Source organism: Ruegeria sp. H9, assembly GCF_056532915.1.
Map to the genome: position 1 here is coordinate 278,163 of NZ_JBQFNX010000002.1, position 55,639 is coordinate 333,801.

Here is a 55,639-nt window from a genome sequence, read left to right on the forward strand (position 1 = left end):
GTGTCCACGACCTGAACCAAGAACACCAAACATCTAAATTTCTTTGGAGGAACTAAAAATGGCGAAACCAGTGGCGGGGCAAATGGCCCTGGGCATGATCGAAACGCGCGGACTGGTCGGCGCGATCGAAGCGGCAGATGCGATGGTCAAGGCGGCCAGCGTTTCGATTGTCGGCCAAACCAAGGCTGGCGGAGGCCTAGTCACCACCCTTGTGCGTGGTGAAGTCGGCGCAGTCAAAGCCGCCGCGGATGCAGGTGCGACAGCGGCAAATAAAGTTGGTGAAGTCGTATCCGTCCACGTGATCGCGCGCCCACATGATGAACTTGAGGCCATAATCGACAGCCTTGGTGCTGGCTCTGCGGCTTAATCCGTCTGTCTTGAGGAGACGCTATGTCAGCCGGTTTCGAGGAATTCACACGTGCAGCGACACGTGGCTCAACCCGGGGTGCACCTGAACATCCCAAGCTCGACCGAATATCGGTGTTGGGTGGCGGGGCTGATGCACGCCTGTTGGCCGCTCTTTGTCTTGCCGAAGGGGCTGAAGTCACCTTGTTTTCGGCCTATGGGGCCGAACTGTCGCTGTTGGCCCAGTCCTCGGGCATCTCGCTTCGCGGTGAAGGTCCGGTCGGGACCTATCAAGTCGATCGGGATGGGCCGTCGGTGCGCACAACCGCTGAGCTGGATGCAGCGGTGCGCGATGCACAGGTGATATTCCTGACCGGACCGCTTCACAAACAGCGCACTTATGCGATGGTGCTGGCCGATCACCTCAGCGACGGGCAAATCTTGGTCCTTGCGCCAGGACGATCCCTGGGGGCTGTGGAAACAGCGTGGCTATTGCGGATCGGAGGCTGCGCGGCGGACGTCACGCTGGTCGAGGTTCAGGGTCTGCCATACTGGTTCCGTTCCGAGGGCGCAGCTTTGACGCTTTCGCAGGCGGCACCGATGGCTGCGGCAACCTTGCCGCGCGGTCGGGAAGAGGTTCTGGACGCCGTGTCCGCCTATTTGTCCAACGTTCAGGCGGTCGACTCGGCTTTGTCGTGCGGCTTCAACGATCTGTCGGCCGCAGTCGAGATACCTGCGCTGATCCTCGGCGGTGCCGCAATGCGGACAGGTGGTCCTGACATTCCAATGGGTGGTGTTCCGCTTGAGGATAACCAGACCTTTGCGTCTCTGATTGGTCCGGACCAGACAGAGGTCATTCAGGGTCTTGCAGACGAACGGCGACGCATTGCTGCTGCGTTTGGAGTTCGTAATCTGCCGGAGACAGGGCAGTGGATATCCACTTTTGCCGGCGCCGAACGTGGCTCGGGCGCGCGTCCGATCCCGGATCAGCAAACGTCGCGCGGTATGATGCGGGATGGGGTGTTGGGCTCGCTTGTACCTTTGGTCTCAGCGGGTGAGCTTGCGGGTATCCCGAGCCCGTTGACGAACAGCCTGATCGCGATGTCCGACCGAATTTTGGGGGCGGATGTGGCTGCCGCTGGACGGCGCCTCGAAGCCATAGGGGTTTCAGCGGGCGACGTTGATCAAGCGCGCCGTATCTTTGACACCATCGTCACCGGAGCTTCTTGATGGATGCAGATCTGAAATCAATCGCCGCCGCACGGCGTGCCGCAGATAGCGCTTTCGAGGCTTATCGCGCCTTTTTGGGCACTGACCCGGCGCAGGTAGACGCAATAGTCGACGCCATGGCGCGCGCCATCGAGCCCGAAGCCGAACGGCTGGGGCAAATGGCCGTCGAGGAAACCGGATATGGGAATGTGCCGGACAAGCGCGTCAAGAACCTGTTCAACGCGCTTTCAGTCGCGGATTATCTAAGAGATGTGACAACGCTGGGGTTGCTCTGGCGCGATGATGCGACAAAGATCGCAGCCTTCGGTGAACCGATGGGCGTTGTGGCAGCTCTGATCCCGGTGACGAACCCCACTTCAACGATCATCTACAAAGTGCTTTCTGCGGTGAAGGCAGGCAATGCGATCGTGTGTGCGCCGCATCCGCGTGGTGTGAGTTGTGGCATCGAAACGGTGCGAATTATGGCGCGCGTGGCTGAACAAATGGGTGCGCCCAAGGGTCTAATCCAATGTCTGGATTCCGTGACAATTCAGGGCACAGCCGAGTTGATGAAACATCGCCGCACCTCGGTTGTGATGGCAACCGGTGGTCCGGCCATGGTCAAAGCGGCGTATTCCAGCGGCAAACCCACGCTCGCGGTCGGTGCGGGCAACGTGCCGTGTTACGTACACAAGTCGAAAGCACGCGATCTGGCGGAAGTCGCCGAGATGATCGTGACGTCGAAGAGCTTTGACTACGGGACCGCCTGCGTCAGTGAGCAGGCCGTCGTTGCCGACCCAGAAATCGCACGTGATTTGCGCCACGAGCTTAAATTGAAAGGTGCCTATTTCTGCACTCCGGCCGAGGCGGATCGACTTGCTGGGGTGATCTTCAAAGGCGTGCAGGCCATGGACCCTGAGAAGGTGGGGCAAAGCCCGCAAGCGCTGGCGGATGCTGCCGGTTTTTCCATCCCACCACGCACCCGGTGCCTTGTCTCGGAAGAAACTGAAGTAGGTTGGCAGCGCCCGCTGTCTGCAGAAAAGCTGAACCCCGTTCTGGCGTTCTACGCGGCGAAATCCACAGACCATGGGATCGAGCTGGCGCAATCCATCGCCAAGTTCGAAGGCTGGGGTCATTCCTCAGTCATCCATTCGGACGACCCTGAGATCGTGGCCCGTTTTGCCACCGTGCCGACGGGTCGGGTACTGGTGAATACACCGGGCATCATGGGCGGTATGGGATATTCGACTGATCTGGAACCATCCTTCATGCTGGGCACCGGCACGTGGTCAGGTTCGATCACTTCGGACAATGTGACGGCCCTGCATCTCATCAACATCAAACGGGTAGCCTACGAAAGCAGACCCTGGCGCGACATTTACGAGGAGTATGGCGCATGAGCGAGATTACCATCCGGGCGCTGATGCAGATCGACAACCTGCAACCAAAATTCGCCGCCTATAACGGTGCGACGGTGCAAGGGTCGGTGCCCTTGTCCGGGGATACGGTTTTGATCGGAGAGTTTGCGCCTGGTAACGGAGTATTCTCGCTGATCGACCGGGCGCTCAAGGCATCTTCGGTTGAGGCGACAACACAAATGGTCGAGCGCGAGTTCGGGTTCTTTATCCTGCGGTCTCCGTCGAATGCGGAGGTGTCCGCTGCGCGCGATGCGATGCTGGCAGAGCTCGGCGCAACAATGTCTGACCGGTTGAAACCGGCGATCAGTTCCACGCAGATTATCACCAGCGTCGAACCCTATCAGGCGCAACTGCTGAACAAATGGCGCAAAGGGGCTCTGATCGTTCCAGGGCAGACGCTGGGCATCGTCGAATGTGCCCCGGCAGCCTATATCTCGATTGCCGCGAATGAAGCGGAGAAGGCGGCAGAGATCGATATTGTCGAAGTGCGCGCCGTGGGGCGGTTTGGCCGCCTGTTCATCTCGGGGTCTGAAAACTCGGTCAAGACCGCCGTCGAGGCCGCAACCCGCGCGATAGAGGCGGTGGACGGGCAAGCCAACTGATGGCAGCGCCGCGCGTCATAGGTTCAGAGGCGGTCGAAGATGCCCGCCGTCGCGGTCGGATCGTGTTTGAAGTCCTGCCCGACGATATCGTGACGGCCTTGGCACGCGAAACTGCCGAGCGTGTTGGCATAAAGCTTGTCGACGGACCGCTGGAAAAGCCACAACCAACGCGTACAGACGCTGCTATTTCAATGCAGCGGGTGTTGTATCGCCGCTCGCCAAAATGGGTTGCTCCGATGCGTGCGAAACGCAAGGCCCGTAGGCTCGGCAAACTTGCCTTGATCGGGGCAGGGGGCGTCGGGGGCAATGTGGCGCATCTGGCGGCGATGCAGGATATCGCGGATGAGATCGCGCTGATCGATATTGCGCCCGGAATGGCCGCTGCTACGGCGTTGGATCTGAACCACACGTCAGGCATCACCGGAGCGCGCGCCCGGTGCGTCGGCGGCGAGTCGTTAGATCTTGTAGCCGGGGCCGAAGTGATTGTGGTGACCGCAGGCCGTGCCCGGCGTCCAGGTATGAGCCGCGCGGATCTGATCGACGTGAATGCGCGCGTGATCCGCCAGGCCGCTGAGGCCATACGCTCCGCTGCGCCTGATGCCATCGTCATCGTGGTGACCAATCCGCTTGACGAAATGACCGTAGAAATGCTGCGCGCAACCGGGTTCCCTCGTGAAAGAGTGCTGGGCATGGCCGGTACTCTGGACAGCAGCCGGTTTCGCAACGCCCTTGCTATGGCTGCGGGAGTAGCGCCCGCTGATGTCGAAGCCTTCACGCTCGGAAGCCACGGGGACGAGATGGCGCCAATCCCAAGCCGGGCAAAAATTAAGGGCAGGGCATTGGATGTGTTTTTATCGCCTGATCAGATTGAGGCTTGCGTTCAGGACGCCGTGACCGGCGGTGGGCAGGTAGTTGCCCTGAAGAAATCCGGTTCCGCAACCATAGCACCGGCGCACGCGTCGATCGAGTTGATCGACCATATCCGGGGCGCACGCACCGGCCCGGTTCCGGTCTCGGTCATGTTGCAGGGGGAATATGGCATCGATGGGGTTGTGCTTGGTGTTCCTGCCCATCTGGGGTCTTCCGGGTTGGTCGAAGTCGAGGAGTTGCGGCTGACCGATCAAGAACAAGCAGCCTTGCATAAAGCGGCGGATGCCATCCGATCGAGGTTAGGCCTGTGACCCTCCGCATCTGGAAGTCAGGCGGGCGGTTCGAAGAAGTTGCGTCTTATTCCCGCGCAAAGCGCATCGGTCCCTTCGTTTGGGTCGCAGGGACCACAGCGATCGAACCCAGCGGGCGTATTCATGCGCCAGGAGATGTGGGCGCCCAGACAAAATACATTCTGTCCCGTATAGAAGAGGCGCTTAAGGCCGTCGGTGCCGAGATGCGCCATGTAGGCCGGGTCCGCGCATATCTGACCGATCTGTCGCGCGCGGGTGAATTCGCGAGCGTTCACGGAGAGGTATTCAAACATATCGATCCTGTTCTGACAGCCGTTCAAGCCGGGCTGACGCAACCCGGTTTGACGGTGGAAATCGATGTGGATGCGGTAATTCACGACGAAAACGGCGAAATCAGCGGAATCTGAACATGAGTCACCAAGAAAGGATTTGATCGAACTATCGTCTTGTGTACTGTATACAGAATACAAGAAGGGCACAATAAGACACAGGGAGCTAATGTGATGATCAAGACAGCGCTACTCAGCGGAACATGTATCGCGCTTGTGGCCTCGGCGGCCGCAGCTGAAATCAAGGTGGGCTTTATTGGATCTCTTTCCTCAGACACCGGTCTGTCGACGCTGCGTGGTGCAGAGATCGCGATTGAAGAGCTTAATGCGAATGGCGGCGTTATGGGGGAACAGATCACTCTGGTGTCTGCCGATACCGGTCAGGACCCGACTGAAGGTGTGCGGGCCTATGAATATCTGGCGGAAACCGAGGAAGTAGATTTCATCATCTCAGGCTCTATCGATGATGTTTCGTTGGGCTGGCTGCCGCGAATGCAGGAATACCGGATTCCGACGCTGGACACATGGACGTCATATATCGGCATCATCGACATGGTGGTCGAAGATCCCGAAAGCATGGCACCATATTTCATGAACATCGCCTCAGACGAGGCGCTTGCCACGCTTTATATCAATTTCGGTGCGGATGTTCTGAAGGAAAAGATGGGTTGGGACTCCGTTGTCATTCTGGCTGAGGATACAGCGTTTGGCGAGGCAATCACAGGATTGGTGACCGAGGCGCTTGCGCCGGTTGCGGGGATCGAGGTCAAGGACATCATCACCTATGATGTTGCCACCGTTGATTTTGCGCCGATCTTCAGCCGTGCGCAGGACACTGGGGCGGATTTCATCTACCAGGTCTCATCCGTAAATTCTCAGGTAGTCTCGTCGCAATATGTGAAACTGCAGGTGCCCATGGCGATGACAGGGGTGAACGTAGCTGCATTGGGTATGGAATATTGGGAAGACACTGGCGGAGCCGGGGGCGGCATCTCGACCCTGTCACCGATCCCGTCTGTAGGGTTCAAACTTGACCCGGCAAGCCAGACCTTTGTCGACACCTATCAGGCCAAGTATGACAGCCGCCCACTGCTGCCGCATTTCAATGGTTTCAACGCCTACCACGGTCTGAAACAGGCTATGGCTGCCGCGGAAGAGGCGGGTGGCTTCGACAATGTCGAAGGCTGGGCCGACGCAATGAAGAAGCAGGATCTGGTTCTTGAGATGGATGGTCAGCTTTGGCTGCGCTACGCCTTCTGGGGCGATGATGAGGTCGAGCCTGTGACAGGCCGCACCTATCCTCACAACATTCGCTTTGATCTGTCCGAGCCGTTTGATGATGCGGCCCCGTCAATGGTCGTTGTTCAGTGGTATGAAGACGGCACTGCCGCAGTTGTGTACCCCGAGAAATACGCGACGGGCGAATTCACGCTTCCCAGCTGGGTCAAGCCGTAACCCGGTCGCGTCGTTAGCTTGAAACGGGTGCGCGGCAGCGCGCACCCGCAGCCAAGGATCCATTTATGTTGCAGATACTGATTCAGGGGCTTTTGCTCAGCGGTCTCTACGCGCTTATAGCAATGGGGTTTACGCTGATCTTCAGCATAGGCCGCGTTCTGAATCTCGCCTATGGCGCCTATCTGATGGTCGGCGGCTACATTTACTTCTGGATATCGCAGTCACTTGGTATGCCAAAACTCATGGGCGTTGCCGTTGCCGCTGTGCTGGGTGTTTTGATGGGAGTTCTGAAGTACCGCCTGATCGTCAAAACGCTCAAAGGGGATCACGTGGCTGTCGAGATTTCGACGTTGATCCTTGCTGTCGTCATTCAGGCCGGGATCGTTTTGGTCTTTGGCGACAGCAGCAAAATCCTTTTGCCGATTGTCCCCGGTGTGATCAATGTGGCCGGGGCCTCGGTCACGTATAACATCCTGATTGCAACCCTTATTAGCTGGGCAATTCTGCTAGGGCTCTATGCCTTTGTGCGGCTCACACATACCGGACGGGCGATGCAGGCGGTGTCGATGGATGCTAAAGGCGCTGCAATTTCCGGGATCGATCCGGATCGCATCAATCTGATCACCTGGGGTATCTCTGGCGCATTGGGCGCAATCGGAGGCGTCTTCTTTGCCAGCTACACTCAGCTATCGCCATCCATGTGGGTGGCTCCGCTAATCATTTCGGTGGCTGTGGTTATCGTTGGCGGGATCGGATCGATCCTGGGCACTTTGGTGGTGGCGCATATTGTGGGCTTCCTCGAAGTCATCGTTGTGGCGACGCTTGCACCTGAGTTGCGCGGTGTTTTCACGATGCTGTTGATCATCGGGGTGCTGGTCACGCGACCGCAGGGCCTGTTCGGCCGAGAGGAGCTGTGACGATGGGGCTACGCTGGTTTCACTTTGCACTCTGGGGTGGCTTGATCGTCGGAATGTTCCTGCTTCCGCAATTCGTCTCGAACGGGACGATGCGCACGATGATCTTTGCCAACTACCTGGCGATCTTCGCTATCAGCTGGGACGTGTTGTCTGGCCGAACAGGCTATGTGAGCTTTGGTCATCCATTCCTGATCGGTATCGGGGCCTACACCACGGCAATCCTGACCAAGCGCTTTGACGTCGCTGTCGAAATCTCGATCCCGATCGCCGTACTTGTTACCATGATCGCGGGCCTATTGGTGCTGCTACCAGCGCTGCGTATCCGTGGAAGTTATTTTGCGCTCGTCACGCTGGCGTTCATGGAGTTGCTCTACCAACTGGTTCAGGTCATTCGCCCGGATCTGACCGGCGGAACACGCGGCATGTCGGGTATTCAAACTCTGACGCGCGGCGCGGCGAACGGGTATTATCTGTCCACGACGCTGATGTTGGCGATCGCCGTTAGCATGTGGCTTTTGATGAAGACGCGACTAGGTACGGCCTTGTCTGCCATCGGAATGAACGAGGAAAGTGTGCGCGGTTCGGGCCTCAGCACCACGCGCCTCAAAGCTTTTGCCTTTCTGACAAGTGCGATGATCGCGGGCTTGGGTGGTGCCTTCTACGTTCACTATCTGGGATCGCTCGCGCCGCGTGCGTTGTTTGATATTAACTTCCTGTTCACAATCATCGTTGCGGCACTTCTGGGGGGAACCTCGACCATCATTGGCCCCATGATCGGCGCGTTCTTCATGACATTCCTGTTGGAGTATCTGCGACCGGTCCTTCCTGGCGCCGAACGGTATTTCGTCTACGGAGCCATAGCGCTGCTCCTCTATATGTATCAGCCGAAAGGCATTGTTGAGCTGGTTCGGCGTGGTTTCAAAGGCCTGGGCAAGGGGCGGACGACATGAGCGTGGCGTTACAGGTTTCAGGTCTGGTAAAACGTTTCGGCGGATTAGTCGCGACGAATGATCTTTCGTTCTCTCTCAAAGAGGGCGAGTCGCTTGGCTTGATCGGTCCCAACGGGGCAGGCAAGACGACCGTGTTCAGCCAGATCATGGGTGAGTTGCGGCAAAACGGCGGAACGATCGAACTGTTCGGGCAGGAGATTTCGACACTGTCGACGCCACAACGCATTCGGGCCGGGGTCAGCCGAACCTATCAGATCCCACGCCCGTTTGGTGATATGAGCGTTGCCGAAAATATCCGGGTTGGCCTAATGCCCGACAATATCTGGCAGATGATCGTCTCACCCCCAGATAAAGAACGTGAGCGAGAGCTTGCGCTCAGCGTCGGGTTTACAGAAGCGGATTTGAAACGCGCGCCAACAGAACTGGCCATGGGTGATCTGCGTAAACTTGAGATGGCGCGCACAATGGCAACCGCGCCCAAGGTGATGCTGCTGGATGAAGTGTTTGCGGGTCTCACCACAGGAGAGATCGCCCAAATCTCTGATCTCATTCAGTCGATGCGCAAAGATGGGATGACTTTTCTGATCGTCAGCCATGACTTGCCTGCGCTTGAGCCATTGGTCGACCGCGCGATCGCCATTGAACGGGGCACGATGATTGCCGAGGGCTCGTTCAGCGAAGTCATGAACGACAAGGCTGTTCAGGCCTCGTATCTGGGGGGCGCGTAATGTCGTATCTGGAAATCGAAAACCTGTCGGCATTCTATGGCAAGGCGCAAGCGCTGACCGACATCTCGATCACCGTCCAACCCGGTGAGATTGTCGCTGTGGTGGGTCCAAATGGGGCTGGAAAATCGACCTTGCTGGACAGCATCATGGGGCTAGTCAAAATCGAGGGCGATATCCGGCTCAGGGGGCACAGCCTTGCCGGTCGGACGCCTTCCGAAATTGTACGACATGGCGTGGGTTATGCGCCCGAACGCTTCAACCTGTTTCCCTATATGTCGGTGCGTGACAACCTAATGGTCGGTGCCTTCACGGCCCGCGAAGACATCCAGAGCAATCTGGCAATGGTACACAGCCTGTTCCCGCGTCTCGAAGAGAGGGAAGGGCAGGAGACCTCGACCCAGTCGGGCGGGGAACGTCAGATGGTCTCGTTCGGACGCGCGCTGATGACCAGCCCCGAGCTGTTGCTCGTCGACGAACCGACGATTGGTCTGGCCCCGAAAATCTGTCACGAAATCGCCGAGGTGGTGCGCAAGCTCAACAAGGAATACGGGCTGACGGTGGTGATTACCGAGCAAAACGCCAACTTCGCGCTTTCGCTGGCGAGCCGGATTTACGTGCTCGAGTCAGGACGCATGCAGACATCAGGCACCGCAGATGAGTTGCGGAATGATAAGCGATTGCTCGAGGCTTACTTTGGCGGTCACTAAAAGCCGCTCAAAAGCGGTAAGTCGCGCCAATCATTGGACCGGATTGGTCGAACTTGAAATCGTTTCCGTCGATGTCGTGGTCGAATGAGATATAGCGGTATCCACCGCGGATCAGCCAACGATCATTAATCGCATAGTCGGCTGTCAGCAGAACCTGCCATGTCTCGCTGCCACTTCGGAAGCCGCCATAGTCTACAAACCCAGTTCCTGACCATTTGTCCGAGAACTTGACGCGTGCGCGGGCCCCGATCACGGGATCGGTCCAGCTTGAATTAACCGTTGTTCGACGGCCGGGGGCCGCGCCTGGTTGCAATTCAAAGTCGGTTTCCGTGCTGAACCACCTGAATCCACCGACAATATCCACATTCGCGGTTTGATCCTCGTAGACCCTATAGCCGACATAGCCGCTGAGAAATTGCGTGGTAAAGGATGTGTCCAAGCCTGAGCTGGCAGGGCCGGGAGTGTCGCTGCTGAAAGACAGATTGGTATAGTTATAGTCGGCCAACAGGGACCACCGGCCATTTGTGGCGGCAAACGCGGCCATGAAAGCAAAATCGAGATTGTCCAACGCATCGGAAAAACTCAGGGTGCCATCCAGTGTACCCATCGGTGTGCTGAGTGAGGTCTCAGTTTCCGGCATGAAAAGATAGATTGAGGCCTCATATGACCAGTCCGACTGTTGGGCCAAGGCCATTGGTGCCATCGAACCTGCCATTGCGAGGCCAAGCGCCAATCCTGTCCACTTTACTGTCACATCCATTTTTCCGTCTCCCGCCAAGAACCTTGAATTGAAATTCCGTTGTCGCCTCATGCCAATCTAGCCAAGCGCAATGTTCATTCTTTCATGCTGCCACGTCTTCGGATTTGCCTGCGCCGTCACCGACACGATTGATATCGGTGCTGGGAAAAAACTCGGACCAGACATGCCAGAACACGCCTGCGCGCAGGGTTTCGACCCGTTGCAGTTGGCCCTGATCAGACATTCCCCAAAAGTCACATTGGGTCACGGGTTGACCGCTGTCATTGTACCAAACGCCCAAGCTTTCAAATTTTGGATCGAGGCTGACGACGATATCCCGCCCGCCGACACGCGCGTTGACGATCCAATCGTTGTCGACAACGAAATCGTCGGTCCAGCAGGTGGCATCCTGTCCGATTGTGATCCCCCAGACATAAGTCTTGTTGGGTAATCGGTCATCCGATCGATCCATGTTGTCCATAACAGGAGCGTCCTCCTGATGCTGGCGGCCAATGCCCCAGCCGAACGTGATCTCGGTCATCATGTCCAGCAGCCGCAGCAAGGGGTTTGGGGAGGGTTTGTTCAAAAACACCTCTCCATCCGGGAAAGCCTTTTGAAATCCACGGAAAGTCATCCGATAGGTTGGCCAGGGTGTCATCTGCGCTTCGGGCCGCAGAGGGCACGCGAGACCGTGTGCATTTGTGTCACGATCCGCTTCGCGAAAACCGTATATGTGCTGGATGGGCTCGCCAGTATCGTTGTCCCGCAGGATCAGGTTGTTGCCATGCTGGGCGAGAACCTCAAGGTTCAGCCGTTTGCCTTCGATGCTTGGCGCATAGCCCTGACCGAGATTGGCCATGGCGCAATAGGTCATCACGACGTCTTCGCCGCCCAGCCCTTTGTCGTCGCCCGCCAAATGTGGGCGCATGATTTGTGCATCAGGATGGGCGCGGGCATGGCCGTCATTCTCAATCACCATTACGGGGGCAGTCGGCCCGACATATTTGCGGGCCTCGTCGATGGGAAAATACTGCGCGTCATTTAGTTGATTCCTCAGACCTAGATGAACCCAGACATAGGGAAAGCCATAGAGAAGTAGAACAAGTAAAGCGGCAATGAGCCAAAGCCAGAACGGCCCGGCTCCCAGGGCGAAATGCGCGAGCGTTGCGAGAGCAAATGCGCCCAACCCGATCGCAATCAAGCGGTATTCATTGCGGATGAAACGCACCATATTCTCGCGCTTTACCTTCAACAGCATCTGGGACACGTCGCCCAAATCACGGAAATAGACGAACCCGATCCCAAGTGATCCGATTAAACCCAGTGCGAATAGGAGTAATCCAAGCATGTGATGATCCTAGAAACTTGAGTGAATGACGACGGCGACACCGTGCTATTGCTGCGGGGATTGGCTTTTGATCAGGAAAGCCTCGACCGCTTGTTGGGTTTCGGGTCGCAGGTTCTCGATCCCTTCATAGGGCACGCCATACGCGGGCGGCGTGTCGGGGAATTTCTCTTTGCGGGCCATGTGTCGGCCAAGGATGCGTGCGAATTCCTGCCCACCCCAGGCGCCAACCTCGGTCGAGACTGAATATTCCTCGCGCGTGTCCCGGTAGAGATCAAAGAACTTTGCCAGAATGGCGCTTTCCCCGGCTCCCGGCAGTTTGAGCTTAAGCTGGTCCTTAACGATCGCCTCGGGTTTGTTCACCGAATAGATGATCACGTGATCTCTGCGCGCTTTGGCTTCGTCCGCAAACAATAGCGCTGCGGATTGATCGACGCCATCCACCAGACGATCTCGCGGGATGTATTGCTCGGCCCCCGCAAAACGTGAGAGCGTTGTATAAAGGTCTGAGACGTGAATGATACTGTTCAGCAAACCATCTGCCTGAATCATCCCCGGCCAGCGAATAAAGGCGTCTACCCGAACGCCGCCCTCGGTCGTATCCCCTTTGCCACCAGCATATATCATCGGAGTATAGCCCGATTGCGGGGCGTATTTGGTAAAGTGGCCGTTGTCCCCCATAACGATGACGATGGTATTCTCGCTGACCCCCAACTCTGCCATGCTGGCGAACAAATCACCCAGCCATTGATCCAAAAGTTGCATCTTGTCGACATAGAGACCGCCATTCGCGCTTTCGGGACCAGAACGTCCGGCGCGGGTATTATCCAGAGGGATCATCGGCCAATACTGCAGGAAAAAGGGGGTATCGTCGCTGGCAAGACGTTCAAGCTCTGACAAGGTTTTGTCCTGAAAGGCCTGGTTCATCTCATCGTATTTGGCCGCATTCCAGCGCTCACCTGACTCCATCCGAATTTCGCGAATTGGACCGCCCGTTTCGCCTTCGATGACGGTCATCATCGCTGAGGCGTCCGGCCTGAACCAACCGTCCAGCGTGTATTTGTCATCATAATCTCTGATCGCGACCGAGACCTGCTCTTTGATTGCATCATCATTAAAGATCGTCAGCTGACCCTGCTGGTGAATTGCGTGTTGCGCATAGTCAAAGCCTTGGTTCATCGCCCAACTTTCCGCGATATCCCCCATGTGCCACTTGCCAACATGGCTGGTTGCGTAGCCAACCTGTTTCAGCACTTCGGCCAATGTCACTTCTGCCCCCGGCAGGCCAAAGCCGGCAATATCAACGGTGGTATCACCCATTCCCATGCGTACAGGCAGCCGCCCCGTCATTTGGGCGACGCGAGTAGGGGTGCAAGAGGGTTCGGTATACATCCGAACCATGCGCATCGCGTCGTCGGAGAAATCGTTGATATTCGGCGTCGAGTAACCCCGAACGGCGTTCAACTCGGGTATCCCCATGTCGCCGAATCCCAGATCATCGATCAGAACGCTGATGATGTTCGGTGGCTTACCGTTGTTGCCTTCGCGAAATGCAGCCAGGGCTTCATCCACAGCCATATCATCCTGGGCCCATTGCTCTGCGCGCTGTGCTTGCAAGATATAGAATTCGGCATCGTGTTGGATTGGGTTTTCTTGCGCGAACGTGCTGCGCGCGGCAAGGCTGGCGAATAAAACCAATACCCCTGAAATCTTCATTCGATATCCCCCGATCATGTACTGGGCGGAACGCAAACACTCCTGCCGCTGATTTCACATTAAAACATTATCATATTTAAACAGGAATTTCTGTAGCCTTCACTGCTGCCAGCTCGTGAACACATCGCGAGCCAGTTCAGATTCCGGACGCAGGTTGTCGATGCCCTCGTAGGGGATGCCGCGCCCGATTTCGGAATGTGGATGTTTCGCGATCATCTTCTGATGGCGTTTGATCATGTCCTGAAACGACGCTCCGGCCCAAAGTGAGTAACCGACCAAAGGGTGCAGTTCGCGTGGATCACGATAGATGTTGAAGGTCGGGGCCGCCGCTCCGGGTTGGCCGGGCGCGGGCAGGTGCATTTTGAATTCCTGCTTGACCACCGAGCGCAAAACCGGGCCTTCATAGACATATACATAATCGCGGCGACCGTTGCCTTCACCGTTCAGCAGCAGGGCGGTCTGATCGACACCATCGATGATGCGGTCGCGCGGGATATGATCAGTCGCGCCTGCGATCCGAGCCATTGTGGTATAGATATCAGACACATGAAAGATATCTCCGGCGGCGCTGTCAGCCTCGATTACTCCGGGCCAGCGAATGAATGCATCCGTGCGTACGCCACCTTCCAGATGTTGGGTCTTACCGCCACGATAGATCAGTTGATTGAGCCCCGAAGTTCCTTCGTAGTGGTACATCAGTCCATTGTCGGCCATCAAAACCACAATCGTGTTGTCGGCTTCTCCGGTTTCTTCGAGCTTGACCAGCAGGTCACCGATCCAGCCATCCAGTAGTTGCAGTTTGTCAGCATGAAACCCGCCGTTGCGAGAGATCGCGTTCTCGGCATAAACGAAATTCAGCGGGTAGAGCGGCCAATATTGCAGGAAAAACGGTTCTTCCTCGGCTGCGGCACGCTCCAATTGCTCAAGAGCCTGGCGCTGATACCTCTCGTTCATGGCTTCATACTTGGCTTGGGTCCAGACCTCGCCCGGTGACATATCCACCTCTCGAGCGGTGCCGCCTGCTTCTGCCTCGACACCGGTCACCAGCCCGTAGGGTTTGAAACGCTCATCCAGCAGAAACTGATTGTTCTGCCCCTCGGGCACGTATCCAAGCATGTTATTCGCGCGCATCGCCTCGGGGGTCATGAGGCTCAGTTGAACTTGTTGATGCAGGGGGAAGGCGGCCCAATCGAAACCTTGGTTGTGGGGGTAGGCCTGTTCGATATCACCTTGGTGCCACTTGCCGACATGCACGGTGTTGTAGCCAACCTCTTTTAGGATCTCGGGCAGGGTCACCTCGCTGGCTGGAAGGCCTTCGCCTACCAGAGCCACTTTGACTTCTGTCACACCGGCACGCACCGGATGTCGCCCCGTTAGCATTGCCGTGCGGGTCGGCGTGCACGAGGGTTCCGTGTACATTCGCATCAGCGACAAACCTTCGGTGGCGAACTGGTTGATGCTGGGCGTTTCGATGCCCATGACGTAGTTCATCTTGCGATCACCCATCTGACCAAAGCTGATGTCGTCGATCAGGATGTACAGGATATTGGGTGGTTTGCCCCCGTTTGCGTCGCGGATTTCGGCCAGTTTCGCGTCAATCTCAATGTCCTGGGCATCCCAGACTGCGCCGAACTGGGCACGCAGAAATTCGAACTCACCATCGTGAATAATCGGGTTCTGTTGGGCATATGCCGAAGCTGCAGTCAGGATTAGCGCGGGCAAAATGTGTTTCAGGGTCATTTCAAGCCTTTCGTTTGATCCAAATGCCCGGGCGTACCCGGAACGTCTGACAGCTTTGCTTCGATAGAGCTTCGCAAATCAGTAACGGTTTCCGCCAGATCCGCGAGGTACCGAGGGCGAACGCCCGTGTCGGAAAGAGGAGACTGTGCCAGCTCGGTCATCATCTCCTGATAGTCGAGGCAAATGCGGTCGAACTCACTGTCTTGGGCGCGCATGTTTCGCAGCAGAACGGAGGTTCCCGGGAATTGTGCGTCAAAGAAGTCTTCTTCGTCCATCCGCGTTGCCTTCGTGGAAATTGCTCATAAAGCATGCATTCCCTAGAATATGACTTGAACGTATAAAGCCGCATGCTACCGTAGCACCATGGGGTCAAGCCATTGTCATGAAAGGATAGTTCTTGATTTCCCGTGGGGATAACAAACAACGTGACACAGCGCTTTCTTTCTCGGATGAGGAGGTGCGAAGTGCTCTTGAGCGGGTATTGAACTCAGGTGGCTTCAAAGGATCTGCCCGAATGCGGGCCTTTCTTAGCTATGTCGTGACCGAAGCGCTTGCGGGCCGCACGGATGAGATCCGGGCCAAGACCATTGCCATGGATGTTTATGGCTACAGCGCCGACGACTTGACCAAGCGGGAAGGGGTTGTGCGCGTTGATGCGGGTCGTGTCAGGCGAAAGCTAAAAGCTTACTACGGAGGTGATGGCGAAGCTGATCCCGTGGTGATTTCACTGCCTGTCGGTAGCTATGCACCCGAATTTACGCTGGGGAGTTCGCAAGCCCAGAACCCACAGGGCATTCGGCGAAGCGCGTTGGTCATCGCGTTCTTTCTGGCTTTGATTGGCTTAGGCATCTGGGTATCAGGCTATTACTCAAAGAATGAGCCTCGCAGCGCTGTGGGCCGAGGGCAAAGCGCGATTTATGACGTATCTCCCGCGCGGGTAGAAGCGATAAACCTTTGTAGTGCTGGCCGCGATGTGATGTTCCCCGTCGTTGACCTATCGCGCCTGCAACCGGCTTTGCTGATTTTTGAGACGGCGATTGAACGAGATCCACTCTTTTTCTGCGGCTATGCCGGAGCGGCACAGGTCGAGACCATGCTGGCCATTTTGTTGTTCTTTGAACCGGATGCAGAAAAGTATTTGAGGTCTGCCGATGAAAAAAGCGCCCATGCGATGGATATCGCACCTGATGAGGCCTGGGCGCTTTCGGCGCGGGCCTGGCTGGAATTTGCACTGGGCAATTACGATCGGGCATCGGCCCTGTCTCGCAGAGCCGTTGATCTGGCCCCCACCGATCCGCATGTCGCTGAGTTCGATGCACTTATTTCACTCTATACTCTGAATTTCGAGCGGATTCTGGCGCAATCTGAATGGTATGAAGAGCTTGCGGAACGCAGCGGCGGGCTTGTCTTTGGCAATGTACTAGGGTCTGTGCATTTTCATACCGGAGACTATGCAGCGGCGATCCGAACTTACGAGGACACGATCGAGCGCGGAGGACCATTTGGGCCGATATCAGCGGCCTATCTGATGGCCGCGCATTGGAACAATGGCGAACAAGTCGAGGCACGGCGTCTCGCCAATGTTTACCAGAAAACTTGGCCTGGTTTTCCGCTGGAGGCCCTGAAACGCCGCGTATTCAAAGAGTCGCAACCGGTTGATGCGCTTATTGCAGGCGTGAGGGCAGCGGGAGTCCCATTGATCGACGGCGGGACCGCCCGCGAAAGTGATTGACTGGCAGGGTCTTATTCGTCCTGTGCGACCAGACCCAAACCGCGCAGATAGATTCCAATTCCGCTCTCCAGAAGGTCTTCAGGCGGGAAGGGGGAACTTGCGCCGGTATTGCGTGCGAAAAGTTCGACAACACCATGGCTCATGGCCCAGATATGGGCGCTGAACATCGAAGCGGGCGGACGCTTCTCCGGCGGAATATGCTGCGACAGATCGCTGGCGGCCTTTTCAAGCACGTTTTTGGCCCGGTTCGCGGCCAGCGCCAGTTCCGGTGTACGATTGATTGAAATCCCGCTTTCGAACATCGCAATATAATAGCCGGGGTGCTTGCGGGCAAAGGCCAGATAGGCGCGGCCCGTGGCCTCAAACGCCGCAAGTGCCGAGGGTTGCCCTTTGTCATAGGCAAATTGCATCAGGTCGGCGAACATCTCAAACCCCTGCCGCGCAGCCTCGGCGATCAGGTCCTCACGCCCTTCGAAATGGCGATAAACGGCGGCAGGAGTGACCCCAGCGGTCTTTGCGGCCTCTGACAATGTAAAACCGGTCGGTCCCTTCTGTTCGATCAGGGATAAGGCGGCCTCCATCAAGGCTTGCTTTAGGTTTCCGTGGTGATATCCGCGTTTCGTCATCCCGGCCTCAGGCGCGTTTTATTATATATATGCAGCGGCTAGGGCCTAATCCAGCATAGGCTGAGCAGAGTGCTGCAATTAGCTTATGCATCCCAGATTTCCGGACCACCACTGATCTTTTCATCCGGCATGCCCACCACTTCCAGGTTTTTGCCTTCGTAGTCGAGTTGGCTTAGCACGGTGCGAATGGCTGCCAGCCGGGCGCGTTTCTTGTCATCTGATCGAATGATCGTCCAAGGGCAGTTTTCGGAATGGCTTCGTGTAAGGGTTTCGGTAATCGACTGGCTGTATTCGTCCCATTTGTGTAGGCCTGCGATGTCGATCGGGCTGAGTTTCCACTGCTTCAGAGGGTCGGTTTCGCGGGCAAGAAAGCGGTTAAGCTGCTCGGCGCGCCCGACATTCAGCCAGAACTTGAAGATATGTATGCCATCGTTGCTAAACCCGGTTTCCAAGGGCAGGACCTGCCTGAAAAAACGTTCACGCTCTTCCGTCGTGCAGAAGCCAAAGACATTTTCGACAACGCCCCGATTATACCAACTGCGATCAAAAAACACGATTTCACCAGCCGATGGGAGATGAGAGATATAGCGTTGGAAATACCATTGGCTGCGTTCTGCGTCCGAGGGTTTGCTAAGCGCCACGTTCCGCGCGCCCCTTGGGTTCAAATTCTCGCGGAACCTTTTGATGGTTCCGCCTTTGCCAGCGGCGTCACGGCCCTCGAACAGGATAGCGATGCGCTGGTCGTTCTCCTTGACCCATCGCTGCATCTTGACCAGCTCAATCTGCAGACCTTCCATCTGCTGATCGTATTCCTTGCCTTTAAGCTTTTTGGAGTAGGGGTAGGTCGGGTTCAGAATTTCACCCTTCTTGGCCTCTTCAATAGCCGAGCGTATGGGTTTTGGGGCGTGGTTGTGAAAATAGTTCTCGATAGTGTCCGGGTCTGATTGGGTCATGCACGCCTCGCAATAAAATCCATATCTTACTATGAATTACGGATGGGCTTAACGCAAACCCGCGCGCTCGGCTGCGCGGTTGATTGCGGCGGCAACCTCTGGGGCGGCCACAACCTGCGGCATGTGTCCTATGCCGTCCAATTCGATCAGCTCAGCGCCAGGGATTTGTTCGATCAGGCGCTCGGAATGCCAGCCCAGCCCGACAGTCGTATCCGCGGTACCGTGGACAATTTCGGTTGGCACGGAGATCTCGCCATAGCGGGGTTGAAGCTCGGTGATTTCATCCAGCAGATTTGCACGCTGTTTGGCATTTGCGTGCATCGAAGACTGGCGCATGGTCAAGCCCGGCCCGAAATGCTCGGCATATCCTTCGGGGGCTTTTTGCGGTGCAAACACCTGGTCCAACGCCTTCGTAACAAACCAGTCAGGAACAAATGCGCTGACCAAAGGCAAAGCAAGGGCGTTGCCCGCTGTCGTCGCACCAATAGTGTTGAACGCGTCCAGAGGTGTTTCCCACGGGATCGCCGCCGGAGCGATCAGGACCAAAGCTGCGATGTTGTCGGGCCGGGTGACAGCCCAGGCAAGCGAAACCGAACCGCCATAGCTTTGCCCGGCGACGATCGGTTTTTCTGCGCCTAGTTTCGATGCGGCCCGTTGTAGGATTTCCGCTTGTTCGACAATGGTTTCGCCATTGGGGTTAAAGCTATCTGAGTATCCAAGACCCGGGCGGTCAAAGACGATGACGCGATAGGTCTCGGCCAGAATTGGGGCCAGCGCAAAAGTCATGTCGCGCGTATTTCCACTGGATCCGTGGATCAACACCACATCCGGCCCTTCTCCCATCACGACGGCATGAACTGCAACACCATCGACTTCGACGATCTGGCCTTCTGGCGGAAACGAAGCCTCGGCGCTGCTTTCACGCTGCGCGCTGCGCCATGCGGTCACAAGGGCGAGACCCACAAGCGCAACGCTGAGCGATATCAAAAGCTTACTGGCCAATTTTACTCATATCAAACGGGGTTGTCTGGTAAATTTCATTGATCCAGTTACCATAAAGCAGATGCGCGTGACTGCGCCACCTGTTCTGAGGGTTCTGGCTTGGATCATCGTCGGGATAGTAGTTGATAGGCACATTAATCGGCGTGTTATTTGCGATGTCCCGGTCATATTCCTGTTTAAGCGTATCGCTGTCATACTCAAAGTGATTGAAGATATAGAGCGCCCGATGCACGGGATCTTCGATCAGGCAGGGGCCGACATCATCACTGCCAAGCAGGGTGATCAGATCAGGAACCGCATCGATCTCGTATTGCCGCATCTCGGTCCAGCGGCTAACGGGTATCACGCAATCATCAGAAAAACCACGCAAAAATGGAGACGCGGGTGCAAGGTTCCGGTGCCGGAAGCAGCCAAAGGCCTTCGCATCCAGCATGTGTTTTTCAACGTCGTGGAAATGGTTGATCATCGCCATACCACCCCAGCATACGCCAAATGTGGAATGCACATTGGTCTGGGTCCACTCGAACACTTCGCGGATTTCATCCCAATAGGTGACGTCAGCGAAATCCAGATGTTCGATTGGTGCACCGGTTATGATCAGGCCGTCGAACTTCTGGTCCTTCACCTCCTGAAAAGGATGGTAGAACTCGGCCATATGCTCGGCGGCGGTATTCTTTGTCTGGTGTTCCGTCATGCGGATCAGCGATAGCTCAATCTGCAGCGGGGTCGCTCCGATCAGGCGTGCGAACTGGTTTTCGGTCTGTATCTTCTTTGGCATCAGGTTCAAAAGCCCGATCCGAAGGGGGCGAATATCCTGCCGTGCGGCCTGATCATCAGCCATGACCATGACGCCCTCATTTGTCAGGACTTCAAAGGCGGGCAGGTCGGAGGGGATTTTGATCGGCATTTGGTCACGCTGTTGAAACTGCGAAGGAAGTCTGGAACTTAGGCGGGGTTGGGGCGGGTCTCAAGGGTGCGTTCGATCAACTCATCGAAATCGCCACTATCCCGCACTTTGGCGATGTCATCGGCTGCTATTGTAACGCCCCAATTTCGGGCCATCGCTTCATAGCGTGGCTGCCGGTGCGCCAGCGCTTGCGCATAGGTCCAGCGGATGAATGCATCCGGATCAACCTCGGTGCCGGAACACTTGTTGAGGGCGAGGTATTCGTCCCAAACCCTCTGCAGGAACTCGGCCTTATAGGACATAGGCTTTGGTGCCTTGTCGAAGCGTTTGATCAGTTCTTCAGTGTGGGCTTCATCGCCCTTGATCCAGATCATCAGGGTCTGGCGCGACAATTCACTCAGAATGTGGTCATTTGGATTGTCAGGCTCTACCCATTCGCAGATTGACCCGCCGGTATCGCAGATAAAGTGTGGATAGCTATAAAGACGGTTGGCCCGATCTATGAAATACTTGGTATCCAACAGGGCATGGATTTCGGCCTGCCGAAACTGGTCTTGCCGCAGCTGATATTCCGAGATTTCAAGGCCGCCCAGATCGGGATTGCCCGGCTTGCCCAGATAAGTCGACACCGGGGTCAGGTTCTGAAACGTGATGTTCGACCCGATATATATTGAATCCGACAGCAAAAGCTCGCGGAGAAAGGGTACTTTCATCGCCTCAGCCTTGGCATTGTCCGCGATATGTTCGCCCATATAGCGGGTGCCGATGCGGTAATCGATTGAATAGTGGAACCAGTCCCCGGCATCTCGCAGCGTGTTTGAGACATAGGATTTTCCCAACCCGGACATACCGAAGAACAACACCTTCTTTCGCGCAGCCTGACGCCAGTCCGTTGCCGAGTTGTAGATCATAATCCGCCGTCCCTTGTTTTGCTCTAGCTAAAACGGGCCGCTGGCGGCGTCAATCGCGTCGGCGAGATCGGCTGAGGATGAGCAAGCCGATCGCCAGTACCGTAAAACCGATAAAAGCACGTGGTGGCAAAGCTTCATCGCGTACCAAAGCACCCATTAGTATTGCGATTGGAGGAATGATGAGCGTTACGAGCAGAACATTGCCGCTGCCTGCTTGTTGCAGTACGCGATAATACAGCAGATACGCCCCGGCCGTAGCGAGCAGGGCGTAATAGGCGATTGCCAGCCAGGTTTGCAGGGGCAGGGTGAAGGTTGGAACTCCATCGACCAACAACATAACAGGCGTCATCAGGATCGCAGATCCGGTCAACATACCTGCCGCGGCGATCTGAGGTGGAAGTGTGCTCATGTGGATGCGAGCCCAGATGGCTGCAAACGCATAAGAAAGCGTCCCAGCCAGGATCGCAACCTGACCCAGGTTGCTTGGGTTTAGGTTGCTAAACTGTCTGAGGCCAATTGTGATTGAAACGCCCAGAAACCCAAGCCCTACGCCAAGGAGGCGGGTTTTGGTCAGCCTCTCGTCGCGAAAAAACAAGGCCGCTAAAAGGACGCCGAAGATCGCGGTGGCAGCGTTCAGAATCGATGTCAGCCCAGTTTCGACATAGAGCTGCCCCCAGGCCATAAGCGAGAATGGCAGGACATTGTTCAACAGCCCCATGATCAGAAAAATACCCCAGACCTTCGGATCGCTCGGGACCGGTTGGCGTTGAAAGATGATGACGATCCACAACGCCAGCGCTGCCCAAAAAACCCTGTGGAAAACTGATGTTATGACGGGAATCGTATCAAGTGCGATTCGGATCGCAAGGAATGACATTCCCCAAATGACACCAAGCAGTATCAATTCGGACCAAGTGCGAGCTGTGAGTGTTTTCTGAGAAGTCATGGCTTGTTCTGGCATCTCTCAATCAGCATATCGACCCGGAACATGCGAAAAAGCCCCACCGAGATGGCGGGGCTTAATATGCACATTTGCATCTGCTTTAGTTCAGCGCGTAAGTCACCTGAATACCAACGCTCCATGCGCTGTTGCCAGTGAACGTGGCACGGTTATCGGGGCCAGTACCGTTGGCAGTGGCATCCCCAATATCCGTATAGCGTACACCACCGGAAATCTTGGCCTTTTCAAGAGAGTAAGTGCCGCCCAGACCGATACTCCAGAACCCATCCGTCGGGCCTAGGTTCGAGACCGAGTTCCCTTGAGAGCTCTCGTAACCCAGCGTTACCGCGCCAGAGAATTCTTCGCTGAACTGATAGCCGAGACCCAGTGAGTAGGTCCATGTCGCCTCTTCGTAGTCGACCAGGTTAATACCGGTCAGACCAGTATAGACCGGCGGTGCGTACACGGTTTGCGGCCAGTCAACCCAACGGATCGAACCAAACAACAGCGTTTTTGGCGCGACACCTGTCTGGAAATCGAGATTGACCGATTGAGGCGTCACAACCTCGGTCGATGAATCAGCGCTGACGCGACCCACGACGGGTATGCCAGGTGGAACAATTCCAGTGATGGCATCGTTCGCTTCGGTCTGCGATAGATCATGTGTGATTTTCGAGTTATAGGTCAGAGCGACCCGTGCGGCGATATCTGGCCGTTCCCAAGCAACACCAACAACGTAACCGAAATCGATCTCGGCATCGGTTTCAACGCGGTATCCCCCGGACGCGAATGGTGTTGTGCTTGCACCAGCGATCGGAACTGAAACACTTGCTTTCAGACGCTGGGCGCGTAGACCACCGATAACACTGAAGCCACCATCCAATTTGTAGCGAAGCAAAGCCGTGATCGCATCGGTATCTGCTTTTGCGCGAAGCACGTCAGTTGTTGCTCCGGGAAGACCTGCCAGAGCCAAGACATTCTGCGACAAGGGATAATCCGAAGAATAGTCGATATCCGCGCCAAACGGCTCGTCATAAACCAGCGCGAAGTCGAGCTTTTCGGTCAAAGAAGTCTTGTATGCCAGATGCGGCGTGAAAAAGCTGTTCGAGACATTGCCCGAGTCAATCGTTTCCCCAAACGTCGGGCTGGTCGGGATTTGATCCTCCATCGATCCGCTTACATCCGGCTTTGTATACCCAAGCCGAAACTGCACGACAGATCCCTCTTCGAACAGGATGTTAACACCTTGCCCACTTCGGTCTAGGCCGCCGGCCTGCGCCGCGGTTGCCCCAATGCACAACGCGCATGTGTGCAACAACACTCGTTTCATATATTCCTCCCTACACTGTCCAAATTGCCTGTTATACGCATCCTCATTGGGCGTATTCGGCCTCGTTACCGCTTTTTACTGTCTTAAACTTTAAAATTGGGTCAACCGGTGACGGAGCGTTATTCAGCAAAATAGCTCTATGCGGGTGTTGCTGAATTGCTACGGTTCTCGGACCAAACGTTCAGGAAAATCCCGGCAAAGATCACCACGGCCCCCAGAAGCGTCCAGTGATCCAGCGGCTCCTGATAAAGGACCATCCCGAGGATCGCGATGGTCGGAAGGCGTGCAAAATCAAACGGCACGACCACGGTCGCAGGCGCGATGGCCAGGGCATTGGTAATACAGTAGTGGGCCAATAGGCCTGCCAAGCCGACAAGCAAAAGAAGCGGCGCAGTCGTTAAGGTTGGAAGTGTTATTTGCCCATCCAGACCTGATGCAACCAGACCCAAACCGGCCTGCATCAAAGTAAGCCAGAACATAATGCATCCGATGCTGGCTATGCGCGTTAAGGATTTGGTCGATATTGCTGTTAACGCGAAGAAAATCGCAGATGCGGCCGCAGCAATAACGCCGGGACTAAGTGTGGCGGCCCCTGGACGGGCCACAATGAGAATCCCGGCAAATCCGATCAGGGCTGCGGTCAGACGCAAAGCGGTCAACCTCTCGTGCAGCAGCAGTGGGGACAGCAGGATCACCCAGATGGGCTGAGTGAATTCGAGTGCAAAGACCTGGGCCAACGGGATCACCGTTACTGCATAGAACCACAGGTTCTGCCCGGTGAAATGCAACACGTTCCGAATACCATGCAAACCAAGACGTTTGGTGGTTACCTGATGCCATTTGCGAGAAGCCGAGAGGACGATTGCCACCACGCAGATACCAACTAGGCTGCGATAGAACATGATCTCAAAGGTGTCGTGTGTCACGCTCAGCTCGCGGCCGGCAATGGCCATCGATGTGAATGAGGCGATCGCCCCTGTCATCCACAGCGCCGCCTTACCGATCTGCATTTTATTGCTGTTCATGAGATCTCTTACATGTGCCGTGGTGCAACGGGCTGAATAGATTGCGTTTTACCCGATGAAGCAAGGCTAAATGTAAGTCTGGCCGTCTATGATCGCTTTGGGTGAGCGGCTTAGATGATGCCAGTATTCTGACGCGAACCCGCAAATAAAAGGGGTTCTTAGCCGTTCGGCGTGCTGGCACTGATACTCAGGTGGTTGGCAGAGCTTTGCTGACCGAATCGCCGTTCAACACGTATCGAGCACCGGTATGAGGGCAGGTAACCTCACCACGACCAGTGAGAGGTAAATCCAACTGCTCGCCATACTCGCTCATCCAGCCAATCTGTTTTGCAGCGACGCCCACCATCAGTGCGTATGGCTTCACGTCAGCATTAACAACGGCACCTGCGCCGATAAAAGCGTATTCCCCGATTGTGGCACCGCAAACGATTGTGCAATTGGCGCCCAGCGTGGCCCCTTTCTTTACCAGAGTATTGCGGTATTCGGCCTTTCGTTCGATCAATGAACGCGGGTTGTACACATTCGTGAACACCATGCTCGGCCCACAGAATACGCCGTCTTCCAGCGTGATGTTGTCATAGATCGAAACGTTGTTCTGAATTTTGCAATCGTCGCCAATTATGACCTTGTTCCCAACGAAGACATTCTGCCCGAGTGAAACATTTCGGCCCAGCTTGGCGCCTCCGCAGATGTGCACCCAATGCCAGATTCGGCAGCCATCTCCGATCTGCGCGCCTTCATCGACGATTGCCGTTTCATGTACCGAGTAGTTGCTCATCGAATTGTCCTTCTCCCGTCAAACGCGGTGCATTTCAGCACTGTCGAGGGGGAATAATCATTCCCATTCAATCGTTCCGGGAGGTTTCGAGGTGATGTCGTAAGTGCACCGGTTGATGCCCTTGACTTCGTTGATGATACGCGTGGCGGTTTCACCGAGGAATTCGTGGCTGAACGGATAGTAGTCCGCTGTCATGCCATCGACGGATGTGACCGCGCGGAGGGCGCAGGCATAATCGTATGTTCGTCCATCCCCCATTACACCGACTGTGCGCACCGGAAGAATGGCGACAAAGGCCTGCCAAATCTCATCATACAGACCATGTTTGCGAATCTGGTCGATATAGATGGCATCGGCTTCGCGCAGGATCTCAAGCTTTTCGCGAGTTATCTCACCCGGGCAGCGAATGGCAAGGCCGGGGCCGGGGAAGGGGTGGCGACCGATGAAGCTGTCGGGCAGGCCCAACTCGCGGCCCAACGCGCGGACCTCGTCCTTGAAGAGTTCACGCAGAGGCTCGACCAGCTTCAAACCCATCTTTTCAGGCAGGCCACCCACATTGTGGTGCGATTTGATGGTCACAGATGGACCGCCCGAAAACGACACGGATTCAATCACATCTGGATACAGGGTGCCCTGTGCCAAGAACTCGGCGCCGTCGATTGTGTCGGCGTGTTTCTGGAACACGTCGATGAACAGCTTGCCGATAATCTTGCGCTTGGTTTCGGGATCGGATTGACCATCAAGTTCACCCAGGAACAGTTCGCTTTCGTCCGCGTGGATCAACTGGATGTTGTAATTGTCGCGGAACATGCCGACGACTTCGGCAGCCTCGTTCTTGCGTAGCAGCCCATGGTCGACAAACACGCAGGTCAGCTGATCGCCAATCGCCTCATGTATCAGGATCGCCGCAACCGAGCTGTCGACACCGCCAGACAAGCCACAAATGACTTTTTTGTCCCCGACCTGTTCGCGGATCTTGCGGATCATCTCGTCCCGATAAGCCCCCATGGTCCAATCGCCCTTGAACCCTGCCAGTTTGACAAAATTCTCATAGAGCTTTGCACCCTTGGGTGTGTGATGAACCTCGGGGTGAAATTGCACCGCATAGAAATGACGCGAGGCGTCGGCCGTGATGGCATACGGCGCGTTGGGTGAAGTACCGAACACCTCAAAACCCGGAGCGATTTCGCTGACATGATCGCCGTGGCTCATCCAGACCTGTTCATCACCTTTGGCGAACCAGCCATCGAGGATATCAAGCCGATTATTCGGAGTAACAAATGCGCGGCCAAACTCTGCAGTGCCGTGCCCGCTTTCAACCTTGCCGCCCAGTTGATGCATCATCACCTGCTGACCATAGCAGATGCCCAGGATCGGCACGCCGTAGTCAAAAATCTCTTGCGGGGCGCGGGGTGAACCCTCGCGCGTAACACTGTCAGGGCCGCCCGAAAAAATGACGGCCTTAGGCGCCATCTCTCGCACGAAATCCATCGTGACGTTCTGGTAGGGGTGGATTTCGCAATAGACGTTCAGTTCGCGCAAGCGGCGGGCAATAAGCTGCGTCACCTGGCTGCCGAAGTCGATGATCAAAAGGCGGTCATGGCTGTCTTGGGTCATGATTGGCTATTAGGTCGCAAGCCTTGCTTGTGCAAGCGTAATGACGTCAATTCAGCGAGGAGGCTGATACATGACCACCATAAAACTCAGAACTGCCGAACGAAGCGACGCCAAGTCGATACAAATTTGTATCGCAAGCGCTTATGCCGATGCGATGAGAGACATCGCCGATCTGCCGGATGTTGCGTCTGGTATCGAGGAAGAGATCGCAGAGCATCAGGTTGTTATTGCAGAAGTGGACGGGAAACTTCTTGGGGTCATCATCTTTGATCAACAGGCCGAGGCGATGATGATATTCAATCTCGCCGTTTCGCCAGAGGCTCAGGGCAAAGGTGTTGCGCGGCAATTACTTGCAGTTGCTGAAGCTGAGGCTGTTGAGCTTGGTCTTTCTATCCTGCGCTTGCGGACTCACCGATTGATGCACGCGACCCGTGAAATGTACACCCATCTGGGTTGGGTAGAGGTCGAGGAGGCAGGGAATTCTGTCGTCATGCAGAAATGGGCAAAGTAGGGACTGACCGACATATGTCGCTGTGGCCTACAGTTCATGTCGCTTTTACCTCTAGAGCGCCGTAAACTACCTGTGGCGGAGTTTGCCGTTCATGTAACACATCTACCAAACCAACCAATCACGGGATTTACTCAATGGCAGAGGCAAACACCCGGCGCAGGGCACGGGGTGGCGGTGGTGCCGCCCGTCGTGCCGAGCGTACGGCGGTCAAGATCGAAACCGCGAAATATATCGAACGCAATATCCCCAATTTCGAGGTCCTCAACGAAGAGGCGCTGGAGATTATCGAAACCAATGCGGAAACCGTATTGGCTGAGATTGGCGTCAATTTCGTAGACAATCCGGCAGCGCTTGAGCGCTGGAAAGACGCGGGTGCAGATGTGGATGGTGAGCGCGTCCGCCTGCCGCGCGGCCTGGCACGTGAGCTGATCAAGACCGCCCCTAGCGAATTTACCCAGCACGCCCGCAATCCTGAGAAATCGGTAGTCATCGGCGGCCGCAATATGGTTCTGGCTCCGGTCTATGGTCCTCCGTTCGTACGCGATGCGCAAGGCGGACGTCGTTACGCGACAATGGACGATTTCAACAAGTTCGTGAAGCTGGCCTACATGTCCAAGTGGCTGCACCATTCGGGCGGTACGGTCTGCGAACCGACAGATATTCCGGTAAACAAGCGCCATTTGGACATGCTGATGGCGCATATGACTCTGTCCGACAAACCGTTCATGGGTTCGGTCACTGATCCTAGCCGGGCGCAGGATTCGATCGAGATGTGCGAGATCCTGTTCGGCAAAGAGTTCGTGCAGAACAACACCGTGATGACATCTTTGACCAACATCAACTCGCCGATGACCTTTGACGACGTGATGATGGGTTCTCTGGAAGTTTATGCCGCAAACAATCAGGCCTGCATTATTTCGCCGTTCATCGTGGGTGGTGCTATGGCACCGGTTTCGGTCGCGGGCACGCTGACGCAGGTTCTGGCCGAGGTCATGGCAGGTGTAGCATATAGCCAGATCATCCGTCCGGGTGCTCCTGCGATCTTTGGGGCGTTCGTATCGTCGATCGACATGAATTCAGGAGCGCCGACCTTTGGCACCCCAGAGGCTTCGCACGTCACTTATGGCGCGGGTCAGTTGGCGCGCCGACTGGGTCTACCATATCGCTCTGCGGGTTCGTTCTGTGGTTCAAAATTGCCGGATGCGCAAGCTGCGTATGAGACCGCGAATTCGTTGAACATGGGTCTTATGTCGGGTGTGAATTTCATGCTGCATTCCTGCGGTTGGCTCGAAGGCGGCTTGGTGGCGGATTTCGAGAAATTCGTCATGGATGCCGATCAGTTGGGCGTCTTGCACGGATTGGCCAAAGGTGTGGCCTATGATGAGAATGCACAGGCGATGGACGCCATCCGCGAAGTCGGTCCCGGAGGTCACTATTTGGGTTGTGCCCATACGCAAGCCAACTTCAAGGAAGCATTCTGGAAAACCGATCTCTTGGATTATAAGCCGTTTGAGACCTGGGAAGAAGAAGGCGCCCGCGATACACGGACGCTGGCTTCGGCACGGGTTGAGCATCTGTTGGCGAACTACCAGCAGCCGCAGCTTGACCCTGATGTAAAGGCTGCGCTCGACGCATATGTTGCCGAAAAGAAAGCATCGATGCCGGACGCGTTCACCTGATTACTGATACTGCGTGGCGCGACTGGCCTGATACAGTTGCGCTTCGCCATTTATTGCAATCAGCAGATCAAGATGGCGCACCAGTGAATAGGCCGCGTCTTCTTCGATGCGTTGCGCGTTAATCTCACGCTCCAATTCCAGCAAACGGATCAACGCTGCACCAGTGCCCGGTGTTGATCCATATCCAAGAAGCCGTTGCAGGTGGCGGTCGCGATTATAGTCCTGCATCCCGATCTTGGCGGCACGGGCCAGTAATCGCGGGCGGCGGAGTGTGGTGATCATGGTCATCAGGTCCTGCACGGCAGCTTTCCTTCTTTTTCAATTTCGCTGTCTGAAATGTGACACAACCTAAGCGGGTGTTGCCTTGTGTGGGATCACCCCGAACTATGGTTTCACCACTGTTTATCTTTTTGAATCAATTCTGCTCTGTGCCGTCTGTGATTAACGAACGAGTAACGAAAGCAACTCTAGTTAGATTTGGTTAACTAAGAATCCGACGGCTAAAACTGTCAGTTTGTTTTGTCGACGAGGGCGAAGAAATATGGAAAACAGCGTGGCATTCACTGTTCCGGCATGGGTTCCCGAAGGGGCGCAACGATATCTGGACCATACGGAGTCAGGGCGATCTATTCGGGATATTGCGCGGTCCGCAGGGTGCCATGCCTCGACCATTCTGCGTCAGATCCGCAGGGTTGAGATGCGCAGGGACGATCCTTTGGTGGATGCAGCTCTGCATTCTCTGGCCCAGTCACACTTTGCGCCAATGGAGCGCACAGGTTCTTCATTTGCAATCGTGACGTCTGAGGCAGGACGGCCCGAAGCCCAAGACGACGAATTCGAGCGCGAGTCGCTGCGTGTACTGAGGCGCATGTGTGAATCCGGTGCCGTGCTTGCCGTGGCCGAGGATATGGACAAGGCTGTTGTGGTTCGGGACAACGGCAAAGGAGGAACTACCAAAACAGCAGTTGTAGATTGCCGGATCGCGCAGGCTCTGGCGCTGAATGATTGGATTTCATGCGATAGTCCGGGTCGGATCTCGCGCTACCGGATTTCAACCTCGGGCAGGGCTGCACTAAGTCATTTGATTGCCGAGGCCGAAAACCGGGCGCGTACGCAGAATGAATTTGGCATGGCGGAAGCGCAGGCCGCATTCAAACCCGCAACTGCGGGTGCAAGGGCGCCATCGCAGCCCCGCGTTCGTTACAGCACTGTGGAAAGCCCGCTGATCGCTTTGGCGCGCCGCCGCGACCGGGATGGCAAGCCGTTTCTGGATGAAACTCTGGTGAGCGCGGGCGAGCGCTTGCGTGAGGATTTCGAACTGGCGCAGATCGGACCTCAGGTCACACAAAATTGGGATCGCTTTATGACAGGCGGTGGACGCGGTGACTTTGCCTCGGATAGCCATGTGGGGCGAGGACCTTCTGGTGCCAGAGATCGTGTGGCCCGCGCGCTGTCTGAACTTGGGCCGGGTTTGAGCGACGTCGCGCTGCGCTGTTGTTGTTATTTAGAAGGGCTTGAGCTGGCTGAAAAGCGGATGGGCTGGTCTGCGCGATCAGGCAAGATCGTGCTGCGGATCGCGTTGCAAAGGCTGAAGCGCCACTACGAGGACCAGACCGAGCGGGATCGGATGATCGGCTGAACGATTCATGCAGCCATATACCGGCCTTGCGGAAATGACCCCAAATGATAGTCAGGGGTTATGAATTTCACCTTCCGCCAGCTGCAATATTTCCAGGCCGTCGCCGAACAGCGTAACTTTGGCCGTGCCGCGCAGGTCTGCCATGTGTCGCAGCCTGCGCTTTCGGTTCAAATCAAGGCACTGGAAGACTCGATTGGTGGGCCGTTGTTCGAACGGCAGGCCCGCGACATCCTGTTGACACCACTTGGTCGAGACGTTTTGGACTATGCCCAACATGTCCTGAACGCGGCCGAACGGTTGGACCGGTTTGCACGCGACCATTCGGGTGGCCATAGGTCCCTGTCGATCGGGATTATTCCTACGGTTGCACCATATTTGCTGCCGGGGGTGCTAGCCGGGTTGCGGGCTGCGGATGTCTCGTTACGGGTTCAGATTCGTGAGGCCCGGACCGAGCGATTGCTATCCATGTTGGGCTTGGGCGAAATAGATGCCGCCGTACTGGCGCTGCCTTTGGGAAGTGGAACTTTCCACGAAGAGCCGCTTTTCGAAGATCGGTTCTTGCTGGCAGGAAGTCAGACTCGCTTGAATCGATTGACCATCAGCCCGGAAGAGTTGCGGCCTGTGGACTTGAAGACAGCGCAATTGATGCTGTTGGAAGACGGGCACTGCCTGACAGATCAGGCGCTAGAAGTTTGCGGTCAGGATCGTACCAGCGGCCAAATTAATATGGGTGCGTCCTCACTTGCCACGTTGTCGCGTTTGGTCGCCGAAGGGTTTGGCCTGACGTTGATGCCTGAACTTGCGGCGCAGGCCGAGACGGATGCAGTCCCCGGATTGCGATTGTTGCGATTTGGTGCGCCGCAACCGGCGAGGACCATTGGCCTGGTGCGTCGCAGCTCGACCGGAGCGGAGGAGTGGTTCGATCGATTGGCGCAAGTAATCCGGCAGGTCGGTGAAGACGTGGTAGCTAAAACTCGAACCTAACGAAAAAGGCCCGCCGAAATGGCGGGCCTTTCAAAGTAGGGCATGACAGGATTATGCCAGCGCCGGTTCGCGGGCTTCGTCCAGATGCTTCATTAGGTTTTCCGGGGACGACACGCCGTAAGGGTCTTCGGGGCAGTTATCCATCAGGCCGGGCTCTTCGAACCATGCCTCCACAACGCCATCGTTGACGATGGCTGCGTAACGCCACGAGCGCATGCCAAAGCCCAGATTGTCCTTGTCGACCAGCATACCCATTTTACGCGTGAACTCACCGGACCCATCAGGAATGACCTTGACGTTTTCCAGACCCTGATCGGCGGCCCATTTGTTCATGACAAAGCTGTCGTTGACGGACATGCAGTAGATTGCATCGATGCCCTTGGCCGCAAAATCGCCGTGGCCTTTTTCGAAACCAGGCAATTGATAGGTCGAGCATGTCGGGGTGAACGCACCGGGCAGCGAGAACAGGATAACGCGCTTGCCTGCAAAATAATCCGCAGTTGTCTTGTCTTCCCAACGGAACGGGTTGGGGCCTTCGACGGCCTCATCGCGGACACGGGTGTGGAAGGTTACGTCAGGTAGTTTTGCACCGGTTTTCATCATCAAACTCCTGTGATTCACATATGTTTGCCGCGAGAGTTAAAATGATTCTAACTCGGCTTCAATGATATATATGCTGCAATAGCATAATATCTTTGATGGCGATAAAGCATTATAAGTAATGCGTAAAATGATGTGCATGGTCACTTTCGCTGCACGCGCGTAGACGTGCCGCATAGCGGCTATGCGCCGCTGGTGTAACCAAATGAGTCGGTCTATGTTATGAACAAAGAAAATTGACCCAAAGTCAGGAAAGCCAGCCGTGCGTGATCTGAAAATACCCGAGCAAAGACACCCCGAAAAGGCACATCGACCTGACAATGCGGCTCCGCGCAAACCGAATTGGATTCGTGTCAAAGCGCCGGGTGGCAAGGGCTATGCCGAGACGCACAAGATCATGCGTGACAATAATCTGGTCACCGTCTGCGAAGAAGCCGGATGCCCGAATGTAGGTGAGTGCTGGAGCCAGGGTCACGCGACCATGATGATCATGGGCGAGATTTGCACGCGCGGTTGTACCTTCTGCAACATTGCGACCGGTAAGCCGGATACTCTGGATGCATTTGAACCGGGTCGCGTGGCGCATGCGGTGCAGAAGCTGGGCTTGAACCATGTGGTCATCACATCAGTGGACCGGGATGACCTGCTCGATGGAGGCGCCGATCACTTTGCACAGACCATCCGTGCGGTGCGACACCGCTCGCCCAAGACTACGATCGAGATTCTGACGCCGGATTTCCTGAAATGCGATCCCTGGGTGCTTGAGATTGTTGTCGAGGCCAAGCCAGATGTGTTCAATCACAATCTTGAAACGGTGCCGGGCCTTTATCCTCAGGTGCGTCCCGGTGCGCGATATTTCCACTCATTGCGCTTGCTGCAGCGGGTCAAAGAGATGGACCCGTCCATTTTCACCAAATCCGGCATAATGGTCGGACTGGGCGAGGACGAGCAGCAAGTTCGTCAGGTCATGGATGACATGCGCGCGGCGGATATCGATTTTCTGACTATCGGTCAGTATCTGCAGCCAACACCCAAGCATCATGGCATTGACCGCTTTGTTACACCCGAAGAGTTTGCGGCCTATGAAAAAGCTGCGTTCGGCAAAGGTTTCCTTATGGTCTCGGCAACTCCTTTGACCCGGTCGTCTTACCATGCGGGCGATGATTTCGCCCGTTTGCGCGAAGCTCGACAAAAGAAGTTGAACCAGAGGTGAAACCCGAACTTCAATCCTGGCTTACCGAAAAGCGCCATGAACTGCATCAAGTGCCTGAGATATCGGGCGAGGAACGTGGAACCGCGACGAGTATCTCGAACTTGCTTCAGGCGTGTGATCCTGATGCGGTTCTGACAGGTATCGGTGGCCACGGTGTCGCGGCGGTTTATGATAGCGGACAGCCCGGACCTACCATCGGAATCCGGTGTGAATTGGACGGTTTGCCGATTCAGGAAATCTCAAGTGCACGATACGCGTCGCAACATCCCGGAAAGGGGCATCTTTGCGGGCATGATGGCCATATGGCGATGGTGCTTGGTGTTGCTTTCGTATTGGGGGACAAGCGTCCGACCAAGGGGCGGGTGGTTCTGATTTTTCAACCCGCCGAAGAAACCGGTCAAGGTGCGATTGCCTATCGTGCTGATCCCAAGTTTGCGGATATCGCTCCGGACTATGTGTTTTCTTTGCACAACTTGCCGGGTTTGGAATTGGGCGGGGTTGAGCTTTGCTCGGGTCCGGCAAATTGCGCCTCGCGTGGGATGCGAATTGTTTTGACGGGCAAAACCTCTCACGCGGCGGCCCCTCAGGACGGTGTATCGCCAGCCGGTGCGTTGGCAGAGCTTATGCCTGCTTTGGCCATTTTGGGGCAGGGTGGGGCGCTGGATGCAGAATATGCGCTGACAACGGTAACCCATGCCAGGTTGGGCGAGGCCACCTTTGGTGTCGCACCCGGTCAGGCCGAACTGTGGGTGACCCTGCGCACGGTCTCGGACAGCCGGATGGCAAGCCTGATCCGCGACGCAGAACAACTGGTGACTACACGTGCTCAGGCACAGGGATTAGGTGTTGAAATCACCTATGACGATGTGTTTGAGGCTTGCACAAATTCGGGTGAAGCCGTGCAGATCCTGTCAGAGGCCTGCCAAAGCCGCGACATTCCTTGCAAGCTGGTTGCGACCCCACAAAGGTTTTCGGAAGATTTCGGGCAGTTCGGAAAAGGCGCAAAAAACGCCATGTTCTGGCTAGGCGCGGGGCGGGATCATCCGCAGCTACACAACCCCGACTATGATTTTCCGGATGCTTTGATCCCGATCGGGACAGATATTTTTCTGGCTGCTATCGAACAAACGCTCAAGGCCTGAGTTTTCTGGGCTGGCTTTCTGCCCATTCGGGCCACCACCCCATATATTCAATTCCGGCAATCATCAGGCAGATAAGGATCGCGCCAAACACCAGTTTCACGCGCCGTTCCGAGGGCGGGTTTCGCCCCCATTTTGACATGCGAACAAAGTGGCGCAGACTCATCAGTCCTGATCTTCGACAAATCGAACCTTGCCGATAAACGGCAGGTTGCGATTGCGCTGCGCATAGTCGATGCCATAACCCACGACAAATTCATCAGGGATTTCAAACCCGATCCAGTCCGAGCGGAAATCAACCTCGCGCCGGCTGGGTTTGTCCAGAAGGGCGATGGATTTCAACCGGTGCGGCTTGCGGGTGCGGAGCAGCTTGGAGACGTGGTTCAGGGTATGGCCGGTATCCACGATATCCTCGACCACCAAAACATCGCGCCCTTCAATGGCGCCGCGTAAGTCCTTAAGAATACGAACTTCTCGACTGCTTTCCATCGAGTCTCCGTAGGACGATGCCTCCAGAAAATCGACCTCGATGGGCAGGTCCAGCTCACGCACCAGATCAGCGATAAAGACGAAGCTGCCGCGCAGCAGGCCGACAACGACCAGCTTGTCAGTGCCGCCGAATTCAGCCGTTATTTCGCGGCAAAGCTCTTCGATCCGGGCAGCAATTGCCTTGGCCGAGATCATCTCATCTATCACATATGCGCGCTGGCTCATCGCTGCCCCCTTGATCTTTGGCGCGCAACATACGAAATCACGCGCCATTGTCACCAGTTAATCCCGGATATCATGCCAACCCATTCCGAGACCCGCCCGCTGCCTTACACCGCTCAGCAGATGTATGATCTGGTCGCGGATGTGGCGAAATACCCTGAATTTTTGCCTTGGTGCGCTGCGGCCCGTATCCGTCGGACCTATGCCGCGGGCGATGGCAAGGTGATGGAAGCGGATCTGGTTATTTCATTCAAGGTGTTCCGCGAACGCTTCGGCAGCCGCGTCACGCTGTTTGATGAGCTGAAACGGATCGATACCGAGTATCTGGACGGACCGTTCAAATACATGCGCTCGGATTGGGAGTTTGAAGATACGGAAGACGGCTGCAACGTCTCGTTCCACGTTGATTTCGAATTCAAGAACGCGGTTCTGCAAGGAATCATTGGCGTGGTTTTCAACGAAGCCATGCACCGTATCGTCCGAGCATTCGAACAACGTGCTGCCGTCCTGTACGGCTGAGGCTTTACGCCCGAGCGGCGCGCGCTAGACTGCGCCACATGACCGATTTGACAACTGCCCTTGCCGAGTTTGCTGCTGGTTCTGTTTCGACCACGGCGCAGGCTCGTATTGTGACATCTCTATCCGCGTTGGACTGGCTTGCTGTGGGGCGGGCAGGCGCAGATGAGCCGGTTTCCCGCATCATACGTCAGATGGTTCTTTCCGAGAGCGGTGCCGCACAGGCGCGTTTGTTCGGAGGCGGTGATGCGCCGCTACGCGCAGCGGCGCTGGTGAATGGTACCATTTCTCATGCGCTTGATTATGACGACACGCATTTCGCTCATATCGGTCATCCATCGGTTGCTGTTTTTCCTGCAGCCCTTGCTCTTGCGGCGTGGGAAGACCGACCTCTGGTCGATCTGCTTGAGGCAGCGCTAGTGGGAATGGAGTTATCGATCCGCATCGGTTTGTGGCTTGGTCGTGGTCATTATCAGGCTGGTTTTCACCAAACAGCCACGGCTGGCGCGTTTGGGGCTGCGGTGGCTGCGGGTCGGATTATGGCATTTGACGTAAAGCAGATGCGTGACCTGTTGGGGCTAACCGCGACCCGGGCCTCAGGGCAGAAATCACAGTTTGGGACCATGGGTAAACCTTATAACGCTGGGCTTGCAGCCTCGAATGGTGTTGAGGCCGCCCAGTTGATCCGCAACGGTTTTCAACCCGGTGCTGACGCATTGGAAGGCCCGTTTGGGTTTGGGGCGACACATTTGGGGGCTGACGATTTAGCTGCTGCGCTTGATGGTTTGGGGGACGAGTGGCTGTTCGAAAGCATCAGCCACAAATTCCACGCTTGCTGCCATGGCCTGCACGCGGCGCTTGAGGCTGCGCGCGATCTCGACATCGCCGAGCCTGAGGTGGCCGAGATCAAGATCAAAACCCACCCCCGCTGGATGAGCGTGTGCAATCAACTGCAGCCGACCAGTGGGTTAGGAGCGAAGTTTTCCTATCGTACCGTGATCGCAATGCAGGCAATGGGCTACGATACAGCTCTGCCAGGGAGCTATTCCGACAAGATTTGTGCTGATCCAAGACTGCAATCCTTAAGGGACCGGATCACGGTCGAGGCGGATGAGAGTCTATCCGAGACACAAGCCCATCTGTCCCTGTTACGCCGGGACGGCGCGCGCCGCGAGGCCAGCCATGATCTGCTGGCTCCGATGTCTCTATCGGATCGCGAAGATCGCGTCAGGGAGAAAGCGGCGAAGCTGATCGGAGGGGATGAGGCAGACGCCATCTGGTCAATGCTACGCACCGGTGGGCGCGCAGCGGATTTGGCTGAAAGGCTAACTGATTAAGCGACGCGCCAATGCAGTGGAAAGCCCGGATCGAATACGGTCACGGGGCCGTCGCCGCTTTCGATTTTTGCCGGATAGACGACCTCATCGCCTTTGGTCAGCGTGATGGTCTCTTCGTTCACTGGCAGGCGATAGAAGGCCGGGCCGTTGAGTGACGCGAACGCCTCTAGCTTGTCCAACGCATCTGCGCGCTCGAACATATCGGCCAGCAGTGACATTGTATTAGTTGCAGTGAAACAGCCGGCGCAGCCACAGGCCATTTCCTTGTTTGCATCCGTGTGCGGCGCGCTGTCTGTGCCCAAGAAGAAACGCGTATCGCCTGATGTCGCGGCGGTCAGCAGCGCCAGCCGATGCTCTTCGCGCTTGGCGACCGGCAAGCAGTAGTAATGCGGCTTGATGCCGCCCACCAGAATGTGGTTGCGGTTGATGATCAGGTGATGCGTTGTAATCGTCGCACCCAGATCTTTCTCGTTCGCCTTGACGTAATCCACGCCGTTTGACGTCGTGATGTGCTCCATCACCACGCGCAGTCCGGGGGTTGCTTTGCGAATCGGATCAAGAACGCGGTCGATGAACACCGCCTCGCGATCGAATATATCGATCTCGGCATCCGTGACTTCGCCGTGCACACATAGCGGCAGACCGATCTCGGCCATCTTCTCCAGCACCGGGCGTACCTTGTCGAAATCGCGAACGCCAGAAGACGAGTTGGTTGTTGCCCCAGCCGGGTACAATTTGACCGCCTTGATCAGACCGCTGGTATGCGCGGCGGCCACATCTGCCGGGTCCGTGTCTTCAGTCAGGTAGAGAGTCATCAGCGGCTCAAACGTCATATCCTCTGGCAGAGCAGCAAGGATGCGGTCCCGATAAGCTGCTGCGTCGTCACCTTTGACAACGGGCGGAACCAGATTCGGCATGATGATGGCACGGGCAAAATGGCGCGCGGTTTCAGGTAGGACGGCTTGAAGCATCGCGCCATCGCGCAGATGCAAATGCCAGTCATCGGGGCGGCGGATCGTCAGGGATTGGGTCATGGCCCCCGGCTAACACAGCCGCTTGAGTGGTGAAAGACCCTCTTGCCCTTGCCGATGAGACAGATCGCCGTAAGTCACTGACGGATGGTGGTCTTGACCTCTGGTTGTGGTCATGACCTGTTGGGGCGGAGGAAAAAGGGGAACTCATGACACAGCCAAACTCCATCGATGCCGTGCAAGAGCTTTTGGGCTCTGAGGGTTATGTCTGTGGCCGGGCTTTGGCGACGGTTGTGTTTCTTTCGCTGAAACTTGGTCGACCTCTATTTCTGGAGGGCGAGGCGGGCGTCGGCAAGACTGAGATCGCCAAGGCGCTGGCCACAGGATTGGGACGGCGCCTGATCAGGTTGCAGTGCTACGAAGGCCTTGATGCCTCTTCCGCTGTGTATGAGTGGAATTTCCCCGCCCAGATGGTGGCAATCCGAACCGCAGAAGCGTCGGGTGGGGCGGACCGAGGCGCGTTGCAGACCGAGCTGTTCTCGGATGATTATCTGATCGAGCGCCCCTTGCTGCAGGCCATGCTCCCGGATGCTACTGGGGCACCTGTACTGCTAATTGACGAATTGGACCGGACCGACGAACCATTTGAGGCTTTCTTGCTGGAGGCGCTCAGTGACTTTCAGGTCACGATCCCCGAGCTTGGTACTGTCAAAGCTCCAGAACCGCCGATCGTGATCGTCACCTCGAACCGCACGCGCGAAGTACACGACGCGCTGAAACGCCGCTGCCTGTATCATTGGGTTGATTACCCTGACTTTGCGCGCGAGATCGAAATCCTGCACGCACGGGCTCCCGAAGCGGCAGAAGCGCTGAGCCGTGAGGTGGTCGCCTTTGTTCAGCGCTTGCGCACTGAAGATTTGTTCAAGAAACCGGGGGTGGCCGAGACTATCGATTGGGCCAAGTGCCTGCTGGCGCTGGACGTTATCAACCTCAGTCCCGAAGTAATCGGCGATACATTGGGTGCCATCCTGAAATACCAGGACGACATCCAAAAGTTGCAGGGTTCCGAGGCCAAACGCATTCTGGATCAGGCGAAAGCCGATCTCGAACCGGCCTGATGCTTCATCTGTTCGAAAATATTTCGGGGGTTTGATGGCCGAACAACTCCCACTCGATATACCGGACAACCCCAAACTGGCCCAGAACATCACCCATTTTGCGCGCGCTTTGCGCAAGGCCGGACTGCCGATAGGAACTGGGCGCGTGGTTGACGCGATCCGCGCCGTGCAGGCTGCGGGGTTCACCGAGAAACGAGATTTCTACTGGACGCTGCATGCCTGTTTCGTGAACCGGCCGGAACATCGAACGGTTTTTGCGCAAGTCTTCCGCCTCTATTGGCGCGATCCGCGGTATCTAGAACATATGATGTCCATGATGCTGCCCGCCATTCGCGGTGTTCAGGAGGAGCGCAAAGCGGATGCGGCTGAAAAGCGGGCGGCTGAGGCTTTGTTGGATGGCGTCGAACGCGACTTGCCAGAATCAACCGAGCAACAAGAGGAAAGCGAGATCGAGATCGATGCAACCCAAACCGCGTCATCCGAAGAACGCTTGCGCAACCTCGATTTCGAACAGATGAGTACATCCGAGATCGCCCAGGCCAAACGCATGCTGTCGCGCCTGAACTTACCGGTCAAACCCATCGAGTCTCGCCGAGGTCAGGCCAGTCACCTCGGTCACCGCATTGATCGCGCTCGGACACTTAGGTCAGCGATGCGGCAGGGTGGCGAACTACGCGATATCGCGCACTTGCAACCCAAACCTCGCTGGCCGAATTTGGTGGCGTTGTGCGATATCTCCGGGTCCATGAGCCAATACAGTCGGATCATTCTGCACTTTCTACACGCGGTTTCGAATGCCAAAGGCGCAGGTTGGGCCAAAGTGCACGCCTTCACGTTTGGCACACGCCTGACCAACATCACCCACCATCTGCATCAACGTGATGTCGATGCAGCACTGGCCGCTGCCGGGGCCGAGGCACAGGACTGGGAAGGCGGAACCCGGATCGGAGACTGCCTGCATCAGTTCAACCGCGACTGGTCGCGGCGTGTCATGGGGCAGGGGGCGGTCGTGTTGTTGATCACCGATGGATTGGAACGTGGCGATCCTGACTTGTTGGAAAAAGAAATCGAGCGCCTGCATCTATCATCCCGCCGATTGATCTGGCTGAATCCACTGCTGCGTTGGGACGGGTTCGCACCGAAAGCGCAAGGCGTTGCAACGATGCTTCCACATGTCGACAGCTTCCGCGCCGGGCATTCGATTGCGTCGCTGGAAGATCTGGCCGCCGTGATTTCACAGCCAGATGATCAGGGGCAGAAAGCGCGGCTGATGTCCGCGCTTTCCGACTAGCTGTTACGAAAGCTGCTCTTCGTTGCACTTCCGTGCCATCTCCATGGCTTTGTAAGTGCCGGTCAGATCGACGGTGAAGGCGAACTCTTTTTCCGGGAACACGACCATTACCTTCTTCTTGGCAAGGTCATCCGCGAACTGAGGGTCGTCCGACAGGACATATCCGCCCGAATAACCCTTGGTGATGTTCCCCTTCATGCCGGTGGCCTCACCAACATAGATATTGTCTCCGATCAGGATGGCGACGGCCTCTTTCTCGCCTTTCTTGATGTTGGTCTCGGCTTTGGTGAAGACGCCCACATAGCCAACGCCGCGATCTTCGGTCAGGCCCATCTGTACGACATTTTCAGCGTCATCAACCGCTTCGATAAGGCAGGATTTCTTGTCCTGATCGATGAAAACCTTCCAGCCTTCGACCTCACCGTATTTCAGAAATGTGTCAGCCCAGCCGGTGCTGGCAGTCAACAGGCCGATCGCTGCTCCGAGTGTAAGAATGCGTTTCAACTGTTTGTCTCCGCTATGAAATATGTTGGGACGATCCCGAATAGGCCCCGGAATCGCATGCAGGCTAAAATGACGCCTTCCAACATTCAACAATTTGTGAATGTGAGTTCAAAATCGGCTTGTTAGCGCCACAAGATCGACCCGCTGAGCGCTTTTCATTGCTCCAAAGCTGACTATGTTGAACCCAAGCAAGGCCGGAGGTCTAAATGGAACGATTCGATAGCAGCCCGGAAACCGCACTAAAATGGTATCGCGCCGGGAAGGGCGCGGCTTTGGCCACTGTGGTTGAGACCTGGGGCAGCGCGCCGCGCCGTGTAGGCGCGCAGTTGGTCATTGCGGGCGATGGTCGGATCGAAGGCTCGGTTTCTGGTGGTTGCGTCGAAGGTGCCGTGATCGTCGAAGCGCTGGAAGCCATAGATGAAGGCGAGGCAAGGCTGCTAGAGTTCGGTGTAAGCGACGAGGATGCGTTTGCCGTCGGTCTGGCCTGTGGCGGTACGATCAGGGTTTTGGTTGAACCGGTCGGCAAGGTCCTGCCCGAACCAATGCTGGCCGAACTGGTCGCGGCACGGGCGCGGCGCGAACCCTTGGCCTATGAAGTCAATGTCGAGACGGGCCAGCGCGCGTTGCGCCGAAATGCCTATTCCGAACGCTTGCGTATGGACAGGTCCGGGTTCGAAGAGGATGGGCAGACCTTTGTCGCTGTCCACAACCCACCGTTACGGTTGATAGTGGTGGGAGCGGTGCACATCGCCCAAGCTCTGGTGCCGATGGCCCGGATCGCGGGTTATGACCCGGCGATTATAGATCCGCGCGAGGCTTTCGCATCGGACGCACGTTTTCCCGGAGAAACCATCCTTACGGATTGGCCGGATGAGGCTGTATCAAAGCTGGGTCTCGACTCGCGCACGGCGCTTGTGTTGCTGACCCACGACCCCAAACTTGATGACCCCGCGCTTCAGGCCGGTTTGGCGGCCGATGTGTTCTACATCGGCGCACTCGGATCTAAGCGCACACATGCCAAACGCGTGGAGCGGATGAAGCAGGCCGGGTTCAACGATGACCAGATTTCACTGATTCACGGACCTGTTGGGCTTGATATCGGGGCGGCTGGACCGTCTGAGATAGCCGTTGCGATCCTTGCGCAGATGACGGCGGTCCTGCGAGGCAGAGCGTGAAGTTTGGTCCGGTACCCGTTTCCGACGCCAACGGCGCGATATTGGCCCATTCCGTCAAAGCGGGAAACCGCAAGCTTAGGAAAGGTATAACGCTTGCGTCCGAGCACATAGCCGAGTTGCACCAAGCCGGTCTGACCGAGGTCACAGTCGCCAGACTGGAGCAAGGTGATTGCCATGAGGACGAAGCCGCAGCGCTGCTGGCAGAAGCGCTTGCACCAAGTCCCACACAGGCAAATCTGCGTGTCACCGAAGCCTTTACAGGCCGGGTCAACCTTTTAGCAAATGGACCAGGCGTCGCGGTGCTGGATACCGATGCCTTGCAAAAGTTCAATCAGGTCAACCCGATGATCACGGTTGCCACGGTGCCGCAATATCAGCAGATGGCGGCTGGCGGCATGGTCGCGACGATCAAGGTGATTTCTTATGCCGTACCTCGATCCGACGTTGAGAGTGCGGCCCGTCATGCGCAGGACGCTATTCGGTTATCGGTGCCCAAATACGAAAACGCGGGTCTCATCGTTACCGACATTGCTGGCGGGCCATCTAATGAAAAAGGTATCGCTGCTATTCGTAGCCGGGTTGAGGCTTTGGGTATGAATCTGTCAGATGTTCAGGTGGTGCCGCATCGGATGGGCGACTTAACAGCATCGATTTCGACCATTCGGGGTGAGATCGTCATGATCCTGACCGGATCGGCCACGTCGGATAAAGATGATGTGGCGCCTGCTTCTGTGCGGGCGGCGGGGGGCATCGTCGACCGGTTTGGAATGCCGGTCGATCCGGGGAACCTGTTGTTTTTGGGGTCTTCCGGCGGGCGCCCCATCATCGGTTTGCCCGGATGCGCGCGCTCACCAGCATTGAACGGGGCGGATTGGGTCTTGTCTCGTGTTGCTTGCGGAATCGAAACAACGGGCGCGGACATCGCTGGGATGGGTGTCGGTGGGCTGCTAAAAGAAATCCCGACGCGGCCACAGCCCCGCGCTGCCAAGAGTAAATGACGTAACGGCAATTTTGCCCTGTTTGGTGGGCGCATCATTGTTAGAAGGCTGATCAGCGAAACTGCGGAAAAATCAGGCAAATATTTTTGTTCTCAAACGAAATTTACCGTGTTTAACTCTGGCTTAGCAAATAAGCCAAAAAAAGGGGAGGATCTTATGACCAAGGTCTCAATGACCGTGAACGGCGTTGCCGTCAGCGGTGATGTTGAAGGGCGGACTCTATTATCCGGATTTCTACGCGACCACCTGAATTTGACAGGCACACATATTGGCTGCGACACGGCTCAATGTGGCGCGTGCGTAGTGCACGTGAATGGTGAGGCGGTCAAATCCTGCAACATGCTGGCGCTGGAAGCAGACGGCGCGGATGTGGGCACGATCGAGGGGCAGGCGGCCGAAGATGGCACGCTGAACGTGATCCAACAGGCCTTTCAGGATCATCATGGGCTGCAATGCGGGTTTTGCACTCCGGGCATGGTGATGAGCGCTGCAGCATTGCTAAAGGATAACCCGCGCCCGACCGAAGGCGAAATTCGCAAGTACCTTGAGGGTAACCTATGCCGGTGCACAGGCTACCACAACATCGTCAAGGCAATCATGGCCGCATCGGGTCAAGACGTTTCCAGCATCGCCGCCGAGTGAGGCGGTTAAGAATTTTCGACGAAAATTCTTTTCCACGGAGGAGAACAAGCAATGCCCAAAGACAGTGGCATCGGAGCCAGTTCCAAGCGGCGCGAGGACGTACGCTTTCTGACCGGAGCAGGCAATTACACCGACGACATCAACGTACATGGCCAGGCCTATGTGCATTTCCTACGGTCCGACATCGCGCATGGCCGGATCACCAACATCGACACATCTGCCGCCGAGGGTATGCAGGGGGTTGTGAAGGTGTTCACCGGCAAGGACTTTGAAGGCGTGGGCGGAATGCCTTGCGGCTGGGAAGTAACCGACCGTCATGGCGCCCCGATGCAGGAACCACCGCATCCCATTCTGGCGCAAGGCAAGGTCCGACATGTAGGCGATCCCATCGCTGCCGTTGTCGCGGACAGCCTTGAACTCGCCCGCGATGCGGCGGAAGCGATTGAAGTGGATATCGAAGAGCTCCCTGCCGTGCTGGATATGAAAGCCGCAGCGCAGGATGGCGCGACGCTTATCCATGAGGATTTGAAGAACAACATCTGCTATGACTGGCATCTAGGCGAAGAAGACAATGACAAGGTCAATGAGGTTTTTGCCAACGCGGCCCATGTCACCACTCTGGACCTGATCAATAACCGTCTGGTTGCTAATCCGATGGAGCCGCGCGTTGCGGTGGCCGAATACAGCCGGGGTACGGATGAGTACACGCTCTACACCACTTCGCAGAACCCGCATGTGATCCGCTTGCTGATGTGCGCATTTGTTCTGGGCTTGCCTGAACACAAAGTGCGTGTTGTAGCGCCTGATGTTGGTGGTGGATTTGGCACGAAGATTTTCCACTACGCGGAAGAGGCGTTCTGTACATTCGCTGCCAAGGCCTGCAACCGTCCGGTCAAATGGACCGCCAGCCGGTCCGAGGCGTTTATGTCGGATGCGCAGGGCCGCGACCACGTCAGCACGATTGAGCTCGCTTTGGACGCGGACAATAACTTCACAGGCCTCCGCACCAACACCTACGCCAATCTGGGCGCGTATCTGTCGACCTTCTCAAGCTCGGTTCCGACTTGGCTGCATGGCACTCTGATGGCGGGCAATTACAAAACGCCGGTCATTCAGGTGAATGTGAAGGCAATGTTCACCAACACAGTGCCGGTGGACGCTTATCGCGGTGCGGGTCGGCCAGAGGCGACCTATCAGCTGGAGCGCGTCATCGACAAGGCGGCGCGTGAACTGGGTGTCGATCCGATCGCCCTGCGTCGCCAGAATTTCATCACCCAGTTCCCGTATGACACACCGGTGGCGCTGACCTACGACACCGGGGATTACAACGGGACGATGGATAAGCTTGAAGCTGCTGCTGATTTGGCTGGCTTTGCCGCGCGACGGGCGGAAAGCGAGGCCAATGGCAAGCTGCGTGGCCTAGGCGTCAATTGCTATATCGAGGCCTGCGGCATCGCGCCCTCGAACATCGTCGGCATGCTGGGGGCCCGGGCGGGTCTTTATGATGCTGCCACGGTGCGAGTAAACGCCACCGGTTCCATCAGTGTCATGGTTGGTGCACATAGCCACGGGCAGGGGCATGAGACTGCTTTCCCGCAGGTTGTGGCCGACATGATCGGCATCGATGAGTCGATGGTCGAGATTGTGCATGGCGACACCTCGAAGATCCCGTTCGGCATGGGCACTTATGGCTCACGCTCGCTGGCGGTCTGTGGTTCGGCCATGGTTAAGGCGACCGAAAAGGTGGTCGACAAGGCCAAGAAGATCGCGGCCCACCTGCTCGAGGCGTCCGAGGCCGATATCGAGCTGAAGGACGGTCAGTTCAGCGTCGCGGGCACTGACAAGTCGGTGGCCTGGGGTGATGTGACTCTGACAGCCTATGTACCGCACAACTTCCCATTGGAGGTTGAGCCGGGACTGGAGGAGACCGCATTTTATGACCCGGCCAACTTCACCTTCCCAGCGGGGGCATATGCCTGCGAGGTTGAGGTGGATCCCGAGACTGGACAGGTGACCATCGAAGCCTTCACCGCTGCGGATGACTTTGGCAACATCGTTAACCCGATGATTGTGGATGGTCAGGTACATGGCGGCATCGGTCAGGGTATCGGTCAGGCTTTGTTGGAAAACTGCGCCTATGACGAGAATGGCCAGTTGCTGAGCGCATCCTTCATGGATTACGCGATGCCACGCGCCGATGATCTGCCGTTCTATGCGGTCGACCATTCCAGCCAGACGCCGTGTACGCACAACCCGTTGGGTGTGAAGGGCTGCGGTGAAGCTGGTGCGATTGGCTCGCCGCCTGCGGTAGTCAACGCGGTTCTGGATGCGCTGAACTCGGGTGGAAAGGCTGTTGATCACATTGACATGCCGATGAGCCCGTCGCGTGTTTGGACAGCAATGCATGGTTGAGAGGTTCGGGTGCGAGGGGCCAGCCCCTCGCGCTCCCCGAGATATTTATAGCCAGATGAAGGGCGGATCCGCGCTTTTCGGAAAGGAAGAACGAAATGTACAATTTCGAGTTTGAGAAACCCTTGACCATCGCTGAGGCGGTTACTGCGTTGGGAGTTGAGGATGCGCAGGCATTGGGGGGTGGGCAAACCCTGATCCCCACAATGAAGCAGCGGTTGGCCGCGCCATCCAAGCTGGTTTCGGTCAATGGAATCGCTGAAATGAAAGGGGTCTGCGTCGAGGATGATGGCTCGGTAGCGATAGGCGGTGCGACAACCCACGCAAATGTGGCCGCTGAAGCTGCTGGTAACTATCCGGCGCTGGCAGCGCTGGCCGGCCAGATCGGTGATCCTGCGGTGCGTAATCGTGGCACTATTGGCGGTTCGATTGCCAACAATGATCCAGCGGCCTGTTATCCGGCGGGAGTGCTGGGTTCAGGCGCGACCATTGTCACCAATAATCGCCAGATAGCGGCGGATGACTTCTTTCAGGGCATGTTTACGACAGCTCTGGAAGAGGGCGAGATTATCACTTCGGTGCGTTTCCCCGTGCCTCAGGCGGCGAGTTATCAGAAGTTTTTGCAGCCCGCGTCTCGGTTTGCGTTGGTCGGGGTATATCTTGCCAGGTTTGCCGATGGCGTTCGGGTTGCAGTAACCGGTGCAAGCGAGGACGGAGTTTTCCGCTGGGCGGAGGCTGAGGAGGCCCTGAACAAAGAGTTCCGCGCGGACGCTTTGATGGGGCTGCACATCAATCCGATGAACATGATTGGTGATCTGCACGGGAGCAAAACGTATCGGGCGCATCTGGTCACTGTTATGACGAAACGGGCTGTCGAAGCTTGCAGCTGATCTGATTTTTAATCAGCTTTGAGAGCCTCGGTGAAAGCCGGGGCTCTTTATTTTTTCCGAACTCTTGGGGGCTTGGCGGGGCGCCAGTAGGCGCCGGTGTCTTCTCGGGCCGTCTGATAGCGTTCCACGCGGTCACGCGCGGCTGATCCCCCGGCGGCAAAGAGATGACCTAGCAGGCATTCAAGCACTGCCATCGCTCCGGAGAAGCTGGAAAAGTGATGTTGCGCGCGGGTGCTTACAGGCAGCACGATGTCAGGGTCAACACCAGGGGCGATGACATCGCTATCCGACAATAGCACGATGCGCATGCCGCGTTTACGCGCAAAACGCATGGATTGTATAGTGTCAGAGGAATAGGGGTGAACGGTAATAGCGAAAAGGCAGTCCGCCTCATCGGCCTCGAGCAAATCATCGATGGCTGATCCCATATGTCGCGGGATAAGCTGAAATCCTGGGTGTGCCATCCGACCCGCATAGTGGAGATAATAGGCCAAAGCATAGCTGGCCCGGGTCGCGGTTATGAAACAGCGATTAGCTGCAATCATGTACTCTGTGACCTGTTGCATCAAATCAGGATCGGCCAGTCGCAGGGAGCGGGCGACGACGTTCAGTTCGTTTTGCGCAAACCCAGCTTGCGCGGCGCTGAATTGGCCCCCCGATTTCATGCGATCCAGCCAGCCCTGACCCAGCCGATCTTCTCGGTCTGTGACAAGGGTTTGGCGAAAGGGGCGTCTGAACGACTCAAAACTGTCGAATCCCATGCGTTGTGCCAACCGCACCAAAACATTTGAACTGACACCGATCTTTTCGGCGGTAAGCCGAACCGGGTCGAGCCCGAAATCGCCAGGGTGGTCGATGATGTATTTCGCTGCGGCTTGCATTTGCTGAGGCAGGGTGTCGATTTCGTGCCGAAGCTGCTCGGTCAGTTGGGATGAGGTGTGTTGCATTTGGTAAGAAAAAACAAATGTTATGAAGAATGCAAATTGAAAACGTGAGCGAGGTGTCTAATTCGGGATCGTAAAAAACAGGTGACGGAATGTCTGGGACTGGTTTGAGGATGACGAGAAGGCCATATGTGTTGGTGGCTCCGAACGGGGCGCGACGAGGGCATGGAGATCATCCTGCCCTGCCGATCAAGACTGATGAAATCGTCAAGGTCGCGAAAACGTGCCATAGGGCAGGTGCGCAAGGTCTGCATCTGCATATTCGCGATCAGTCAGGTAACCATTCACTAGATGCGGGTTTGTATCGCGAAACCATTGCTGAACTGCGTGCTGCGGTCACTGACATGGACATCCAGATTACGACAGAAGCTGCTGGCGTTTTCGGCGTTCAAGCACAACTTGATTGTTTGCAGAATGTGCGCCCGGACTGGGCTTCGATTTCGGTGCGCGAGATTGCACGGTCGCCCGAACTTGCGCCAAAGGTCTACGCTCTGTGCGCGGAACAAGGGACTCGTGTTCAGCATATCCTCTACGATGTCGCTGACGTTGAGTTACTGACCCATTGGCAGGCTGAAGGGGTGGTAAAATCGGATCAGGTCGACCGTCTGCTTGTCCTTGGTCGCTATGCCACGGCGCAGGAATCGAGTCCGAATGATCTGGATGTGTTTCCGCACAGCGCTGATCCATGGATGGTCTGTGCCTTTGGAGGGCAGGAGCATGCGTGCCTGCAAAAGGCCGCGCAGTTGGGTGGCGATGTGCGCGTTGGTTTTGAGAACAGCCTTGCAGGTCCGGATGGCCAGGCTTGGGCAGACAATGCTGCATCAGTCGCGGCGCTCATTAATCTTCTGAAAAGGACTTCGACATGAGTCACGTATTTCCACGCCATACAAAGTCGGAACTGCCTGAGGCCGCTGGTGGAGATGGCTGTTATCTCATCGACTCAACCGGCCGTCGCTATCTGGATTGTGGTGATGCTGCCGTTTCATGCCTCGGCCATTCCAACGCCGCTGTGGTCAAAGCGGTGCAGGATCAGGTGGCGCAGATTGCGTTTGCGCATACGGGCTTTATGACGTCGGCACCGGCCGAGGCACTGGCCGATCTGCTGATTGAACACGCCCCCGGCGAACTGGACCGGGTCTATTTTGTCTCGGGCGGGTCAGAGGCGACCGAGGCTGCTATCAAACTGGCGCGGCAGTATTATCTGGAAACCGGTCAGCCAGAACGCCGTCATGTCATAGCGCGCCGACAAAGCTATCACGGCAACACTTTGGGTGCACTTTCGGCGGGTGGCAATGAATGGCGGCGGGCGCAGTTTGCACCGATGCTGATCGAGATGACTCATATCGCTCCTTGCTATGAGTACGCCGAAAAGCCTGAGGATGAGAGCAGTTTTGAATATGGTCAGCGCGTTGCGAATGAGTTGGAGGCAGAAATCCTGCGCCTTGGGCCTGAAACGGTCATGGCTTTCATGGCAGAGCCGGTGGTTGGTGCGACGCTTGGGGCTGTTCCGGCAGTCGAGGGGTACTACAAGCGAATCCGTGAAATTTGCGATCAACACGGCGTTCTTCTGATCCTCGACGAAGTAATGTGCGGCATGGGGCGTACCGGGCATTTGTTTGCCTGTGATCATGACGATGTCGCGCCAGATATTCTTTGTATCGCCAAAGGGTTGGGGGCAGGGTATCAGCCTATCGGAGCGATGCTGTGTTCGGGTCGAATCTATGATGCGATCCGGGATGGATCGGGCTTCTTCCAGCATGGCCACACCTATATCGGTCATCCGGTTGCGACTGCGGCTGCGCTTGCCGTTGTACAGGAACTTACTTCTCGTGACCTGCCAGCGCGGGCCGGCGTAATGGGGGGCAAATTGCAGAGCATGTTGGAAAACAAGTTTGGCCAACACCCGAATGTCGGGGACATACGGGGCCGCGGCTTATTCCGAGGAATTGAGTTGGTCCAGGATCGGGATACGAAAACCCCGTTTGATCCGTCGCGTGGCGTGGCGGGCAAAATCAAGAAGGCAGCGATGGCCGAGGGATTGATCTGTTACCCGATGTCGGGAACACGTGATGGACGCAACGGAGATCATATCCTCCTAGCACCGCCCTTTATCATCGAAGATGACCAACTGGTCGAACTTGTAGACAAGCTGGATCGGGCGATATCCTCGGTGATCTGATTTAGGCGAGAAGCCAGAAAACAAAAAAAGCCCCTCCGATTTCGGAGGGGCTTTTGTCATTCTACAAAAAGAAAACCTACTTCTGTGGCAGTGGGCCAATCATCATGATCATCTGACGGCCTTCCATCTTGGGCATGTTCTCGATCTTGCCCAGATCCTTGACGTCTTCGGCCACACGTTCCAGCAGCTCACGCCCCAAGTTCTGGTGCGCCATCTCGCGGCCCCGGAAACGCAGGGTAACTTTGACCTTGTCGCCGTTTTCAAGAAACTTGAACACATTGCGCATCTTGACGTCATAGTCATGCGTGTCGGTGTTGGGCCGGAACTTGACCTCTTTCACCTCGATGATCTTTTGCTTCTTGCGGGCTTCGCTTTCGCGTTTCTGCTGTTCGTACTTGAACTTGCCGAAATCCATGATTTTGCAGACCGGCGGGTTCGCGTTGGGCGAAATCTCAACCAGATCGAGGCCGACATCGGCGGCCATCTGCATGGCCTTTGCGGGATGAACCACCCCGACATTTTCACCTTCGGCGCCAATCAGGCGAATTTCGGGAGCACGGATCTTGTCATTGACGCGCGGGCCGGTATCTCGCTGTGGCGGCGCGTTGTGAGGTCTGCGGGCTATGGGTTCATTCCTTTGATGATTGCAGAATTTCGAGCCCGGAATTTAGACCGGGCTGAGAGGTGTTTCAAGCGGCATAAATTGCAAGCCGCATGAATTTTCCATGAATTTCGTGAGTTTTTGCCGGTTTAGGGTGTTGATAACCCCACCGGCAAACCCCATTAGCCCACAAATGCCTTTTCAATCACGAATTCCTTGGGTTCGGAATTGGCACCTTCTCGCAGGCCGAACTCTTCCAGAATTGCTTTGATGTCATGGTTGAAGGCAAGGCTGCCACAAACCATCGCGCGATCAGTGTCTGGCTTGATACCACCTTCGATGCCCAGATCGGCAAATACGGTGCCGTCTTTCAACAGCTCGGTTATACGGCCCATCTTTGGGCTCTCTTCCCGCGTGGTGGTGGGATAATAGCGAATCTTGTCGGCGAAACCGTCACCAATCAGTTCGGCCAGCAACTCGTCCTGTTTGACGCTCTCGATCAACTCGCGACCGTAATCCAGTTCAGCTACGTCGCGGCAGGTATGGGTGATGATAACCTCGTCATAATCCTCATAGGTCTGCGGTTCACGCAGCAGCGACGCGAAGGGCGCAAAGCCTGTGCCGGTGGCGAAGAACCAGATGCGCTTGCCGGGCAGCAATGCGTCATGCACCAGCGTGCCGACGGGTTTGGGCCGAAGAATGATCTGATCACCAGGCTGGATGTGCTGCAGTTTTGAGGTCAGCGGGCCATCCTGCACTTTGATCGAGTAGAATTCCAGTTCCTCATCCCATGAAGGCGAGGCGATGGAATAGGCGCGCAGCAGCGGTTTGCCGTTGTCGCCTAGCAGGCCGATCATCACGAACTCACCCGAGCGAAAACGAAGCGATGCAGGGCGCGACACCTTGAAAGAGAACAGGCGGTCGGTCCAATGTTTGACCTCGGTCACAGTCTGGGCGTCGGGCAGGACGGGGGCCTTAACGGCGGTTGCTTCACTCACGGATTTCATCTCTGTCATCATTTCACTGCCGGTCTGCTAAACCGGTATCTCCGTTTAATCTTTGATCCAAGTCAGGAAAAGGGGCAGATTGCCCCTTTCGTATCACAGGTTGGCGATGGCGGGTCAGCCGCGCAGGCGGGCCTGGTAGTTGTTGTCCTGCCAATTGGCCCGGGCCAGCCACTGATCTTCGGGCTGCCGGTTCGCCAAGGTGTCATCAATTTCGACTTCGTCAAAGCCGCTACGACGCGCCATGGCGTATTGGTCTGCAAGAACATGGCCTTTTGCCCGCAGGCGACCTGTATAACCTTTCAGACGCAGAACACGCGCGATGGTGAAACCGCGCCCATCCGCTGAGGATGGAAAGTCCACGCGCACCATCTGGGCGCTGCCCAGCCGGTCAAACAGTTCATCGGGGTCAGTGTCCGAGGCGATATCCAGTGCAACCACGTCATTCGCTGCATCGTCCAGCGTGACATAGCCATCGGTCCAATCATCGGGGGCAAAGCCCTCGTCGTTTACGATTACGTTCATGTTTTCTCTCCGATACGCACCATTTTTCCATCAACAAAATGGATGCCGCATTCTTCCTTGTTCTGATCGCGCCAGCGCCCGGCGCGGGGGTCTTCGCCTTCTTTGACCGGCGAAGTGCAGGGCGCACAGCCGATCGAGGGGTATCCTTTGGCCACTAGCGGATGCCGGGGCAGGTTGTTTTCTTCCATATAGGCGCGCACATCGTTGGGCGCCCAGTGGGCCAAGGGGTTGACCTTGATCCGGCCGGTTCCGTCCTCGACCTCGAAAAAGTCCAGCGCGGCACGGGTGCCGGACTGAAACCGTTTGCGCCCGGTGATCCAGCCACAATAACCGGTCAGAGCTTTCTGCAGCGGGAAGGTCTTGCGCAGGTTGCAGCAGGCATCGGTGTCACGCAGACGCAACGCGCCATAAGGATCGTCGCGCTGAACATCTTCATCCTCGGCGCGGATGATCTGCACATTGCGCAGGCCCAGACGCTCGCTGACCTCCTGCTGGTATTCCAGCGTTTCGGCAAACAGCATCTGGGTGTCCACGAACAGTACTGGGGTCATCTTGTCGACCACTGCAGCCATATGCAGCAACACCACCGATTCCGCGCCAAAGCTGGAGACCAGAGCAAGCTCCTCGATCTCGTCCAATGCGACATGCATCACATCATGGGCACTGTGGTGGCGGAAGCGGGCGTTCAGCGCCTCGACCTTTTCGGTCAGTTCGGCGCGGTCAGCCCCCAGTTCCGTTTGGATCAGGTCAAGCGGCATTGGCCTGTGCCTCGGGGTAAAGCGCCGCTTTGAACGGTGCCATGCCAACGCGGCGATAGGTCTGCAAGAAGGTCTCTTCAGCGCTGTCGCGCTGCTCCAGATATGTGTCGACGATGCGCTCGACCGCCGGAACGATCTCGTCATAGGCGAAGCCCGGGCCAGTACGATCACCGATGGCGGCGGATTCGGTACCGTCACCACCCAAAGTGATCTGGTAGTTTTCGACGCCAGCGCGGTCCAGGCCAAGAATGCCGATGTGACCCACATGGTGGTGACCACAGGCGTTGATGCAGCCCGAGATCTTGATCTTCAGGTGGCCGATATCATGCTCCAGTTTCAGGTCTTCGAACCGGGTCGCGATTTCCTGCGCCACGGGGATCGAACGTGCCGTCGCCAGTGCGCAGTAATCCATACCGGGGCAGGCGATAATGTCGCTGATCAAGCCGATGTTGGCGGTCGCCAACTCGTATTCTTTCAGCGTCGCGTGGATCGCGGGCAGGTCGGATTTGTGGACATGCGGCAGGATTACGTTCTGCTCGTGGCTGATACGCAGTTCGTCATAGGCAAACTCTTCGGCCAGATCAGCCATTACGCGCATCTGCTCGGCAGTCGCATCGCCCGGCGTCTGGCCGTGCTTCTTGATCGAGATCGTGACGATCGCGTGGTCCGCGTTCTTGTGCGGCGCGATGTTGGTGTCGACCCACGAACGGAAGACCGGATCGTTGGTGTAGGCACTCTCGAACGAGGCAACCGAACCATCACGGAAGGCTGGAGGCGCAAAGTGGCCTTTGATTTTGTCCAGCAGGTTCATATCCGCGCCTTTGAATTGCGGGCGAACCTTCAAAAAGCGTTCGTTCACTTTGGCACGGATGGCGTCGATACCATGCTCGTGCACGGTGATCTTGATACGTGCCTTGTACTTGTTGTCGCGACGGCCGATCTGGTTCCACACGGAAACGGTGGCCTCAAGATAGGCCAGCAGGTCGTCAAAGGCGACGAATTCCGATAGCTCTTTGCCGATCATGGGCGTACGGCCCAGACCACCGCCAACGATGACGCGGGCACCCAGAACGCCATCACGCTCAACCAATTGCAGACCGATGTCATGCGCCTTGATCACGGCGCGGTCATTCTCGCTGCCGGTGATGGCGATCTTGAATTTGCGCGGCATGAACTGGAATTCAGGATGGTCGGTCGACCACTGGCGCAGCAGTTCGGCATAGGGGCGCGGATCAGCGACCTCATCCGCGGCGGCACCGGCGAAATGATCGGCGGTCACGTTGCGGATGGTGTTACCCGAGGTCTGGATGGCGTGCATGCCAACCTCGGCCAGTGCGTCCAGCATATCCGGCACGTCGTTCAGTTTCGGCCAGTTGTACTGAATGTTCTGACGGGTGGTAAAATGGCCGTAACCTTTGTCCCATTTCTCGGCCAGCAAAGCGAGCTGACGCATCTGAGCACTGGACAGCGTGCCATATGGAATAGCGACCCGCAGCATATAAGCGTGCAATTGCAGATACAGACCATTCATCAGGCGCAGTGGCTTGAATTCGTCTTCAGTCAGCGAACCGTCAATGCGACGCTCAACCTGCGCACGGAACTGCGCGTTGCGTTCTGCCAAAAATGCTGTGTCGAACTCGGAGTAGCGATACATGTTTAGCTGTCCTTAGTTGCAGCCCCGGACCCGGGGCCTTGAAGGGGAGAGAGAATGGCCTGAGATCAGGCCCGAGGCTGCGGGGAGGTTTCCTGTTTGCCGTGGGCATAGTTGGACGGACCAGTCCGGCGGAAATCCTCCCGAAAATGGGTGGGTTCGGGGCCGTTTTCTCCGGCCACCGCGTCGGCAAGATAGGCGCCGACGATCTTGTTGGCCTGACGCGCGGCATCCAGCAGACGAACCTGCGCGTGAGCTTCGTCCGTGATCAGTTCGGCATCGGACAACTCGCGCGACCATCGGTCATCTTCGGTCTGGTAAATCACATCACCTTCCAACAAGTCGTTGGCGGTGACGACTTTGGGGGTAAAAGCGCGGGCCATCAGGCAAGCTCCTTATTGAAAACCGAGACTTTGTGCGGGTATTGCGCAACTCGGGCGACGCCGGG

The 55,639-nt window shown here is 56.4% G+C and carries 58 protein-coding genes (1 of these 58 running past the window's edge); 30 read left to right on the top strand and 28 right to left on the bottom strand.

Annotated features, from left to right (window positions below; genetic code table 11):
- The 12 genes from ACR0CZ_RS09905 to ACR0CZ_RS09960 form a co-directional block, all read left to right on the top strand.
- On the top strand, positions 1 to 15 hold the 3' end of the coding sequence (locus ACR0CZ_RS09905) for a EutN/CcmL family microcompartment protein (RefSeq protein ID WP_170393276.1). Its footprint begins 252 nt before the window's first position; 15 of the gene's 267 nt are visible here — the last part of the coding sequence; its start codon lies off the left edge, out of view; its stop codon occupies positions 13 to 15.
- Positions 16 to 58: 43 nt separating this feature from the next.
- A complete protein-coding gene (locus ACR0CZ_RS09910) occupies positions 59 to 367 on the top strand; it encodes a BMC domain-containing protein (RefSeq protein ID WP_170393275.1) in 309 nt (102 codons plus the stop codon).
- Between the two features lie 23 nt (positions 368 to 390).
- The gene (locus ACR0CZ_RS09915; protein WP_170465422.1) at positions 391 to 1,575 is read left to right on the top strand and encodes a hypothetical protein; all 1,185 of its coding nucleotides are present in this window, start codon (positions 391 to 393) and stop codon (positions 1,573 to 1,575) included.
- Complete coding sequence (locus ACR0CZ_RS09920; protein ID WP_170465420.1) at positions 1,575 to 2,954, top strand: aldehyde dehydrogenase family protein; 1,380 nt, start codon at positions 1,575 to 1,577, stop codon at positions 2,952 to 2,954. Before ACR0CZ_RS09915 ends, ACR0CZ_RS09920 begins: the two co-directional genes overlap by 1 nt.
- Positions 2,951 to 3,574: a BMC domain-containing protein gene (locus tag ACR0CZ_RS09925; RefSeq protein ID WP_170393272.1), complete on the top strand. Its 624-nt coding sequence runs from the start codon at positions 2,951 to 2,953 to the stop codon at positions 3,572 to 3,574. Before ACR0CZ_RS09920 ends, ACR0CZ_RS09925 begins: the two co-directional genes overlap by 4 nt.
- Entirely contained in the window at positions 3,574 to 4,755 is a 1,182-nt protein-coding gene (locus ACR0CZ_RS09930) for a malate dehydrogenase (protein WP_170393271.1), read from the top strand. The genes ACR0CZ_RS09925 and ACR0CZ_RS09930 overlap by 1 nt, the downstream gene beginning before the upstream one ends.
- The gene (locus tag ACR0CZ_RS09935; RefSeq protein ID WP_480438485.1) at positions 4,752 to 5,162 is read left to right on the top strand and encodes a Rid family hydrolase; all 411 of its coding nucleotides are present in this window, start codon (positions 4,752 to 4,754) and stop codon (positions 5,160 to 5,162) included. The genes ACR0CZ_RS09930 and ACR0CZ_RS09935 overlap by 4 nt, the downstream gene beginning before the upstream one ends.
- 96 nt (positions 5,163 to 5,258) lie before the next feature.
- The gene (locus ACR0CZ_RS09940) at positions 5,259 to 6,539 is read left to right on the top strand and encodes an ABC transporter substrate-binding protein (RefSeq protein WP_170393270.1); all 1,281 of its coding nucleotides are present in this window, start codon (positions 5,259 to 5,261) and stop codon (positions 6,537 to 6,539) included.
- 65 nt (positions 6,540 to 6,604) lie between these two features.
- A complete protein-coding gene (locus ACR0CZ_RS09945; protein ID WP_170393269.1) occupies positions 6,605 to 7,456 on the top strand; it encodes a branched-chain amino acid ABC transporter permease in 852 nt (283 codons plus the stop codon).
- A 2-nt stretch (positions 7,457 to 7,458) separates the two neighbouring features.
- The gene (locus ACR0CZ_RS09950; RefSeq protein WP_170393268.1) at positions 7,459 to 8,406 is read left to right on the top strand and encodes a branched-chain amino acid ABC transporter permease; all 948 of its coding nucleotides are present in this window, start codon (positions 7,459 to 7,461) and stop codon (positions 8,404 to 8,406) included.
- The gene (locus ACR0CZ_RS09955; RefSeq protein WP_170393267.1) at positions 8,403 to 9,134 is read left to right on the top strand and encodes an ABC transporter ATP-binding protein; all 732 of its coding nucleotides are present in this window, start codon (positions 8,403 to 8,405) and stop codon (positions 9,132 to 9,134) included. The genes ACR0CZ_RS09950 and ACR0CZ_RS09955 overlap by 4 nt, the downstream gene beginning before the upstream one ends.
- Positions 9,134 to 9,841: an ABC transporter ATP-binding protein gene (locus tag ACR0CZ_RS09960; RefSeq protein ID WP_170393266.1), complete on the top strand. Its 708-nt coding sequence runs from the start codon at positions 9,134 to 9,136 to the stop codon at positions 9,839 to 9,841. Before ACR0CZ_RS09955 ends, ACR0CZ_RS09960 begins: the two co-directional genes overlap by 1 nt.
- Before the next feature lie 7 nt (positions 9,842 to 9,848).
- Here the strand turns inward: ACR0CZ_RS09960 and ACR0CZ_RS09965 are convergent, their stop codons facing one another.
- The 5 genes from ACR0CZ_RS09965 to ACR0CZ_RS09985 form a co-directional block, all read right to left on the bottom strand.
- The gene (locus ACR0CZ_RS09965) at positions 9,849 to 10,601 is read right to left on the bottom strand and encodes an outer membrane protein (protein WP_480503191.1); all 753 of its coding nucleotides are present in this window, start codon (positions 10,599 to 10,601) and stop codon (positions 9,849 to 9,851) included.
- Positions 10,602 to 10,683: 82 nt separating this feature from the next.
- Positions 10,684 to 11,928, bottom strand: coding sequence for a DUF3179 domain-containing (seleno)protein (locus ACR0CZ_RS09970; RefSeq protein WP_170393265.1), 1,245 nt, complete (start codon positions 11,926 to 11,928; stop codon positions 10,684 to 10,686).
- Between the two features lie 45 nt (positions 11,929 to 11,973).
- The gene (locus ACR0CZ_RS09975; RefSeq protein ID WP_170393264.1) at positions 11,974 to 13,641 is read right to left on the bottom strand and encodes a sulfatase-like hydrolase/transferase; all 1,668 of its coding nucleotides are present in this window, start codon (positions 13,639 to 13,641) and stop codon (positions 11,974 to 11,976) included.
- Positions 13,642 to 13,740: 99 nt separating this feature from the next.
- Entirely contained in the window at positions 13,741 to 15,381 is a 1,641-nt protein-coding gene (locus ACR0CZ_RS09980; RefSeq protein WP_170393263.1) for a sulfatase-like hydrolase/transferase, read from the bottom strand.
- Positions 15,378 to 15,656: a hypothetical protein gene (locus ACR0CZ_RS09985; RefSeq protein WP_170393262.1), complete on the bottom strand. Its 279-nt coding sequence runs from the start codon at positions 15,654 to 15,656 to the stop codon at positions 15,378 to 15,380. Before ACR0CZ_RS09985 ends, ACR0CZ_RS09980 begins: the two co-directional genes overlap by 4 nt.
- A 239-nt stretch (positions 15,657 to 15,895) precedes the next feature.
- Here ACR0CZ_RS09985 and ACR0CZ_RS09990 point away from each other — a divergent pair, with 239 nt between their 5' ends.
- On the top strand, positions 15,896 to 17,113 hold the full coding sequence (locus ACR0CZ_RS09990) for a tetratricopeptide repeat protein (RefSeq protein WP_170393261.1): 1,218 nt from the start codon (positions 15,896 to 15,898) through the stop codon (positions 17,111 to 17,113).
- Between the two features lie 11 nt (positions 17,114 to 17,124).
- Here ACR0CZ_RS09990 and ACR0CZ_RS09995 read toward each other — a convergent pair whose 3' ends face one another.
- The 10 genes from ACR0CZ_RS09995 to guaA all read right to left on the bottom strand — a co-directional run bounded on the left by ACR0CZ_RS09995 (position 17,125) and on the right by guaA (position 27,202).
- Positions 17,125 to 17,739, bottom strand: a complete 615-nt coding sequence (locus ACR0CZ_RS09995) for a TetR/AcrR family transcriptional regulator (RefSeq protein WP_170393260.1) — start codon at positions 17,737 to 17,739, stop codon at positions 17,125 to 17,127.
- Between the two features lie 83 nt (positions 17,740 to 17,822).
- Entirely contained in the window at positions 17,823 to 18,692 is an 870-nt protein-coding gene (gene ppk2, locus ACR0CZ_RS10000; protein WP_170393259.1) for a polyphosphate kinase 2, read from the bottom strand.
- A 48-nt stretch (positions 18,693 to 18,740) separates the two neighbouring features.
- Positions 18,741 to 19,694 carry an alpha/beta fold hydrolase gene (locus ACR0CZ_RS10005; protein ID WP_170393258.1) on the bottom strand — a complete coding sequence of 318 codons (954 nt, stop codon included), beginning with the start codon at positions 19,692 to 19,694 and terminating at the stop codon, positions 18,741 to 18,743.
- Positions 19,684 to 20,601: a homoserine O-acetyltransferase MetA gene (metA, locus tag ACR0CZ_RS10010; RefSeq protein WP_170393257.1), complete on the bottom strand. Its 918-nt coding sequence runs from the start codon at positions 20,599 to 20,601 to the stop codon at positions 19,684 to 19,686. Before metA ends, ACR0CZ_RS10005 begins: the two co-directional genes overlap by 11 nt.
- A gap of 38 nt (positions 20,602 to 20,639) precedes the next feature.
- Positions 20,640 to 21,512: an ATPase gene (locus tag ACR0CZ_RS10015; protein ID WP_170393256.1), complete on the bottom strand. Its 873-nt coding sequence runs from the start codon at positions 21,510 to 21,512 to the stop codon at positions 20,640 to 20,642.
- Positions 21,513 to 21,561: 49 nt separating this feature from the next.
- Positions 21,562 to 22,458, bottom strand: coding sequence for a DMT family transporter (locus ACR0CZ_RS10020; protein ID WP_170393704.1), 897 nt, complete (start codon positions 22,456 to 22,458; stop codon positions 21,562 to 21,564).
- A gap of 97 nt (positions 22,459 to 22,555) precedes the next feature.
- Entirely contained in the window at positions 22,556 to 23,782 is a 1,227-nt protein-coding gene (locus tag ACR0CZ_RS10025) for an OmpP1/FadL family transporter (RefSeq protein ID WP_170393255.1), read from the bottom strand.
- Positions 23,783 to 23,919: 137 nt separating this feature from the next.
- A complete protein-coding gene (locus tag ACR0CZ_RS10030; protein WP_170393254.1) occupies positions 23,920 to 24,807 on the bottom strand; it encodes a DMT family transporter in 888 nt (295 codons plus the stop codon).
- Positions 24,808 to 24,994: 187 nt separating this feature from the next.
- Complete coding sequence (locus ACR0CZ_RS10035; protein WP_170393253.1) at positions 24,995 to 25,585, bottom strand: acyltransferase; 591 nt, start codon at positions 25,583 to 25,585, stop codon at positions 24,995 to 24,997.
- A gap of 57 nt (positions 25,586 to 25,642) precedes the next feature.
- Positions 25,643 to 27,202: a glutamine-hydrolyzing GMP synthase gene (guaA, locus tag ACR0CZ_RS10040; protein WP_170393252.1), complete on the bottom strand. Its 1,560-nt coding sequence runs from the start codon at positions 27,200 to 27,202 to the stop codon at positions 25,643 to 25,645.
- 70 nt (positions 27,203 to 27,272) lie between these two features.
- Here guaA and ACR0CZ_RS10045 point away from each other — a divergent pair, with 70 nt between their 5' ends.
- Both ACR0CZ_RS10045 and ACR0CZ_RS10050 read left to right on the top strand, forming a co-directional pair.
- Positions 27,273 to 27,713 carry a GNAT family N-acetyltransferase gene (locus ACR0CZ_RS10045; protein WP_170393251.1) on the top strand — a complete coding sequence of 147 codons (441 nt, stop codon included), beginning with the start codon at positions 27,273 to 27,275 and terminating at the stop codon, positions 27,711 to 27,713.
- A 134-nt stretch (positions 27,714 to 27,847) separates the two neighbouring features.
- A complete protein-coding gene (locus tag ACR0CZ_RS10050) occupies positions 27,848 to 29,392 on the top strand; it encodes a trimethylamine methyltransferase family protein (protein ID WP_170393250.1) in 1,545 nt (514 codons plus the stop codon).
- Here ACR0CZ_RS10050 and ACR0CZ_RS10055 read toward each other — a convergent pair whose 3' ends face one another.
- Complete coding sequence (locus ACR0CZ_RS10055; RefSeq protein ID WP_480554083.1) at positions 29,393 to 29,680, bottom strand: DUF6477 family protein; 288 nt, start codon at positions 29,678 to 29,680, stop codon at positions 29,393 to 29,395.
- 253 nt (positions 29,681 to 29,933) lie between these two features.
- Between ACR0CZ_RS10055 and ACR0CZ_RS10060 the strand changes: the two genes are divergently transcribed.
- Both ACR0CZ_RS10060 and ACR0CZ_RS10065 read left to right on the top strand, forming a co-directional pair.
- Positions 29,934 to 31,031: a DUF6456 domain-containing protein gene (locus ACR0CZ_RS10060; RefSeq protein ID WP_170393248.1), complete on the top strand. Its 1,098-nt coding sequence runs from the start codon at positions 29,934 to 29,936 to the stop codon at positions 31,029 to 31,031.
- A gap of 60 nt (positions 31,032 to 31,091) precedes the next feature.
- Entirely contained in the window at positions 31,092 to 32,015 is a 924-nt protein-coding gene (locus ACR0CZ_RS10065) for a hydrogen peroxide-inducible genes activator (RefSeq protein WP_170393247.1), read from the top strand.
- Between the two features lie 51 nt (positions 32,016 to 32,066).
- On the opposite strand, the gene ACR0CZ_RS10070 is transcribed toward ACR0CZ_RS10065, so the two are convergent.
- Complete coding sequence (locus ACR0CZ_RS10070) at positions 32,067 to 32,615, bottom strand: peroxiredoxin (RefSeq protein ID WP_170393246.1); 549 nt, start codon at positions 32,613 to 32,615, stop codon at positions 32,067 to 32,069.
- A 262-nt stretch (positions 32,616 to 32,877) separates the two neighbouring features.
- On the opposite strand from ACR0CZ_RS10070, the gene lipA reads away from it, so the two are divergent.
- Together lipA and ACR0CZ_RS10080 are read left to right on the top strand one after the other, a co-directional pair.
- Complete coding sequence (gene lipA / locus ACR0CZ_RS10075) at positions 32,878 to 33,828, top strand: lipoyl synthase (protein WP_170465418.1); 951 nt, start codon at positions 32,878 to 32,880, stop codon at positions 33,826 to 33,828.
- On the top strand, positions 33,825 to 34,970 hold the full coding sequence (locus tag ACR0CZ_RS10080) for an amidohydrolase (RefSeq protein ID WP_170393244.1): 1,146 nt from the start codon (positions 33,825 to 33,827) through the stop codon (positions 34,968 to 34,970). Before lipA ends, ACR0CZ_RS10080 begins: the two co-directional genes overlap by 4 nt.
- Here ACR0CZ_RS10080 and ACR0CZ_RS10085 read toward each other — a convergent pair.
- Positions 34,960 to 35,133, bottom strand: a complete 174-nt coding sequence (locus ACR0CZ_RS10085) for a hypothetical protein (protein ID WP_170421327.1) — start codon at positions 35,131 to 35,133, stop codon at positions 34,960 to 34,962. The two genes, ACR0CZ_RS10080 and ACR0CZ_RS10085, sit on opposite strands and share 11 nt — an antisense overlap.
- Positions 35,133 to 35,681: a hypoxanthine phosphoribosyltransferase gene (gene hpt / locus ACR0CZ_RS10090; RefSeq protein ID WP_010439696.1), complete on the bottom strand. Its 549-nt coding sequence runs from the start codon at positions 35,679 to 35,681 to the stop codon at positions 35,133 to 35,135. The genes ACR0CZ_RS10085 and hpt overlap by 1 nt, the downstream gene beginning before the upstream one ends.
- A gap of 72 nt (positions 35,682 to 35,753) precedes the next feature.
- Here hpt and ACR0CZ_RS10095 point away from each other — a divergent pair, with 72 nt between their 5' ends.
- Together ACR0CZ_RS10095 and ACR0CZ_RS10100 are read left to right on the top strand one after the other, a co-directional pair.
- The gene (locus tag ACR0CZ_RS10095; protein WP_170393242.1) at positions 35,754 to 36,197 is read left to right on the top strand and encodes a type II toxin-antitoxin system RatA family toxin; all 444 of its coding nucleotides are present in this window, start codon (positions 35,754 to 35,756) and stop codon (positions 36,195 to 36,197) included.
- A gap of 38 nt (positions 36,198 to 36,235) precedes the next feature.
- The gene (locus ACR0CZ_RS10100; RefSeq protein WP_170393241.1) at positions 36,236 to 37,531 is read left to right on the top strand and encodes an MmgE/PrpD family protein; all 1,296 of its coding nucleotides are present in this window, start codon (positions 36,236 to 36,238) and stop codon (positions 37,529 to 37,531) included.
- Here ACR0CZ_RS10100 and pyrC read toward each other — a convergent pair.
- Positions 37,528 to 38,565 (bottom strand): dihydroorotase, encoded by a 1,038-nt coding sequence (pyrC, locus tag ACR0CZ_RS10105; protein WP_480536955.1) that lies wholly within the window; start codon positions 38,563 to 38,565, stop codon positions 37,528 to 37,530. The genes ACR0CZ_RS10100 and pyrC overlap by 4 nt on opposite strands.
- 146 nt (positions 38,566 to 38,711) lie before the next feature.
- On the opposite strand from pyrC, the gene ACR0CZ_RS10110 reads away from it, so the two are divergent.
- Complete coding sequence (locus ACR0CZ_RS10110) at positions 38,712 to 39,620, top strand: AAA family ATPase (RefSeq protein ID WP_170393239.1); 909 nt, start codon at positions 38,712 to 38,714, stop codon at positions 39,618 to 39,620.
- Between the two features lie 34 nt (positions 39,621 to 39,654).
- Complete coding sequence (locus tag ACR0CZ_RS10115; RefSeq protein WP_170393238.1) at positions 39,655 to 40,911, top strand: vWA domain-containing protein; 1,257 nt, start codon at positions 39,655 to 39,657, stop codon at positions 40,909 to 40,911.
- A gap of 3 nt (positions 40,912 to 40,914) precedes the next feature.
- Here the strand turns inward: ACR0CZ_RS10115 and ACR0CZ_RS10120 are convergent, their stop codons facing one another.
- Complete coding sequence (locus ACR0CZ_RS10120) at positions 40,915 to 41,415, bottom strand: hypothetical protein (protein WP_170393237.1); 501 nt, start codon at positions 41,413 to 41,415, stop codon at positions 40,915 to 40,917.
- 206 nt (positions 41,416 to 41,621) lie between these two features.
- Between ACR0CZ_RS10120 and ACR0CZ_RS10125 the strand changes: the two genes are divergently transcribed.
- The 5 genes from ACR0CZ_RS10125 (at position 41,622) to ACR0CZ_RS10145 (ending at position 47,529) form a co-directional block, all read left to right on the top strand.
- Positions 41,622 to 42,590 (top strand): XdhC family protein, encoded by a 969-nt coding sequence (locus ACR0CZ_RS10125; RefSeq protein WP_170393236.1) that lies wholly within the window; start codon positions 41,622 to 41,624, stop codon positions 42,588 to 42,590.
- Positions 42,587 to 43,588, top strand: a complete 1,002-nt coding sequence (locus ACR0CZ_RS10130; RefSeq protein ID WP_170465415.1) for a molybdopterin-binding protein — start codon at positions 42,587 to 42,589, stop codon at positions 43,586 to 43,588. Before ACR0CZ_RS10125 ends, ACR0CZ_RS10130 begins: the two co-directional genes overlap by 4 nt.
- Positions 43,589 to 43,744: 156 nt before the next feature.
- Complete coding sequence (locus ACR0CZ_RS10135) at positions 43,745 to 44,230, top strand: (2Fe-2S)-binding protein (RefSeq protein WP_170393234.1); 486 nt, start codon at positions 43,745 to 43,747, stop codon at positions 44,228 to 44,230.
- A gap of 51 nt (positions 44,231 to 44,281) precedes the next feature.
- Positions 44,282 to 46,642: a xanthine dehydrogenase family protein molybdopterin-binding subunit gene (locus ACR0CZ_RS10140; protein ID WP_170393233.1), complete on the top strand. Its 2,361-nt coding sequence runs from the start codon at positions 44,282 to 44,284 to the stop codon at positions 46,640 to 46,642.
- Positions 46,643 to 46,737: 95 nt separating this feature from the next.
- Positions 46,738 to 47,529 (top strand): FAD binding domain-containing protein, encoded by a 792-nt coding sequence (locus ACR0CZ_RS10145; protein WP_170393232.1) that lies wholly within the window; start codon positions 46,738 to 46,740, stop codon positions 47,527 to 47,529.
- 47 nt (positions 47,530 to 47,576) lie between these two features.
- Here ACR0CZ_RS10145 and ACR0CZ_RS10150 read toward each other — a convergent pair whose 3' ends face one another.
- Positions 47,577 to 48,476: a MurR/RpiR family transcriptional regulator gene (locus tag ACR0CZ_RS10150; RefSeq protein ID WP_170393231.1), complete on the bottom strand. Its 900-nt coding sequence runs from the start codon at positions 48,474 to 48,476 to the stop codon at positions 47,577 to 47,579.
- Between the two features lie 110 nt (positions 48,477 to 48,586).
- Between ACR0CZ_RS10150 and ACR0CZ_RS10155 the strand changes: the two genes are divergently transcribed.
- On the top strand, positions 48,587 to 49,339 hold the full coding sequence (locus tag ACR0CZ_RS10155; protein WP_480503202.1) for a beta-keto acid cleavage family enzyme: 753 nt from the start codon (positions 48,587 to 48,589) through the stop codon (positions 49,337 to 49,339).
- Positions 49,336 to 50,652, top strand: a complete 1,317-nt coding sequence (locus tag ACR0CZ_RS10160; RefSeq protein ID WP_480536954.1) for an aspartate aminotransferase family protein — start codon at positions 49,336 to 49,338, stop codon at positions 50,650 to 50,652. Before ACR0CZ_RS10155 ends, ACR0CZ_RS10160 begins: the two co-directional genes overlap by 4 nt.
- Before the next feature lie 76 nt (positions 50,653 to 50,728).
- Here the strand turns inward: ACR0CZ_RS10160 and infC are convergent, their stop codons facing one another.
- The 6 genes from infC to ACR0CZ_RS10190 all read right to left on the bottom strand — a co-directional run bounded on the left by infC (position 50,729) and on the right by ACR0CZ_RS10190 (position 55,574).
- The gene (gene infC / locus ACR0CZ_RS10165) at positions 50,729 to 51,319 is read right to left on the bottom strand and encodes a translation initiation factor IF-3 (RefSeq protein ID WP_310793657.1); all 591 of its coding nucleotides are present in this window, start codon (positions 51,317 to 51,319) and stop codon (positions 50,729 to 50,731) included.
- A 116-nt stretch (positions 51,320 to 51,435) separates the two neighbouring features.
- Entirely contained in the window at positions 51,436 to 52,269 is an 834-nt protein-coding gene (locus ACR0CZ_RS10170; protein ID WP_170393228.1) for a ferredoxin--NADP reductase, read from the bottom strand.
- A gap of 105 nt (positions 52,270 to 52,374) precedes the next feature.
- Positions 52,375 to 52,782, bottom strand: coding sequence for a DUF934 domain-containing protein (locus ACR0CZ_RS10175; RefSeq protein WP_170393227.1), 408 nt, complete (start codon positions 52,780 to 52,782; stop codon positions 52,375 to 52,377).
- Entirely contained in the window at positions 52,779 to 53,540 is a 762-nt protein-coding gene (locus ACR0CZ_RS10180) for a phosphoadenylyl-sulfate reductase (RefSeq protein WP_170393226.1), read from the bottom strand. Before ACR0CZ_RS10180 ends, ACR0CZ_RS10175 begins: the two co-directional genes overlap by 4 nt.
- A complete protein-coding gene (locus ACR0CZ_RS10185) occupies positions 53,530 to 55,194 on the bottom strand; it encodes a nitrite/sulfite reductase (RefSeq protein WP_170393225.1) in 1,665 nt (554 codons plus the stop codon). Before ACR0CZ_RS10185 ends, ACR0CZ_RS10180 begins: the two co-directional genes overlap by 11 nt.
- Positions 55,195 to 55,259: 65 nt before the next feature.
- Positions 55,260 to 55,574: a DUF2849 domain-containing protein gene (locus ACR0CZ_RS10190; protein ID WP_170393224.1), complete on the bottom strand. Its 315-nt coding sequence runs from the start codon at positions 55,572 to 55,574 to the stop codon at positions 55,260 to 55,262.
- Positions 55,575 to 55,639 lie beyond the last annotated feature (65 nt).

Excerpts from the sequence above, each read along its gene's own strand:
- ACR0CZ_RS09910 (WP_170393275.1), top strand. The coding sequence starts at position 59 with ATGGCGAAACCAGTGGCGGGGCAAATGGCCCTGGGCATGATCGAAACG.
- ACR0CZ_RS09915 (WP_170465422.1), top strand. The coding sequence starts at position 391 with ATGTCAGCCGGTTTCGAGGAATTCACACGTGCAGCGACACGTGGCTCA.
- ACR0CZ_RS09920 (WP_170465420.1), top strand. The coding sequence starts at position 1,575 with ATGGATGCAGATCTGAAATCAATCGCCGCCGCACGGCGTGCCGCAGAT.
- ACR0CZ_RS09925 (WP_170393272.1), top strand. The coding sequence starts at position 2,951 with ATGAGCGAGATTACCATCCGGGCGCTGATGCAGATCGACAACCTGCAA.
- ACR0CZ_RS09930 (WP_170393271.1), top strand. The coding sequence starts at position 3,574 with ATGGCAGCGCCGCGCGTCATAGGTTCAGAGGCGGTCGAAGATGCCCGC.
- ACR0CZ_RS09940 (WP_170393270.1), top strand. The coding sequence starts at position 5,259 with ATGATCAAGACAGCGCTACTCAGCGGAACATGTATCGCGCTTGTGGCC.
- ACR0CZ_RS09945 (WP_170393269.1), top strand. The coding sequence starts at position 6,605 with ATGTTGCAGATACTGATTCAGGGGCTTTTGCTCAGCGGTCTCTACGCG.
- ACR0CZ_RS09950 (WP_170393268.1), top strand. The coding sequence starts at position 7,459 with ATGGGGCTACGCTGGTTTCACTTTGCACTCTGGGGTGGCTTGATCGTC.
- ACR0CZ_RS09955 (WP_170393267.1), top strand. The coding sequence starts at position 8,403 with ATGAGCGTGGCGTTACAGGTTTCAGGTCTGGTAAAACGTTTCGGCGGA.
- ACR0CZ_RS09960 (WP_170393266.1), top strand. The coding sequence starts at position 9,134 with ATGTCGTATCTGGAAATCGAAAACCTGTCGGCATTCTATGGCAAGGCG.
- ACR0CZ_RS09965 (WP_480503191.1), bottom strand. The coding sequence starts at position 10,601 with ATGGATGTGACAGTAAAGTGGACAGGATTGGCGCTTGGCCTCGCAATG.
- ACR0CZ_RS09970 (WP_170393265.1), bottom strand. The coding sequence starts at position 11,928 with ATGCTTGGATTACTCCTATTCGCACTGGGTTTAATCGGATCACTTGGG.
- ACR0CZ_RS09975 (WP_170393264.1), bottom strand. The coding sequence starts at position 13,641 with ATGAAGATTTCAGGGGTATTGGTTTTATTCGCCAGCCTTGCCGCGCGC.
- ACR0CZ_RS09980 (WP_170393263.1), bottom strand. The coding sequence starts at position 15,381 with ATGACCCTGAAACACATTTTGCCCGCGCTAATCCTGACTGCAGCTTCG.
- ACR0CZ_RS09985 (WP_170393262.1), bottom strand. The coding sequence starts at position 15,656 with ATGGACGAAGAAGACTTCTTTGACGCACAATTCCCGGGAACCTCCGTT.
- ACR0CZ_RS09990 (WP_170393261.1), top strand. The coding sequence starts at position 15,896 with ATGCGGGCCTTTCTTAGCTATGTCGTGACCGAAGCGCTTGCGGGCCGC.
- ACR0CZ_RS09995 (WP_170393260.1), bottom strand. The coding sequence starts at position 17,739 with ATGACGAAACGCGGATATCACCACGGAAACCTAAAGCAAGCCTTGATG.
- ppk2 (WP_170393259.1), bottom strand. The coding sequence starts at position 18,692 with ATGACCCAATCAGACCCGGACACTATCGAGAACTATTTTCACAACCAC.
- metA (WP_170393257.1), bottom strand. The coding sequence starts at position 20,601 with ATGCCGATCAAAATCCCCTCCGACCTGCCCGCCTTTGAAGTCCTGACA.
- ACR0CZ_RS10015 (WP_170393256.1), bottom strand. The coding sequence starts at position 21,512 with ATGATCTACAACTCGGCAACGGACTGGCGTCAGGCTGCGCGAAAGAAG.
- ACR0CZ_RS10020 (WP_170393704.1), bottom strand. The coding sequence starts at position 22,458 with ATGACTTCTCAGAAAACACTCACAGCTCGCACTTGGTCCGAATTGATA.
- ACR0CZ_RS10025 (WP_170393255.1), bottom strand. The coding sequence starts at position 23,782 with ATGAAACGAGTGTTGTTGCACACATGCGCGTTGTGCATTGGGGCAACC.
- ACR0CZ_RS10030 (WP_170393254.1), bottom strand. The coding sequence starts at position 24,807 with ATGAACAGCAATAAAATGCAGATCGGTAAGGCGGCGCTGTGGATGACA.
- ACR0CZ_RS10035 (WP_170393253.1), bottom strand. The coding sequence starts at position 25,585 with ATGAGCAACTACTCGGTACATGAAACGGCAATCGTCGATGAAGGCGCG.
- guaA (WP_170393252.1), bottom strand. The coding sequence starts at position 27,202 with ATGACCCAAGACAGCCATGACCGCCTTTTGATCATCGACTTCGGCAGC.
- ACR0CZ_RS10045 (WP_170393251.1), top strand. The coding sequence starts at position 27,273 with ATGACCACCATAAAACTCAGAACTGCCGAACGAAGCGACGCCAAGTCG.
- ACR0CZ_RS10050 (WP_170393250.1), top strand. The coding sequence starts at position 27,848 with ATGGCAGAGGCAAACACCCGGCGCAGGGCACGGGGTGGCGGTGGTGCC.
- ACR0CZ_RS10055 (WP_480554083.1), bottom strand. The coding sequence starts at position 29,680 with ATGACCATGATCACCACACTCCGCCGCCCGCGATTACTGGCCCGTGCC.
- ACR0CZ_RS10060 (WP_170393248.1), top strand. The coding sequence starts at position 29,934 with ATGGAAAACAGCGTGGCATTCACTGTTCCGGCATGGGTTCCCGAAGGG.
- ACR0CZ_RS10065 (WP_170393247.1), top strand. The coding sequence starts at position 31,092 with ATGAATTTCACCTTCCGCCAGCTGCAATATTTCCAGGCCGTCGCCGAA.
- ACR0CZ_RS10070 (WP_170393246.1), bottom strand. The coding sequence starts at position 32,615 with ATGAAAACCGGTGCAAAACTACCTGACGTAACCTTCCACACCCGTGTC.
- ACR0CZ_RS10085 (WP_170421327.1), bottom strand. The coding sequence starts at position 35,133 with ATGAGTCTGCGCCACTTTGTTCGCATGTCAAAATGGGGGCGAAACCCG.
- hpt (WP_010439696.1), bottom strand. The coding sequence starts at position 35,681 with ATGAGCCAGCGCGCATATGTGATAGATGAGATGATCTCGGCCAAGGCA.
- ACR0CZ_RS10095 (WP_170393242.1), top strand. The coding sequence starts at position 35,754 with ATGCCAACCCATTCCGAGACCCGCCCGCTGCCTTACACCGCTCAGCAG.
- ACR0CZ_RS10100 (WP_170393241.1), top strand. The coding sequence starts at position 36,236 with ATGACCGATTTGACAACTGCCCTTGCCGAGTTTGCTGCTGGTTCTGTT.
- pyrC (WP_480536955.1), bottom strand. The coding sequence starts at position 38,565 with ATGACCCAATCCCTGACGATCCGCCGCCCCGATGACTGGCATTTGCAT.
- ACR0CZ_RS10110 (WP_170393239.1), top strand. The coding sequence starts at position 38,712 with ATGACACAGCCAAACTCCATCGATGCCGTGCAAGAGCTTTTGGGCTCT.
- ACR0CZ_RS10115 (WP_170393238.1), top strand. The coding sequence starts at position 39,655 with ATGGCCGAACAACTCCCACTCGATATACCGGACAACCCCAAACTGGCC.
- ACR0CZ_RS10125 (WP_170393236.1), top strand. The coding sequence starts at position 41,622 with ATGGAACGATTCGATAGCAGCCCGGAAACCGCACTAAAATGGTATCGC.
- ACR0CZ_RS10135 (WP_170393234.1), top strand. The coding sequence starts at position 43,745 with ATGACCAAGGTCTCAATGACCGTGAACGGCGTTGCCGTCAGCGGTGAT.
- ACR0CZ_RS10140 (WP_170393233.1), top strand. The coding sequence starts at position 44,282 with ATGCCCAAAGACAGTGGCATCGGAGCCAGTTCCAAGCGGCGCGAGGAC.
- ACR0CZ_RS10145 (WP_170393232.1), top strand. The coding sequence starts at position 46,738 with ATGTACAATTTCGAGTTTGAGAAACCCTTGACCATCGCTGAGGCGGTT.
- ACR0CZ_RS10150 (WP_170393231.1), bottom strand. The coding sequence starts at position 48,476 with ATGCAACACACCTCATCCCAACTGACCGAGCAGCTTCGGCACGAAATC.
- ACR0CZ_RS10155 (WP_480503202.1), top strand. The coding sequence starts at position 48,587 with ATGACGAGAAGGCCATATGTGTTGGTGGCTCCGAACGGGGCGCGACGA.
- ACR0CZ_RS10160 (WP_480536954.1), top strand. The coding sequence starts at position 49,336 with ATGAGTCACGTATTTCCACGCCATACAAAGTCGGAACTGCCTGAGGCC.
- ACR0CZ_RS10170 (WP_170393228.1), bottom strand. The coding sequence starts at position 52,269 with ATGACAGAGATGAAATCCGTGAGTGAAGCAACCGCCGTTAAGGCCCCC.
- ACR0CZ_RS10175 (WP_170393227.1), bottom strand. The coding sequence starts at position 52,782 with ATGAACGTAATCGTAAACGACGAGGGCTTTGCCCCCGATGATTGGACC.
- ACR0CZ_RS10180 (WP_170393226.1), bottom strand. The coding sequence starts at position 53,540 with ATGCCGCTTGACCTGATCCAAACGGAACTGGGGGCTGACCGCGCCGAA.
- ACR0CZ_RS10185 (WP_170393225.1), bottom strand. The coding sequence starts at position 55,194 with ATGTATCGCTACTCCGAGTTCGACACAGCATTTTTGGCAGAACGCAAC.
- ACR0CZ_RS10190 (WP_170393224.1), bottom strand. The coding sequence starts at position 55,574 with ATGGCCCGCGCTTTTACCCCCAAAGTCGTCACCGCCAACGACTTGTTG.